Origin of the sequence: Veillonella magna, from assembly GCF_959600285.1 — a bacterium.
GTDB classification, from domain to species: domain Bacteria; phylum Bacillota; class Negativicutes; order Veillonellales; family Veillonellaceae; genus Veillonella_A; species Veillonella_A magna.
In genome coordinates, this window is sequence record NZ_CAUGKU010000008.1 from 1 (window position 1) to 57,671 (window position 57,671).

The 57,671-nt window shown below is 46.0% G+C and carries 52 protein-coding genes and 1 other RNA gene (1 of these 53 running past the window's edge); 11 read left to right on the forward strand and 42 right to left on the reverse strand.

What is annotated here, in order from left to right:
- Positions 1–37 precede the first annotated feature (37 nt).
- The 10 genes from Q5873_RS05630 to Q5873_RS05675 all read right to left on the reverse strand — a co-directional run bounded on the left by Q5873_RS05630 (position 38) and on the right by Q5873_RS05675 (position 11,467).
- Positions 38–235 (reverse strand): hypothetical protein, encoded by a 198-nt coding sequence (locus Q5873_RS05630; RefSeq protein ID WP_303059758.1) that lies wholly within the window; start codon positions 233–235, stop codon positions 38–40.
- Entirely contained in the window at positions 225–1,250 is a 1,026-nt protein-coding gene (gene trpD / locus Q5873_RS05635) for an anthranilate phosphoribosyltransferase (protein ID WP_303059760.1), read from the reverse strand. The genes Q5873_RS05630 and trpD overlap by 11 nt, the downstream gene beginning before the upstream one ends.
- An 87-nt stretch (positions 1,251–1,337) precedes the next feature.
- Positions 1,338–1,901: an anthranilate synthase component II gene (locus tag Q5873_RS05640; protein ID WP_303059761.1), complete on the reverse strand. Its 564-nt coding sequence runs from the start codon at positions 1,899–1,901 to the stop codon at positions 1,338–1,340.
- Complete coding sequence (locus Q5873_RS05645) at positions 1,898–3,481, reverse strand: anthranilate synthase component I family protein (RefSeq protein ID WP_303059762.1); 1,584 nt, start codon at positions 3,479–3,481, stop codon at positions 1,898–1,900. Before Q5873_RS05645 ends, Q5873_RS05640 begins: the two co-directional genes overlap by 4 nt.
- Before the next feature lie 603 nt (positions 3,482–4,084).
- Entirely contained in the window at positions 4,085–5,488 is a 1,404-nt protein-coding gene (locus tag Q5873_RS05650; RefSeq protein ID WP_302226736.1) for a sodium:solute symporter family protein, read from the reverse strand.
- A gap of 207 nt (positions 5,489–5,695) precedes the next feature.
- The gene (locus Q5873_RS05655; protein ID WP_156886160.1) at positions 5,696–6,103 is read right to left on the reverse strand and encodes a P-II family nitrogen regulator; all 408 of its coding nucleotides are present in this window, start codon (positions 6,101–6,103) and stop codon (positions 5,696–5,698) included.
- Positions 6,104–6,144: 41 nt separating this feature from the next.
- Positions 6,145–7,482 carry an ammonium transporter gene (locus Q5873_RS05660; protein WP_303059765.1) on the reverse strand — a complete coding sequence of 446 codons (1,338 nt, stop codon included), beginning with the start codon at positions 7,480–7,482 and terminating at the stop codon, positions 6,145–6,147.
- Positions 7,483–7,909: 427 nt separating this feature from the next.
- Complete coding sequence (locus Q5873_RS05665) at positions 7,910–8,788, reverse strand: CoB--CoM heterodisulfide reductase iron-sulfur subunit B family protein (protein ID WP_288301491.1); 879 nt, start codon at positions 8,786–8,788, stop codon at positions 7,910–7,912.
- Positions 8,788–9,744 carry a succinate dehydrogenase/fumarate reductase iron-sulfur subunit gene (locus tag Q5873_RS05670; protein WP_303059767.1) on the reverse strand — a complete coding sequence of 319 codons (957 nt, stop codon included), beginning with the start codon at positions 9,742–9,744 and terminating at the stop codon, positions 8,788–8,790. The genes Q5873_RS05665 and Q5873_RS05670 overlap by 1 nt, the downstream gene beginning before the upstream one ends.
- A gap of 1 nt (position 9,745) precedes the next feature.
- The gene (locus Q5873_RS05675; protein ID WP_288301487.1) at positions 9,746–11,467 is read right to left on the reverse strand and encodes an FAD-binding protein; all 1,722 of its coding nucleotides are present in this window, start codon (positions 11,465–11,467) and stop codon (positions 9,746–9,748) included.
- 559 nt (positions 11,468–12,026) lie between these two features.
- On the opposite strand from Q5873_RS05675, the gene Q5873_RS05680 reads away from it, so the two are divergent.
- On the forward strand, positions 12,027–12,701 hold the full coding sequence (locus Q5873_RS05680; RefSeq protein WP_028255073.1) for a response regulator transcription factor: 675 nt from the start codon (positions 12,027–12,029) through the stop codon (positions 12,699–12,701).
- Positions 12,679–14,121, forward strand: coding sequence for a HAMP domain-containing sensor histidine kinase (locus tag Q5873_RS05685; protein ID WP_051245736.1), 1,443 nt, complete (start codon positions 12,679–12,681; stop codon positions 14,119–14,121). The genes Q5873_RS05680 and Q5873_RS05685 overlap by 23 nt, the downstream gene beginning before the upstream one ends.
- A gap of 496 nt (positions 14,122–14,617) precedes the next feature.
- Here Q5873_RS05685 and Q5873_RS05690 read toward each other — a convergent pair whose 3' ends face one another.
- The 4 genes from Q5873_RS05690 to Q5873_RS05705 form a co-directional block, all read right to left on the reverse strand.
- The gene (locus Q5873_RS05690) at positions 14,618–16,108 is read right to left on the reverse strand and encodes an aldehyde dehydrogenase family protein (protein WP_288190088.1); all 1,491 of its coding nucleotides are present in this window, start codon (positions 16,106–16,108) and stop codon (positions 14,618–14,620) included.
- A gap of 276 nt (positions 16,109–16,384) precedes the next feature.
- Positions 16,385–17,611, reverse strand: coding sequence for an MFS transporter (locus tag Q5873_RS05695; RefSeq protein WP_303059772.1), 1,227 nt, complete (start codon positions 17,609–17,611; stop codon positions 16,385–16,387).
- Between the two features lie 232 nt (positions 17,612–17,843).
- On the reverse strand, positions 17,844–18,290 hold the full coding sequence (locus Q5873_RS05700) for a MarR family winged helix-turn-helix transcriptional regulator (RefSeq protein ID WP_303059774.1): 447 nt from the start codon (positions 18,288–18,290) through the stop codon (positions 17,844–17,846).
- Between the two features lie 141 nt (positions 18,291–18,431).
- On the reverse strand, positions 18,432–18,848 hold the full coding sequence (locus tag Q5873_RS05705) for an RrF2 family transcriptional regulator (protein WP_028255077.1): 417 nt from the start codon (positions 18,846–18,848) through the stop codon (positions 18,432–18,434).
- Positions 18,849–19,054: 206 nt separating this feature from the next.
- On the opposite strand from Q5873_RS05705, the gene Q5873_RS05710 reads away from it, so the two are divergent.
- Positions 19,055–20,422: an NCS2 family permease gene (locus Q5873_RS05710; protein WP_288301479.1), complete on the forward strand. Its 1,368-nt coding sequence runs from the start codon at positions 19,055–19,057 to the stop codon at positions 20,420–20,422.
- A 241-nt stretch (positions 20,423–20,663) separates the two neighbouring features.
- Here the strand turns inward: Q5873_RS05710 and Q5873_RS05715 are convergent, their stop codons facing one another.
- The 7 genes from Q5873_RS05715 to ffs all read right to left on the reverse strand — a co-directional run bounded on the left by Q5873_RS05715 (position 20,664) and on the right by ffs (position 27,959).
- Entirely contained in the window at positions 20,664–21,506 is an 843-nt protein-coding gene (locus tag Q5873_RS05715) for an RluA family pseudouridine synthase (protein ID WP_303059777.1), read from the reverse strand.
- Positions 21,507–21,519: 13 nt separating this feature from the next.
- The gene (locus tag Q5873_RS05720) at positions 21,520–24,105 is read right to left on the reverse strand and encodes a 3'-5' exonuclease (RefSeq protein ID WP_303059779.1); all 2,586 of its coding nucleotides are present in this window, start codon (positions 24,103–24,105) and stop codon (positions 21,520–21,522) included.
- Between the two features lie 9 nt (positions 24,106–24,114).
- Entirely contained in the window at positions 24,115–24,354 is a 240-nt protein-coding gene (locus Q5873_RS05725; protein WP_028255081.1) for a hypothetical protein, read from the reverse strand.
- Between the two features lie 10 nt (positions 24,355–24,364).
- Positions 24,365–24,955 carry a recombination mediator RecR gene (recR, locus tag Q5873_RS05730; RefSeq protein ID WP_028255082.1) on the reverse strand — a complete coding sequence of 197 codons (591 nt, stop codon included), beginning with the start codon at positions 24,953–24,955 and terminating at the stop codon, positions 24,365–24,367.
- 20 nt (positions 24,956–24,975) lie between these two features.
- Positions 24,976–25,299, reverse strand: coding sequence for a YbaB/EbfC family nucleoid-associated protein (locus tag Q5873_RS05735; RefSeq protein WP_028255083.1), 324 nt, complete (start codon positions 25,297–25,299; stop codon positions 24,976–24,978).
- Positions 25,299–27,767, reverse strand: a complete 2,469-nt coding sequence (gene dnaX, locus Q5873_RS05740; RefSeq protein ID WP_303059782.1) for a DNA polymerase III subunit gamma/tau — start codon at positions 27,765–27,767, stop codon at positions 25,299–25,301. The genes Q5873_RS05735 and dnaX overlap by 1 nt, the downstream gene beginning before the upstream one ends.
- Before the next feature lie 92 nt (positions 27,768–27,859).
- Positions 27,860–27,959: signal recognition particle sRNA small type (gene ffs / locus Q5873_RS09715), an RNA gene on the reverse strand.
- A 241-nt stretch (positions 27,960–28,200) separates the two neighbouring features.
- Here ffs and Q5873_RS05750 point away from each other — a divergent pair.
- The 3 genes from Q5873_RS05750 (at position 28,201) to Q5873_RS05760 (ending at position 32,534) form a co-directional block, all read left to right on the forward strand.
- Positions 28,201–28,977, forward strand: coding sequence for a tyrosine-type recombinase/integrase (locus tag Q5873_RS05750; RefSeq protein ID WP_303059784.1), 777 nt, complete (start codon positions 28,201–28,203; stop codon positions 28,975–28,977).
- Between the two features lie 475 nt (positions 28,978–29,452).
- A complete protein-coding gene (locus Q5873_RS05755) occupies positions 29,453–30,859 on the forward strand; it encodes an alanine/glycine:cation symporter family protein (protein ID WP_303059786.1) in 1,407 nt (468 codons plus the stop codon).
- Positions 30,860–31,115: 256 nt separating this feature from the next.
- On the forward strand, positions 31,116–32,534 hold the full coding sequence (locus Q5873_RS05760; protein ID WP_303059787.1) for an alanine/glycine:cation symporter family protein: 1,419 nt from the start codon (positions 31,116–31,118) through the stop codon (positions 32,532–32,534).
- 200 nt (positions 32,535–32,734) lie between these two features.
- On the opposite strand, the gene Q5873_RS05765 is transcribed toward Q5873_RS05760, so the two are convergent.
- Complete coding sequence (locus Q5873_RS05765; RefSeq protein WP_303059789.1) at positions 32,735–33,931, reverse strand: amidohydrolase; 1,197 nt, start codon at positions 33,929–33,931, stop codon at positions 32,735–32,737.
- Positions 33,932–34,263: 332 nt separating this feature from the next.
- Between Q5873_RS05765 and Q5873_RS05770 the strand changes: the two genes are divergently transcribed.
- On the forward strand, positions 34,264–35,070 hold the full coding sequence (locus Q5873_RS05770; RefSeq protein ID WP_288190547.1) for a basic amino acid ABC transporter substrate-binding protein: 807 nt from the start codon (positions 34,264–34,266) through the stop codon (positions 35,068–35,070).
- Positions 35,071–35,237: 167 nt separating this feature from the next.
- Complete coding sequence (locus Q5873_RS05775) at positions 35,238–36,017, forward strand: basic amino acid ABC transporter substrate-binding protein (protein WP_028255089.1); 780 nt, start codon at positions 35,238–35,240, stop codon at positions 36,015–36,017.
- A gap of 266 nt (positions 36,018–36,283) precedes the next feature.
- Here Q5873_RS05775 and Q5873_RS05780 read toward each other — a convergent pair whose 3' ends face one another.
- The 15 genes from Q5873_RS05780 to Q5873_RS05850 form a co-directional block, all read right to left on the reverse strand.
- Positions 36,284–36,679 (reverse strand): RidA family protein, encoded by a 396-nt coding sequence (locus Q5873_RS05780; RefSeq protein WP_303059791.1) that lies wholly within the window; start codon positions 36,677–36,679, stop codon positions 36,284–36,286.
- Positions 36,680–36,845: 166 nt separating this feature from the next.
- Complete coding sequence (locus Q5873_RS05785; RefSeq protein ID WP_303059878.1) at positions 36,846–37,328, reverse strand: DUF805 domain-containing protein; 483 nt, start codon at positions 37,326–37,328, stop codon at positions 36,846–36,848.
- Positions 37,329–37,346: 18 nt separating this feature from the next.
- On the reverse strand, positions 37,347–37,925 hold the full coding sequence (locus Q5873_RS05790) for a hypothetical protein (protein ID WP_303059793.1): 579 nt from the start codon (positions 37,923–37,925) through the stop codon (positions 37,347–37,349).
- A gap of 185 nt (positions 37,926–38,110) precedes the next feature.
- Entirely contained in the window at positions 38,111–38,497 is a 387-nt protein-coding gene (locus Q5873_RS05795) for an MAG6450 family protein (protein ID WP_303059795.1), read from the reverse strand.
- Entirely contained in the window at positions 38,490–38,933 is a 444-nt protein-coding gene (locus Q5873_RS05800) for a Panacea domain-containing protein (protein ID WP_288190598.1), read from the reverse strand. Before Q5873_RS05800 ends, Q5873_RS05795 begins: the two co-directional genes overlap by 8 nt.
- 175 nt (positions 38,934–39,108) lie before the next feature.
- Positions 39,109–40,293 carry a putative hydroxymethylpyrimidine transporter CytX gene (gene cytX / locus Q5873_RS05805; RefSeq protein ID WP_303059797.1) on the reverse strand — a complete coding sequence of 395 codons (1,185 nt, stop codon included), beginning with the start codon at positions 40,291–40,293 and terminating at the stop codon, positions 39,109–39,111.
- Positions 40,294–40,618: 325 nt separating this feature from the next.
- Entirely contained in the window at positions 40,619–41,515 is an 897-nt protein-coding gene (locus Q5873_RS05810; RefSeq protein ID WP_303059799.1) for a CobW family GTP-binding protein, read from the reverse strand.
- Between the two features lie 82 nt (positions 41,516–41,597).
- Positions 41,598–42,668: an NAD(P)-dependent alcohol dehydrogenase gene (locus Q5873_RS05815; RefSeq protein ID WP_275114263.1), complete on the reverse strand. Its 1,071-nt coding sequence runs from the start codon at positions 42,666–42,668 to the stop codon at positions 41,598–41,600.
- Positions 42,669–42,810: 142 nt separating this feature from the next.
- Positions 42,811–43,476: a uracil-DNA glycosylase gene (locus Q5873_RS05820; RefSeq protein WP_303059801.1), complete on the reverse strand. Its 666-nt coding sequence runs from the start codon at positions 43,474–43,476 to the stop codon at positions 42,811–42,813.
- A 235-nt stretch (positions 43,477–43,711) separates the two neighbouring features.
- The gene (gene alr, locus Q5873_RS05825) at positions 43,712–44,821 is read right to left on the reverse strand and encodes an alanine racemase (protein WP_303059802.1); all 1,110 of its coding nucleotides are present in this window, start codon (positions 44,819–44,821) and stop codon (positions 43,712–43,714) included.
- A gap of 303 nt (positions 44,822–45,124) precedes the next feature.
- Positions 45,125–45,832 carry a hypothetical protein gene (locus tag Q5873_RS05830; RefSeq protein ID WP_303059804.1) on the reverse strand — a complete coding sequence of 236 codons (708 nt, stop codon included), beginning with the start codon at positions 45,830–45,832 and terminating at the stop codon, positions 45,125–45,127.
- Positions 45,833–46,187: 355 nt separating this feature from the next.
- Complete coding sequence (locus tag Q5873_RS05835; RefSeq protein WP_303059806.1) at positions 46,188–47,228, reverse strand: 5-oxoprolinase subunit C family protein; 1,041 nt, start codon at positions 47,226–47,228, stop codon at positions 46,188–46,190.
- On the reverse strand, positions 47,215–48,000 hold the full coding sequence (gene pxpB / locus Q5873_RS05840; protein WP_303059807.1) for a 5-oxoprolinase subunit PxpB: 786 nt from the start codon (positions 47,998–48,000) through the stop codon (positions 47,215–47,217). The genes Q5873_RS05835 and pxpB overlap by 14 nt, the downstream gene beginning before the upstream one ends.
- A 17-nt stretch (positions 48,001–48,017) precedes the next feature.
- Complete coding sequence (locus Q5873_RS05845; protein WP_303059808.1) at positions 48,018–49,217, reverse strand: NRAMP family divalent metal transporter; 1,200 nt, start codon at positions 49,215–49,217, stop codon at positions 48,018–48,020.
- Positions 49,218–49,412: 195 nt separating this feature from the next.
- Positions 49,413–50,177, reverse strand: coding sequence for a LamB/YcsF family protein (locus Q5873_RS05850; RefSeq protein ID WP_028255104.1), 765 nt, complete (start codon positions 50,175–50,177; stop codon positions 49,413–49,415).
- A 286-nt stretch (positions 50,178–50,463) separates the two neighbouring features.
- On the opposite strand from Q5873_RS05850, the gene Q5873_RS05855 reads away from it, so the two are divergent.
- The 3 genes from Q5873_RS05855 (at position 50,464) to mobA (ending at position 53,497) form a co-directional block, all read left to right on the forward strand.
- A complete protein-coding gene (locus Q5873_RS05855) occupies positions 50,464–51,417 on the forward strand; it encodes a LysR family transcriptional regulator (RefSeq protein ID WP_288191097.1) in 954 nt (317 codons plus the stop codon).
- Positions 51,418–51,455: 38 nt separating this feature from the next.
- On the forward strand, positions 51,456–52,721 hold the full coding sequence (locus Q5873_RS05860) for an amidohydrolase family protein (RefSeq protein ID WP_303059811.1): 1,266 nt from the start codon (positions 51,456–51,458) through the stop codon (positions 52,719–52,721).
- Between the two features lie 125 nt (positions 52,722–52,846).
- Positions 52,847–53,497, forward strand: coding sequence for a molybdenum cofactor guanylyltransferase (gene mobA / locus Q5873_RS05865; RefSeq protein ID WP_028255107.1), 651 nt, complete (start codon positions 52,847–52,849; stop codon positions 53,495–53,497).
- Between the two features lie 582 nt (positions 53,498–54,079).
- Here mobA and msrA read toward each other — a convergent pair.
- The 5 genes from msrA to Q5873_RS05890 all read right to left on the reverse strand — a co-directional run.
- Positions 54,080–54,556 carry a peptide-methionine (S)-S-oxide reductase MsrA gene (gene msrA, locus Q5873_RS05870; RefSeq protein WP_276789993.1) on the reverse strand — a complete coding sequence of 159 codons (477 nt, stop codon included), beginning with the start codon at positions 54,554–54,556 and terminating at the stop codon, positions 54,080–54,082.
- 157 nt (positions 54,557–54,713) lie between these two features.
- Complete coding sequence (locus Q5873_RS05875; RefSeq protein WP_276789992.1) at positions 54,714–55,304, reverse strand: LemA family protein; 591 nt, start codon at positions 55,302–55,304, stop codon at positions 54,714–54,716.
- 84 nt (positions 55,305–55,388) lie between these two features.
- Positions 55,389–56,096, reverse strand: a complete 708-nt coding sequence (locus Q5873_RS05880; protein ID WP_303059815.1) for a hypothetical protein — start codon at positions 56,094–56,096, stop codon at positions 55,389–55,391.
- 137 nt (positions 56,097–56,233) lie between these two features.
- Positions 56,234–56,728: an ECF transporter S component gene (locus Q5873_RS05885; protein ID WP_288301432.1), complete on the reverse strand. Its 495-nt coding sequence runs from the start codon at positions 56,726–56,728 to the stop codon at positions 56,234–56,236.
- Between the two features lie 33 nt (positions 56,729–56,761).
- Positions 56,762–57,671, reverse strand: partial view of a M20 family metallopeptidase gene (locus tag Q5873_RS05890; RefSeq protein ID WP_303059817.1) — the 3' portion only. The gene runs 242 nt beyond the window's last position; 910 of the gene's 1,152 nt are visible here — the last part of the coding sequence; its start codon lies off the right edge, out of view — the gene reads right to left on this strand; the stop codon is at positions 56,762–56,764.

Below are 57,671 nucleotides of genomic sequence, written 5' to 3' on the forward strand. Positions count from 1 at the left end.
AAAAACAGTGGGCGAGGCAGAGGCTACTTACCCACAATCATGCCCGAAGCCTCATAAAATTCATACTGCCTTCCATCAATGCCCGTTCAAACGGAAAGGTAAAGGTACCGCCGGATGCTGTTCGTTCTTCTTCCGCCCGCACCAAGGCTGCCTGTCGTACTGCCTCGATAGGTTTTACCTTTTTTAATACCGCCACACGTTCTCTCGTTGCTGCTACAATCGTATCAAGAATCATACTGCGTCACCTCATTGGATAATTTGACAAACTGTTCCATACAACGCAAAGCTGCTCCACTGTCAATAAGTTCTGCCGCTCGCGCAATCCCGTCCGCTATGGTAAGCGACGGATCTGTCAAATGAAAGGCCATGCCCGCATTCAATAGTACCGCATTTCTTCGCGGACCTTGTTCGCCGCCGAGTACTGCTCTGGTAATTGCCGCATTCTCTTTGGCTTCGCCGCCGCGTAAATCACCATGGGCCGCATAAGTCATACCGTAATCAACCGGATCGAGCACATAACTTGTTACCGTTCCGTTATCGATTTCGCACACATAGGTTTTATCACATGCCGTAATTTCATCAAGGCCATCAAAGCCATGGACAACAGCACCGCGTTTAACACCTAGCTTAACCAGCACTTTCGCCAACGGCTCTACCAAGTCTTTATCATATACGCCCATGAGCTGAACGGTAGCACCGGCCGGATTGCTAAGAGGACCTAATACATTGAACACTGTGCGAATTCCTAACGCCTTACGTACCGGCGCTGCATATTTCATCGACTGATGATATACCGGTGCAAACATAAAGCACATTCCAGACTCGTTAAGAAGTTTGGCATTTTGCACTGCATTCAATTGCAGCTGTGCCCCTAGTGCTTCCAAACAATCGGCAGCTCCGCATTTACTGGATACACCGCGGTTACCATGCTTGGCTACTTTTACACCGCCGGCAGCAATAACAAATCCCGACGTGGTAGAAATATTAAACGTATTGGCACCGTCACCGCCGGTACCGACAATTTCGAACACATCTCCGTCATGCTGTACCGTCAGGCATGCATCGCGCATGGCTTGCGCAAACCCGCTGATTTCCTCAACCGTTTCTCCTTTTAAGCGAAGTGTAGCCAACAAGGCAGCAATCTGCGATTCGTTAGCTTCCCCCTTCATAATGCTCCCCATCGCGTTGCGCGCCAATTCGTATGTTAAATTCTCCCCGTTTATGATAGTATCTATTGCTTGCTGAATCATGGTTTTCACTCTCTTTCTAATTTTCTCTATGCTGTCCTCTTTTTCCTTTATATCTCTTATACCGATTCGCTATGGAGTCGGTCGTTGCTATGCTAAAAAATTGTTAAGCATTGTCATACCTTGCGGCGTCAAAATGGATTCCGGATGAAACTGTACGCCGTACACCGGATACGTTCGGTGCTCAACTGCCATAACAATACCATCCTCCGTACGAGCTGTAACCTTTAAATCGTCAGGCAGTGTACGGGGATCGATAACCAAGGAATGATATCGTGCCACCTCACATGTCTTGGGAATATTTTTAAACAAGCAGCTATCTACATCAACAGTTATCGTACTTGCCTTGCCGTGCATAATTTGCGGCGCATAGGTAACGGTAGCACCAAAGGCTTCACCGATGGCTTGATGTCCCAAGCAAATGCCCAAAATAGGAATCCGTCCTTTAAAGCGTTCTATGGTCTGTCCATAAATAACCGCTTCCGATGGTTTTCCCGGCCCCGGTGATAACACAATATGCGTTGGTGCCAAGGCTTCGATTTCATCGGGAGTAATTGCATCACTGCGCACCACTTTGATATCCGGATTAATACTGCCCAAGGCTTGGTACACATTGAAAGCAAAACTATCGTAATGATCAATTAACAGTATCATGCATCTTCACCGTCCTTTGTCATCGTTTTCGCAATTGTATGACTCATACCTTGGGCTGAATGGATTTCATTCTTATTTCCTAAGGTATCAGCAATGCGAATCGCTTCCATAACTGCCTTTGCTTTATTAATAGTCTCCTCGTATTCCATAGCCGGCATACTATCCGCCACAATACCCGCACCGGCTCGTACCGTAACGATACCGTCCATAAGAACAGCCATGCGAATACCGATACACATATCCATGTTACCGGTAACATCCAAGTATCCAATAGCCCCGCCATAAGCACCGCGCCGTGTACCTTCCATATCGGCTAGTAATTCAATAGCACGAACCTTGGGCGCACCCGATAAAGTGCCTGCCGGCAACATTGCTTCCAGTGCATCCAGCGCATCGCAATCATCACGCAAGTCACCTTCCACGGTAGAGCACACATGAATGACGTGGGAAAATTTTTCAATTCCCTTAAAGCGGGTTACTTCTACCGAGCCGAATCGACTCACCCGTCCTACATCGTTGCGACCAAGATCAACGAGCATCGTATGTTCCGCCAATTCCTTTTCATCCTTTAGTAATCCCGCCGCAATCCGTTCATCGTCTACTGCATTACGACCTCGCTTGCGCGTGCCTGCAATCGGATACGTAGTAACACGTCCGTCTTGCACCCGTACCAACGTTTCCGGAGACGCACCGGCAAGCTCTAAATTTTCGCCTCCCATGTAAAACATATACGGCGACGGATTTGTCGTTCGCAACACGCGGTATGTATTAAGCAAGCTACCTTCAAAGGGAGCGGACTGTGCATTGGATAACACAGCTTGGAAAATATCACCTTCCACTATGTGATGCTTCAACCGTTCCACGCCGGCCATGTAACCTTCCCGTGTAAACTCCGCCGTGAAATCACCTTGCAACTGACCGCCATCATCCAAATATTTACGTCGTCCCCCTACCGGAGCCGCTACCGGATGAATGTGATGTCCTTCTATTTGTTCGGCTAACGCAGCCAACTCAGCGCGAGCCACCTTATAGTTAACAGCCAAAGTATCCGTTGCCACCAATGCCACCAACACAATCTTCTGTCGATAGTGATCGAAGGCAATCACCTTATCAAAGAACATCAAGTCCACATCATACGCCGACGGACTGTCACCCTTGTCGTAATTGAAATGAATATGCGGCTCTACATAACCGATATACTCATAAGCTGCATAGCCAACAAAACCACCGATAAAGGGAGGTAGCCCTTGCAAACGCGGTGCCTTATATTGTGCTAACACGCGGCGTATAGCTTGCCTCGGTGTATCTGTAACCACCTGGCAGGTATCATCCGTTACCAATTCCACTGTTCCATTCTTGGCCCGAACTGTCAGCTGTGGCTTATAGCCTAGGAAAGAGTAGCGTCCCCAGTGTTCCTGTTGGTCCACACTTTCCAACAGAAACGCCGGTGTTCCCGCTTGCCGTAGCATTCGAAGTAACTCTATAGGGGTACATACATCGGCAAATAATTCAACGGTAATCGGCACTGCCTTATACGTATCGGCATAGGCTTTTACCGTTTCTAATGTTATCTCAGCCATCACTACTCTTCCTTTCCTGTACATATCGGGTAATTAACTCTCTTTTTTATCAATCAATTATATAAATAAAAAACCGCCCTCAGCAAAGCACAATCTGCTTTGCCAAGGACGGGTAAACTTACTATCGTTACAAAAGCCTTACGGCTCTTGTCATACAATCCGTATACTCGCGGTACCACCTTGATTGGATGTACATCCCTCTTTCGCAGGGTACTAACATACCCCTCATTGTTAACGCCAATGTCGCGTCGTTGAATACTCGGTCACTGCCATTACCGTTCGGTAATGTAACAATGCCTTTGACAACGCCCTCGGTGGTCCATTTAATAAGCTGCATTCTGTGAGATCTCAGCCATCCTCACTCTCTGTAAGCGCACTTCCTATTTTTATCTCCACCTCATAGGTTTGTGAGACATATATGTAATTTGTTCACACTTCGCGGATTGTTGTCCGCTTAAGTTGGTTATTATAGTACACGCATTTTGTCCGGTTGTCAATATACTATTTAAAATTTAACTGTAAATAATTAGAAAGAACCACAATAATGTATATAACTTCCTGTAATTATTTCCAATACACTTTATATACGATAGCCTTTTAATTCTATTCCGGAATTGCCGGCGGTGCCGGTTCTCTTCCCATCGCCTTTTCAATCCAGACGGTAACAACAAATACGATAACGCTAACTACCGATCCAAAAATGATGGACATAATGCCAAAAGGCTGACCGGCAATTTCCCAACCAAAGCCTGCCAAGGATCCCAGAACAATAGATGTAATACCGGCCCCCTTAGTCGCACCTTTCCAAGTAAGTCCCAAGAGGAAAGCTGCGAACGGTCCGGCCGAACGCATCGTAAAGGCAAATACTAAGAGAGGAATGATTGCCTTGCTGGCAAAGGAGATGCCGATAGCTACCAAGCCGAGGAAAAATACGCACCACCGACTGTATCGCGTCAACTGATCATCCGTAATATTCGGCACAAAATGACGTTCTAAAATATCTTTGGTAAACACCGTCGCTGCACCGAGTAAATCACCGGCACCGGATGACATCGTCGCCGAAGCCACCGCAGCCATAACAAGTCCGGCCATCACCGGCGGCATTAAATTCAGCGCTACCGTAGCTACGGCATTATTGGCTTCAATATTTGGGAATACCGCCAAAGCCACCAAACCCAATACAGCCGGAACAAAAGCAAAGAGAGCCATAACGATACCACAAATAATCGATCCCCATACAGCTGTTTTTTCATCCTTTGCTGCAAAGTAACGTTGCACCGATTCCTGCCCGGTAGAAAATGTCATAAAGTACATAATAATTAGACCAACAATTGTTTTCCAGCCTACTTTGGTAAAGCCCAATTGCTCCGGCGGTAACGCAGCTACCACGGCATGCCAGCCACCGGCTTCTTCCAATACAAAGGGCACAGCCAATGAAAAGCCACCTACCAATACAAAGAAATGGATGACATCTGTCAGTGTTACACTCCACATACCGCCGAACATCGTGTACAATACCAAGATTCCTCCGCATAGTAAAATAGATGCTTCCGTAGACATACCGGTCAGTACACTGATGATAGTAGCTGTCGCCGTAATTTGTACAGCCGCCAACGCAATAGTCGATACCATAGAGAGCACGGAGGTAATAAGATAACTGGACGTTCCGAATCGGCGACCAATAATTTCCGGTACCGTTGTTGCCATGGCCCTGCGCAATAAAGGTGCTACAAAGGAAACTAAAATAACCCCGATACCGGATGCTACCACATACCACCCTGCTGACAACCCCCATGAGCCGTAAGCCTTCGCCGCTACACCAACCGTACTGCCGCCACCGATTTCCGTAGCCGCCAATGTGCCTGCCGTCATCAACACACCAATACGTCGGCCGGCCAACAAATAGTCCGCGCTGTTTTTTACCCGAATATGGCTATATACGCCAACGGCCAGGTTGAGCACCAAATAGCCGATAACAATAACCCAGATAATTGTTAATGAATCCATACCCTACACTCCTTACAATTAATTAGAAAAATTAATTTAATAATTAGTACAAGGCCATCTTACCACAATCATAATTCAATAGCAATATAAATATCTGTTTTTAGCATATATACTAACTTTATAGAATATCATACGTATTAACCTGCAGAATACTTGTAAGAATCCCCGACAAATGCCGATATCATTTGCCGGGGATTTCTATTTTTACTATAAGTTATGTCCTGCTATACGTTGCTCGACCAATTCACGTTCCGACGGTCGATCCATAATGGCCGCTGCTCCTCGTTCACCTGTGCGGATGCGCACCGCATCGGCCACCTCGGTAACAAAAATTTTCCCATCACCGATTTGTCCCGTACGACAAGCACCGATTGCCGCATCAATAACATCATCTACTGCTACTTCGTAAACGATAATTTCAACCTTAATCTTAGGTAGCAAACTTACCTCTACCTGTTGACCTCGATATGTTTCTTTTAATCCCGTAGATAATCCACATCCATACACCTGTGATACGGTCATGCCTGTCACTCGTATAGCACGAAGCGCTTCCTTCAACGCTTCCAGTCGCTCCGGTCGCGTAATAATTTCCACTCGGTAAATGCCTGTACTCATGCTTCTATCCTCCATCATGACTTCCCTTCTCTCCATCACGGCTACTCTGTCATAGCCAATCGCTTGGCATCCTTAGCCGATGCCGTAGTATACTGCGGTGCATCAATCGGTTTTGAAAAACTAAGCGCGCCCAAGGAATCCATATACGCATACCCCCGTTCGCCATGTTCCAAAGCATCCATGCCCACAATCTGTTCGCCTTCATCGGCACGCACGCGCATGCATGCTTTCATAGCCAAGACAATAATTGCCGTAACCGCGATACCGTAAAGTGCGCAATATACAATACCTTCTACCTGAATCCATAGCTGCATGGGATTACCGAAGAACAACCCGTCTGCACCGGCTTCATTAACTGCCGTACTGGCAAATAGCCCTGTAGCAATAGCACCCCATAGGCCGCCTACACCGTGAATGCCGAAAGCATCCAGCGAGTCATCGTAGCCCAGCTTAGTTTTAATATGTGCCACACTGGTATAGCAAATGATGCCACCGATGAAGCCAATAGGCAATGCTGTCCATACCGGTACAAAACCGGCACCGGGCGTTATGGCAACCAAACCGGCAATAGCCCCGGAGGCTGCACCTAATGTAGTTGCCTTACCGGCCAACATACTTTCCGAAAGCATCCACCCGAGCATGCCCGTAGCCGCCGCTACCTGCGTAGTCACCATTGCATGCGCTGCCAACCCATTAGCAGCAAACGCACTGCCGCCATTAAAGCCAAACCAACCTAACCACAAGAAAGCCATACCGATTACTACCATGGGAATGTTATGAGGAATCATCGCCGTGCGTCCGTAACCGGCGCGCTTACCAATAAGCATGGCTGCTACTAAGCCGGAAATACCGGATAAAATATGAATAACCGTGCCGCCGGCAAAGTCGAGTACACCTTCATTGCGAAGCCAACCATCAACACCCCATACCCAATGAGCTACCGGATCATATACCAGCGTAGTCCACAAGGCAATAAAAATTAAAAAGGCACCGAATCGCATGCGTTCCACAAAAGCACCGGTAATAATGGCTGCCGTGATGATGGCGAACATCATCTGGAACAAGGCAAAGAGCATATGCGGAATTGTTGCCGAATACGCTTCTTCCGGCAGCATACCTACACCGGTAAACAGACTCCAATCAAAATTGCCGATGATATGATTTACATCAGGGCCAAAGGATAAACTATAACCAAATAATACCCACTGTACACTGATAATTCCAATTGCCGCCAAGCACTGCATAATCGTATTCAGTACATTTTTAGCTCGTACCATGCCGCCGTAAAATAACGCCAACGCCGGCGTCATAATCATTACAAACACCATTGATATCAGCATAAACGCCGTATCACCCGTATCGATTACCAATCGTTCCATATGCCTCTCTCCTTTGACAAACTATACCTACATCCGACAACAGAAAAAGCCCTCGTACGTCTACGAGGGCTCCATTGCCGATTACCAAGCTTGGTATATTTTATTTGATTGCATGATACCTTGTTTCAGACGAGGTGTCAATTATAAATCATCCTTAAATCCATGGCAATTATGCATATGGTTATTCTCAAAATACATATTGTCTAACACTACACCATCATATGCACATCATCACCTACGTTGTGACCCCATGCTATCTTTTCTAGTGTGCATCTTCACTTCTTTTCTACCAAATTATACGTTTATTCCTTCTCATCCTTACATGCAACAAAAAGCCCGTTAAGAGCTACCTGGGACTTCCTGCATTAACGTAGGATTCTTAGTAGCTCCCTAACGGGCTTTATATTATATATTTATGCGTATATATTTATGCACCGACGAAACGGTTTAAAGCGGCAGTACTGGTCATATGACGTTTGGTCATTCCCAATTCAGCCGGGCTGATGCCCAATGCCAAACCAATGAGCTGGCTCATGTGGATAATCGGCATATCTTTGTCGCTCGGTACATACTGTTTTGCTTCCTTCTGGAACATATCAAGCTGCATCTGGCACAACGGGCACGGCGTTACTACGCAATCAGCGCCTTCTTTGGCCGCGTCGGCATTGATGGAACCAGTCATGCGCATAACGGAATCATGCGCCGGATATACAGCGTGGAAACCACAGCAGTCAAGTTTACGAGAGAAGTCAATCGGAGTAGCCCCGATTGCTTTGATTACGTCAGCTAAGCTGGTCGGAATCTGGAAGTCTTCGAAACCAGTTTCTTCCTGCGGACGAAGCAGATGGCAACCATAGTATTCAGCTACGCGGAGACCGCTAAGCGGTTTCACTACTTTTGCCTTCAAGTTGTTCAAACCATAGTCACGAATCAACACCCATAAGAAATGCGTTACATCGCTGGTACCTTTATATTTTTTACCGGCTTGAGCCAAAATATTATTTACCCGTGCTTTTTGCACATCATCGCGATCCAATTCATTTTTAGCTTCGCGAAGCATAAGCGTACATGTGTTGCACACGGTCATCAAATCAAGCCCCTGTTCTTCAGCCAATGCAATATTGCGCGCATTGGTAGCCAACACTGCCAACGGATCGATATCCTGTACATGGGATGCACCACAGCAGGTCCAGCCATCGAGTTCTTCTATCTGAATACCCAATTTTTTAGCCACGGCTTTCGTAGCAACGTAGTCTTCTTTCGCTGCGCCTTCAAGAACGCAACCCGGGAAAAATGCGTATTTCATTATTTTTCTGCCTCCTCTGCTGCTTTAATAATGGTGCGCACGCCTTGGATACCGGTTACCGGTTTATGAGGCACAATCAATTCTAGCGGATTAATCTTACCATGAGCCCACAGACGCATAGCATAGAGACCCTGTTTTGCAGAATCTACAAGACCATCTGTTTTGAGACTCATCGTTACTTCGTTCAAGCGACCGGTCTTCATGAGGTCTTGCTTGAAGGCTACGGCATGGCGCGTACCCTTGTTGCTGAGGCCTGCGCGTGTAGCTACTGCACGAAGTTCGGAAATATCCTTAGCCGGTTTTAAGTGTTTCGGGCAACGGGAGATACAGTTCATGCAGTGAACGCATTTCCAGAGACCGTTTTCAAAAGCCGGATTAACATGTGCCATCGGAGCATCATCACGGGAATCTTTTACAAAACGGTTAGCTTTGGTATATACATACGGATCGAGGAAGTCTTCGCGACCGGCACTCAATTTATTACATTCGGATGCACAGCAACCGCAAAGAATACATTCAGTGTTAAGTACGAATTTTTTGAAATCGTCCGGAGTCTGACGAGTCGCTGTCGTCTTAGTGTATTCCGGTTTCATGAAAATCCACGGAGCTACCGTCTTAAGACGGTTAACCTTAGCTTCCCAATCTACTGCAAGGTCACGAATAACATCGAAGTTACCGATCGGTGCGATATCGAATTCATCGCTACCGAAACGTTCAGCCAATTCATCGATTTTACTTTCGCAGCCGAGCATAGCCTGACCGTTGATTTTAATGGAGCACGCACCGCAAACAGCACTACGGCAGGCAGCGATGAACGTCAAGCTCGGATCAATGGTGTCTTTAATTTTCTGCAGACCCCAAAGGATAGTACGGTCCGGTTCATAATCGAAGGTATAGGTCTGTACATAGGAGCGACCTTCGTTGTAGCGGTGGATATGATACGTAATCTGTCTCATCTTAGTACGTCCTTTCTTTTGGTTCGAAACGCGTAATTACAACATCGCTCTGGCCTACCTGGTATTCACCATCTTCACCGAGGCTGATGAGGGTATGGTTCAAGAAGTTAGCATCATCACGTTTCGTGAAGTCTTCACGCAAATGACTGCCGCGACTTTCCTTACGACGGAGAGCGCCGAGAACTACGGCTTTGGCTACCGTCAAGAGGCTGCCTACTTCTACATAGTTTACGAAGGCCATGTTAAACGTACGGTTAGAGTCACCTACGTAGCAAGTCTTGTATTCTTCAATCAATTTATTCAAGGTAGCAAGTGCTTCTTCCATCTTGGATGCTTCACGGAAGATGCCTACCTTATTCCACATAGCCAACGCCATTTCGTCACGGATTTCAGCAATCGGACGACCTTCGGTACGGCTTGTTACTTCCTTGAATTTTGCTTCCCAAGCGTTAGCTGCATCGTTCAACGCTTTTTCTGCATTTTTAGCGCTGTTGTTTTCTACATAAGCAATAGCACCTTCACCGGCTACTTTACCGAATACAACGGCATCAGCCAAGGAGTTACCACCCAAGCGGTTAGCACCATGGATAGATACACAGGAAGCTTCGCCGGCAGCGAAGAGACCCGGTACTACGGTAGCACAAGTTTTATAATCTTTTACATCGATACCGCCCATGGAGTAATGGCAAGTCGGACGAACCGGAATCGGCTGTACCAACGGATCCGCATGTTCGAAGGTAATTGCCAAGTCACGAATACCATGTAATTTTTCAAGAATCAATTCTCTCGGCAAATGACGAACGTCGGCTACAACGTATGCATCAAGACCGGTACCGCCAAAGCCACGACCTTCGGCGATTTCTGTTTCGATAGCTTTTGCTACCACGTCACGCGGAGCCAATTCCATTTTGCTCGGTGCGTATTTAGCCATGAAACGTTCACCTTTATTGTTCAAGAGGTAACCGCCTTCACCACGTACGGCTTCGGACATCAAGATACCGCTCTTACCAAGACCGGTCGGATGGAACTGTACCATTTCCGGGTCTTTCAAAGCACAACCGGCGCGGAAGCAAGCAGCCATGCCGTCACCTGTGGAAAGGTACGGATTGGACGTACGCGTCCAGAACATACGACCTGCACCACCGGTTGCAATAACTACAGCCGTAGCAGCGATTTTTTCTACGCGACCTTCCTTCATGTTCCAAGCAACTACACCGCCTACACTACCGTCATCGGCTTTAACGATGTCTAACATATACCAATCCTGAAGGAAGTGTACATTTTCCTTCAAGCACTGTTCATATAATGTATGCTCAATTACATGACCGGTTTTGTCGGCACTGTAGCAAGTACGCGGGTATGCCTGACCACCGAAGTTACGCTGAGCAATTTTGTTTTCATTTGTACGGGAGAACGGAGCACCGAAATAGTCTAATTCTTTGATGCATTCCGGGCAACGGCTGATAAAGAATTCGATAGCATCCTGGTCACCCAAGTAATCGCTACCTTTAACGGTATCGAAGATATGGTCCTCAATCGTATCTTCTTTGGCTACGTTATTCAACACACCGTTAATACCGCCCTGAGCCATTGCTGTAGCCGAACGGGTAGGATAAATTTTCGTAATAAGAGCTACGCGCAAACCTTCACGGGAAGCTGCTTCTAATGCTGCACGCTGACCTGCACCGCCGCTACCTACTACCAGAACATCAAACTGTTCCATAATGTACCTCCTCAACTGTACCTATTACCTATAGAGTAAGACGCGATAATCCCCTCCGGAATCTATCCGTCTCCATAGCTTACTGCTTAATTATAATGATTTTTTGATATTTTTGTCCAAAATCAAATACGCATAATTAAAATCATGCCCTTTAGCTGATAATTTATATCATTTATTAAAATACCTGATATTTTATAGGGATTTACAAAAAGAACGTACCTATCCAACAGCAAACTAACAGCATTATACCTACTTTTTCAGCCTATTTATCACTGCCTCTCAACTTGAAAAACAAACTATATTCATAACTTTCTATAAAGAAATTGAAAATAATTTTCACAGATTTTTTCGCACTATGCACTCTTCCGTCAAAAAAACGTCCAATGTATGCAAAAAACACAATCATATAACCTTTTTTGCATTTGACGTCATACTACTTCATAGTTTTCTCATACCGACTCTTTATACTGTATCAAAGAATACTATATAATAGAAAAAAGAAGATGGTCTACATTTTATTGGCCATCGCTTAGATTGCTCTATGCTAAGGGGGATTGCAATGAAAATACTTGTTGTAGAAGATGAAGAGATGCTAAATAATATTATTGCTAAACGTTTACGCGTGGAAAGTATGACCGTCGATTGCTGCTTTAACGGCGAAGAAGCACTGGACTATTTAAGTACATCCGGCTACGACGTAGTCATCATGGATATTATGATGCCAAAGATGGATGGTCTCAGTGTCTTGAAACACATGCGTGAAGAAGGCAACAAAACACCGGTACTCTTTTTGACGGCTAAGGATTCTCTGCAGGATAAGGTAGACGGACTTAACTTAGGCGGCGACGATTACTTAGTAAAGCCTTTCGAATTCGAAGAACTTATTGCTCGCGTCTATGCCTTGGCACGCCGTAGCAATAACCAAGCGCACGACGATCTCGTAGCCGGTCCGCTGACCATTAATAGTCGCAGCCGTTCTGTTGTATTGAACGGAGAACCCATTATTCTTACTGCTAAGGAATTTGATTTATTGTACTATTTGGCAAGCAACCAAAACATTGTGCTATCCCGGCAACAAATCTTAGATCATGTCTGGGAATATGATTACGAAAGCTATTCCAATTTGATTGATGTATACATTAAGGATGTACGTAAGAAAATTGATACCGGTGATGGCACCAAGCTAATCCATACGGTACGAGGAGTCGGTTATGTTTTCAAAGTGGAGAAGTGATTCCGCCGGCGATGGCTTTAGCTTTCGCCGTCTGTGTACCCACCTAAAAACAATATCCCGGCAAAGCATCGGTTACAATCTGCGCCGCCTGCCTTTGACTATTAAAATCACCGGTTGGTATTCCATCTTCTTGTTGCTCATGCTCCTGTTGCTTTCCACCTTTATCATGCAGTTCACCAATCTGTGGGAAGATTCGGAGCTGCGCGGTGAGCTTCAGGCTACCGTCATCAACGTAGCCGATAATCCCAAACGTTTCCATCCGTATCACGACGGCATCTTCATGGTCATGTACACCGATAACGGCATTGCCGTAAAAGGTGCCATTCCCGATGGATTCCCTAGTGGTATCATCTTGTCACCTCATCGCATTACAGAGCTAACCACCAAAGAATCTACCTACTACTATTATGACTCACCCAGTCATAGCGGTGAATTTCACGGTTGGGTACGCGGCATTTTACCGGTAACAACCATCAACCGTCGTACCAATATTATGCTCATGGCTCTCATGTTTGGCGGCCTTGCTTTTCTTGTTATCGGTACCTGTGGCGGTTATTGGTTAATTAAGCGCGGCCTGAAACCGATTCGTATGATTACCCAAACGGCAGCGGAAATCGGTCGCAACCGTGACTTGTCCCAACGTATTGAACAGACCGTCAACAGTCATGACGAGATTGCTACCTTATCGGATACATTTAACGGCATGCTGACGAACCTGGAAGAATCATCGATGCGCGAAAAGCAGTTTAGCTCCGATGTATCCCATGAATTGCGTACACCGATTGCCGTTATTCAGGCCGAAAGCGATTACGGTCGTACCTACATTACATCCGTGGAAGAAGCGAAGGAAAGCTTTGAGCACATCTTTAAACAAAGTCGTTTTATGACGTCGATGGTAACTCAACTTCTCGACGTGGCTCGTCTTGACACGATGCGCGATATCGAAATGCGCCCCTTCAATCTTTCACAATTTTTAGAAGACATCAGCCAAGGCTATTCCCGCTTATGTGCCGATAAGAATCTTACCTTCGATACCCAAATCGCACAGCACTTACAAATCGTAGGAAATCCAACATTCTTAAAACGTGCTATCGGTAATCTTCTGGACAATGCTATGAAGTTTACCACGGACAAAGTTGGTATCAGTGCAAAAAATCATGATGGAACAGTACGCATCATTGTAAGCGACAATGGTATCGGCATTCAAGAAAGTGATTTGACCAAAATTTGGGATCGCTTATATCAAGTGGAAACATCACGTACCAAATCCAATAATCAGGGATTGGGACTGGGTTTATACTTTGTACAAAATGTAATTAAACTACACGGTGCTAAGGCCTACGCACGCAGTACACCTAACGTTAAAACAGAATTCATTTTAGAATTTGATGAATTCATAGAATCAACTAACGACAAATAAATTTAAAATCTTTCATAAATTTCATTTTCTTTTCATTTTTCCTTTGTATACTCTAACCATCAAGTGAGAGGTAATGACGATACCCCATCGGCATTACATTACCATTAGTTGCAGGGAACGGTATTGGTTTGAATCCTCCCTGTTCATCCAATGCTGGCGGCTAAAGGCTTTCATTTGATTAACACTAACACTCCCCTTACATGAAAAGCAGGAATTCTCCCCGAATTCCTGCTTTTCAATTGCCTGCATTCATTTCTTTTTTGTCGTATGAACGTAAGAGTGTTGTGTATAGTGATAGTGTCTTGTCTATAACCCGATCGTCGTGGACTGACACGCACCCTAATATGCCGACAGGCCCCCGGCTCTACACTACCGTAGAGCCGGGGGCCTGTTGCTTTATATATTCTGTTTATCTGTAAAGCTATGTGGTTATGTTTAGGTTATGTAGTGAAAACTCAGTGAATCAAAGTTACTTATGAAGAATGATGGTTTTTAATTATTTATCGCTTACATCATAGAAGCCACTCGGATTTTCCGCCAAGTTGATAAGAATATTTTTCTTCTGGCTGTAATGTTCGAGCATCATCTTATGCGTTTCACGACCGATACCGGATTGCTTGTAACCACCGAACGGAGCCCCTGCCGGGATTGCATTATAGGTATTTACCCACATACGACCGGTTTCGATAGCACGTGCTACACGGATAGCACGGTTGATATCGCGGGTCCATACACCACCGCCAAGACCGTAAATGCTATCGTTAGCCATCTTAATTACATCGGCTTCGTCGTGGAATTTAATAACAACGGCAACCGGCCCAAAGATTTCTTCCTGGGCTACACGCATATCATTGGTTACATCGACGATCAACGTTGGACGTACGAAGCAACCGTTACCGAGCTCGCCATCAGTAATGCGTTCACCGCCGGCCAAAACGCGAGCGCCTTCGTTCTTGGCAATATCAACATATTCAAGAATCTTCTTAACCTGGCCTTCGTAAATCTGTGCACCCATCTGCGTATCTTCGTTCCACGGCAAGCCAACCTTTACTTTTTCAAAATGTTTTGCCAATTCCGTTACGAATTTATCGTAAATGGTATCTTGTACGAAGATACGGGAACCGGCGCAGCATACCTGGCCCTGGTTGAAGAGGATACCCAACATAGCACCATCCATAGCCATGTCCCATTTAGCATCTTCGAAGAAAATGTTAGCGGATTTACCACCCAATTCGAGAGTTGCCGGAATCAAACGAGACGATGCAGCCTGGTATACGCTGAGACCAACTTCGGTAGAACCGGTGAAGGCCAATTTGCTGAAGCCCGGATGATCCAAGATATACTGACCGGATTTAGAACCTTTACCGGTAATAATATTTACAACACCGGCCGGTAAAATGTCAGCCAACAAAGAACCGAATTCAAGAAGGCTCAAGGAGGTATGGCTGGACGGTTTAATAACTACCGTACAACCGGCGGCCAATGCCGGTGCCAATTTCCAAGCAGCCATGAGGAACGGGAAGTTCCACGGAATAACCTGACCGACTACACCGATTGGTTCGTTCAAAATCAAGGACAATGTATTGTTATCGAGCATAGTAGCGGAACCTTCTTCGGCGCGAATAACACCGGCGAAGTAACGGAAGTGATCGATAGCGAACGGAACATCAACGTTCATTGTTTCGCGAATCGGTTTACCGTTGTCATAGGTTTCTACCATAGCAAAATGTTCTTTTTTAGCTTCCAATGCATCAGCGATTTTCAAAAGATAATCGGCACGTTCAATCGGTGTCGTTTTTTTCCAAGTTTCAAAAGCAACCGTTGCTGCATCTACGGCAGCGTCTACATCTTCCTTCGTAGCTTCTGCACAGTGAGCAAGCAATTCACCGGTGGCCGGGCTGTATGCTGCATACGTAGCACCGTCGGATGCCGGACGCCATTCGTTATTAATCAACAAGCCATAGGTTTCTTTCAATGTTACGCTCATAGGTATAGCCTCCTTTGTAAAAGCCGGGTATTCGTATTGAATACCACCAGGGACGACATAGCGTCGCCGTCATATATCCAATCAAAGTTAACTGTACATCTCATCTAACATCTTCGATGTACTTTTATTATATCACTCAATCGATATTTTTCAATTTAATTTTATTGTCCCGCGTAACAAAAATAGGAGCCTTCTCGTCGAGAAAGCTCCTATTCTGTACTTAATCTTGTATACAAAAAGCCTAGCTATTATCACTATCTTAAAGGATTCTATATATTATATTTCCCCGGGACGGTTTCTGACCCCAACTACCCATACACGGTATACCCGAATGCCTACTACAGCAAGTAATACACCGGTAATGAGAAATACATATTGGATGCCGATAACCGTAGTAACAATACTGGCAAACAACGGACCTACCATACAGCCAAACTGCTGAGCTGTCGTCGACATGCCGAAGACACGGCCGCGTACACCCGGCTCCGTATTCACCGTAACTGCCGCACTCAAGGAAGGGTTTACACCAACGATAAAGCAGCCTACCAATACCTGAAGCGCACCGAACCACCAAATGCCGAAAGGCAAACTTTGCAATAACAGTACGATGCCCGTACCTGTCAAGGCAAAGGAAATCGCTTTAAAATATCCCTTTCGCTGTCCAAAGGACGCCCATAAATTCGTCGTTACCACACCGGCCATACCGCCGATACTTAAAATCATACCGGACAACATGGCGGCTCCTTCCATAGTGCCTTGCATGCGTCCTACATATAATGCCAAGATCGGTTGCAACATCAAAATAGCCCCTTGCATAATGAAGAAGAGCCACAATAATTCCGTCAGCACTTTCTTGCTGCGCACGATACGCCAATCATCACGAAGCGATGTTTTCTTCGCCTGCTGTCGTTCCTCTTCACTCATCGCTACATGCGGTTCCTTGACAAAGAAATACACCACCGCCGCCGCAACGAAAAGAACAATCCCGGCTACGTAAAATACCGGTCGCATACCGATGACCGATTCTACCATCCCACCTAACGACGGGCCGATAACATTCCCGACGATCAAGCCTGTCTGAAAAATTCCCAAGGCCGTCCCCGCTTTTTCTTGGGGTACACTAAGCGATACCATCGTCATAGCCGCCGGCATAAAGCCATTGGCAAATCCCATCAAGGCGCGCGTCAAGAACAGCTGCCATTGGTCGGTAACCATTCCTGTCAAAATATAGGTAATGCCGATCAACACAGCGGCACGAATAGCCATAATCTTTTTCCCATGTGTATCCGCCATTCGTCCCCAAATAGGAGCCATAATACCGGCCACTAAAAAGGTCACCGAAAATACGACACCGGACCACATGGCAACACTGCCTTCACTGACGCCCAGCTCTAACAAATACACCGGCAAAAACGGAACCAGCATTGTATAGCAAATAGATAATGCCGCCATACAGACGGATAAAATCCATACATTTCGCATACCTCCGGTTGTATGATCCATAGAATCCCTTCCTTCTTCTGCTTTATAACCTTATATATACTAATATATTTATATTACTATATATCCAACATCATAATAACTGTATATCCATAACACTATGATAACGAAATATTTCTGTCACCATAACACTCTATGCAACACAGAAAACTCCTTGAAGCCATACTTCAAGGAGTTCCTACACATACTTCATAGTACATACCGTACCTACACATACCAATTACCGTACATACAACTACACTTTTTGTTCTCGTTTCGTTAATTGAGCCAACATTTTATAAAGTAAACGGTACATCGTTTCAAATTCTTCTTCCGTCAAATGTACTCGCTTTGCCATTTCCCGTGGCACCGATAACGCCTTTTCATGAAGCGCTTCGCCTTCTTCGGTAATAGTAATAATCACCGTACGTTCATCGGCCTTTGACCGTTCCCGCGTCAGAAAGCCTTTCGCTTCCATCTTACGCAACAGCGGCGTCAATGTGCCGGAATCAAGATATAAATACTGTCCCAAGCACTTTACATTCATCTGTTTATGCTCCCACAGCACCATCATAACAATGTACTGCGTATACGTTAAATTCAGCGGATCCAGTAACGGCTGGTAAGCGCGAACTATTTCCTTTGCACAGGCGTACAAGGGAAAGCATAACTGATTTTTTAATGCTAATAAATCGTCATTCATCAGTTTGTTATCTCCTTATACAAAATAATTTATCACAATATAATTCTATACAACTCCCCATAAGATGTCAAGAAAGCAGCGCCTCATAGATAGGTGGAAACGAATAAATGCGCAACCGACACTCGGCGCGCATTCATATCGCTACATATCAAATTTCTTGTCCAATACATCCTGTAACGTAACACCGCTCATATACTCGCGGAACTGCGTTTGCATATGCTCCCATAACGGCAATGTCATACATGTCTTACTGCGAGGGCATTGATTTTCTTCCGTTTCAAGGCAAGCGACCAATGCAATCGAGTCTTCTGCTACGCGGAGAATATCATACACGGTGTAGTCCTTCGGTTCCTTCGTCAACCGGTACCCACCGTACTTACCGCGCACGCTCTTTACGTACCCTGCTGCACTGAGTCTGGCGACGATGCCCTCCAAATATTTATCGGAAATATCCTGACGCTCCGCAATTTCGCGAATCGATACGTTTTTATTTTGGCTATGCTCTGCCAAATCGACAAGTACACGTAATGCATAGCGACCTTTCGTAGAAATCTTCATACTTAATACCCCTTTCAGAGTAGGAATTGATACACACATTATAGCATACCTCATATGCAAAATGAAGAGTCTCCAAGGTATATATTTAGCTATCAGTACGGATAACAACTTTATTGGCTCTCCCCAGAAACGGATGTCCATGGTACAATAAACTTGAAATCAATTTATCAACGATTTCAGAGGTATATTTTTACGGAGGTGTAAAAATGTTAGAAAAACTGTTTGCTCTCCAAGAGAGAAACACCACCGTTAAGACGGAAATCATCGCCGGCTTAACGACCTTTATTACCATGGCCTACATTCTCTTCCTGGCACCTAACATCTTAGGTATTGCCGGCATGGATAAGGATGCGGTACTCATCGCCACTGCCTTGGGCGGCGGTCTTGTAACCATTGCCATGGGCCTTTTTGTTAACTACCCGATTTGCCTGGCACCGGGCGTAGGCCTGCTCGCCTTTTACGCATTCACCGTCGTACTCGGCATGGGTATTCCTTGGCAAACGGCATTAGGTGCTGTCTTCATTTCCGGTATCGTCTTTCTCGTACTGACCTTAACCACCGTGCGCCAAATGATTGTTGAAGGGATTCCGGCTTCAATGAAAATTGCCATTACCGTCGGTATCGGTCTCTTCATTACTATTATAGGTTTAAAATTATCCGGCTTAATGACCATTACCCTTTCGCTGTTACCGGATACGGTGGCACAGGTAGCGGCTACCAAGGGGCATCTAACACCAAGCTCTACGGAAACCTTACTCACCATGGGTAATCTAGCCGATCCGCAAGTACTGCTCGCTCTCTTCGGTTTGTTCTTTACCGCCATTCTCATGGCCCGCCGCGTACAAGGGGCTCTTCTCATCGGTGTTATTGCTACCACTTTGTTGGCCTATATCACCGGTAACGCACAGCTGCCGCAGAACTTCAGTATTATTTCCGTTCCGGATTTTAGTAAAGCTGCGTTCTTCCAGCTGGATATTCCCGGCGCCTTTCATATGGGACTTGTGACGATTATCTTTTCGTTCACCTTTGTAGAATTGTTCGACTCCATGGGTACTTTGATTGGTACCGCTACCAAAGCGGGAATTGCAAAACCGAAGGAAGGTAAATTCCCCGGACTCGGCAAAGCAATGACTGTTGATGCCGTCGGCGTAAGCTTTGGTTCCTTACTCGGTACCAGTACCATTACCGCTTTCGTAGAAAGTGCATCCGGTGTCGGCGCCGGCGGACGTACGGGCTTAACCGCCGTTACCTGCGGTATTATGTTCCTGTTATGTCTTTTCTTCGCACCGATCATCACCTTAGTACCTAACTGCGCTACCTCCCCGGTATTGATTTTGGTAGGTGCCTTGATGATGGAAGCCATTAAAGATATCGATTTCAGCGACTGGACCGAAGGGTTCCCGGCCTTCCTCGTTATTGCATTAATGCCGTTTACTTACAGCATTGCCAACGGTGTGGCTGCCGGTCTTATCGTATATCCGTTGATGAAAATCGTAGCCGGTCGTACAAGCGAAGTAAAATGGATTATGTATCCCCTCGCTCTTATCGTACTCATCCGTTACATTTGGTACTAATTTCCTAGTATACGCATACCTCTGAATCTAAAAAACTCTTACCTACGGGACGCCATCACAAATTGATGGTCACCCAAGGTAAGAGTTTTTTCTTTGCTTAGCTTTCTTTGCCTGGCTTTCTTTATTTAGTTTTCTTTGCCTGGCTGTCTTTATTTAGCTTTCTTCGCTTAGCTTTCTTTATTCATGACCCACAAAGCTATACATTTTCTACTTCATCATATTTGTGGCCTTATACTTATACTTATACTTCTACTACCACGCGCTGACCGGTTCTTAAAGATGTAAAGCACACCTTCGATGCACGCAGAGAAAATGTCTTACCTTCCACCGCCGTTCCGTATAAACCATCGTATCGCAAGGGATGACCGATATGCGCCATGGCTACACGAATTTGATGCGTCTTGCCCGTATAAAGGCGAATGCACACCGTCGATACATCATCGCCGGCAGTGATCACCGTATACGCCGTCTTAGTTAGCTTGCCTTCTTCATGCACTTCGTAATGAATTCCATCCTTGCTGCGCCGCATGGGAAGCTCAATTACGCCGTCACCTTCCAAACGACCTACCACTTCGGCGGTATACCATTTTTCCAGACTATTCTCTTCCAACTGCTGTTGGTACAAGCTCTGGGCCAAGCCGCTTTTTGCCACAATTAAAAGACCGGATGTATCGCGATCCAAACGATTTAGAAAGCGCACCTTGCGCCATTCTTTCTGCGCTTTGAAATACGCCGCAATCCGATTGGCCATGGATTCCTGTCCGGCAGAATTTACCGTCAATCCCACCGGCTTATCGACCATCAACAAATCCTCATCTTCATAGGCAATGGTTAACGGTCCTTCCATCGGTTCGTGATCGATAGTTTCCTTCGGCATCTGCAAACGCAATTCGTCACCGCTCGTTACAATTGTTTTCGGATTCGCCTTTCTGTCATTGACGAGAACTAGCTTTTCTTGAAACAGCGTCTTCATCGCTGACCGCGGATAGCCTTCCGTATCAAGCCACGCTCCCAATGTCATGTTGGTAGCCTCATCGGTAATCAGTCGCACCCAATCATCGGGCCGTTTTGTTTTTCGTGCCATACCTGTGCTCCTTTCACTTACGCTCCACCAGTTCCTTCGGCAAATACGCCAGGAACGGGCTTTCACTCCACGGTGCCCCGCGGTGATTCGTCGTAATATAACTAATGGTCAACTGCTTCTTCGCCCGCGTCAAAGCTACATAAAACAAACGCTTCTCTTCCTCTTCCTTGCCCTCTCGTATGGCCAACATTCCCGGGAAGACACCGACATTCATATTCGCCAAAAACACATAATCAAACTCGCTGCCCTTTGCTTGATGCACCGTGATAATCGGAATACGCGTTTCGTTTTTAATACGCTGATCCGGTTCACCGGCAGTAAGCGCCGCCTGCTGCAATATACGGCGCAGACAATCGGGACCGCTTAGCTCACTTTCTTCTTGCTCCAGCTGTTCCATCATGCGATACAAATCTCGAATATACTCCACTCGTTGTTCCTCACGGGCTTGCTTATAATATTGCAGCACGCCCATGTCATTCATGATGTATGCCAGTAGCTGCGTCGGTCGTTCGCTTTTACTCTTGCGCCGCAATGTAGCCATTTGAGAGGCAATCGTAGCAAAGGCATTTTTGTACGAACCGATTAATGCACGCCGACGATCCGCGGTAGGCTCAATATTCTCCTTCACCGCATACAATAAAAGCAGCGCCGTCGCCCGAATATCATCCAAAGCATTATGCGTCGGCTTGTGATCGATGGGAAAATATTCACTCAAAAATCCCAGCTTATGATTTAACAAATTCGGATAAAACCGGCGATAAATATCGAGCGTATCGTACACCGCACTAAATCTCGGTTGCGGCAAATGATGACGGTGTAACTCACTGCCGAGAATGCTGATATCATAGCCTACGTTATGACCGACGATAACCGCATCCTTGGCAAACTCCACGAAATCGGCTAGCACCGCTTCTGCCGGTTCACCGTGTTCCTTCAACCATTCATCACTAAAGCCATGTACGGCCTGTGAGTCCCCAACGGATTTTGTAGGGCAAATAAATCGCTCGAAGCATTCCGCCTCACTGCCGTCTGCGCCCAACCGAATGGCCGCTATCTGAATAATTTCATCCGTCGTCGTATCCGTTCCCGTGCTTTCCACATCGAAAACAACTACCTTGCCAGCGCTAAGACCTTCCAACAGACGCTGATACGGTTCCCCTTCAAAGATGGCCATGTCGAAGAAATCCGTCAACGTCAATCCGGCCTGGCGCGTGTCCGCACTTTCAATCGCCTGAATACGCGCTTCGCCTATCCCCTTGACATACCGCTTGCTGATACGCTTGGCACTGACGCTGTCATGCGAGTTAAGAAGTAATTTAAAATACGCCATAATGTCCTTAATCTCTTGGCGACGGAAAAATTTAAACTCATCAATGATCATAAACTCCCGTTGTTCTTCCGGCGGCAGATGCACATTTAAATTGGCAAACAACCGACTCAAATATTGAGCTCGCTTATTGTTGCGTACCAAGATACCTACATTGCTGTCCTTCGGCAAGCTGCGTATGGCATCGAAAATATACGCCCCTTCCTTCCATTCCGTCGGTGCGCCATGAATCGTAATAGGCGTTCCCGCATCACCGGTCACGGCGTACGGCGTTTCCTCATAGAAATCATCAATAATATCCGGGAACATCGCCTGCAGCACGGCCAGCGATGCTTTGAACAAGGTTTGGTTCGCCCGGTAATTTTCATAAAAGACCACCGTCATCGGCGAAAACTCATCGCGATAGGCTTTCAGCAAGGCCAACGGATCCGAACCGCGCCACTCGTAAATCGTTTGGAAATAATCACCGCATAGCAGCACATGATTGCCCTGCCACAACACTTTCATCACTTCGCACTCCAGCGCACTGGTATCCTGCATTTCATCAATGGCAATATACTTGTACCGCCGCTGCCAACGATGACGCACCTCTTCATTTTGAAACAGGCGATGCACGCGAGTAATCAAATCCGTAAAATCCACACCGTGTACCTGCTGCAACGCTTCCTCATAAGCTACCATGATTCTGTATCCGTCATACTCAAAACGACGCTGCACATCACCCATGATAAAACTATCTGCACCGCCTAACAAGCGAAGCATAGTTTGTTTTTCTTCCGCATAGGCCCGGCGAATGGTGTGCTTATAATCCTCGGTAGAGCTGTCCGAATAGAAACCGTACCGCGAACGGGCTTCCTTCACCCAAGCCACCAAATTTTGGAACTCTATGTCCTTCATGCCTGCCGGCTTTAACGGTGCCAACAGCTCCTTGCAATCTTCCTCGTCATAAATGGTAATATCCGTAAACAGATCATCCTGTCTCTTGCTTTCCTCTGCAAGCAGGGCATAACAAAAGCTGTGAAAGGTACTTACTTCCACAGCCTTCGCCTTAGGACCTACCTTGCCGGCGATGCGTTCCTTCATTTCACGACATGCCTTATTGGTAAAAGTCATGCATAAAATTTCTTCACCGGCGGCGCGGCCGCTTTCAATAATATGCGCCACGCGATAGGCCAATGTATTTGTTTTTCCTGTGCCTGCCGAGGCCAACAAGAGAATGTTGCGATCCAGCTCATTTACAATTCGCTGTTGAGCTGCATTCAATCGTACCATTCTCTACTCCTACGCACCAAAATAATCCCATAATCCTACGGCTACAATCGGCAGCGGTCCGAACAATGCCATAAGCGCCCACATCATAATTCCCAAATCGATGGGAATACCGAAGTACGCCGTGGCAATATAATACGCCGCATACCCGGTAATCACGTGAATGATTACCTTCTTCACCGTATAAAACGCTAATTTAAAAAGTACAATGACCGCAATAACGCCCAAAATACCTTGCATTGTAATATCCATCAAAAACGCCTCACATCTCTTGACGATTGGTTACCGCCCCGCCTAAGGTGACCTCATCGGCGTATTCAATATCGCCGCCGACCGGTACACCGCGGGCAATGCGGGTGACCTTAATCCCGCTGGGTTGTAAAAGACGGGCAATGTACAGCGCCGTCGCTTCCCCTTCCACATCGGGATCCGTCGCCAAAATTACTTCGTTTACCACACCGTCCCGAAGCCGAGCAATCAATTCTTTAATGCGAATATCGCCGGCACCGATGCCTTCCATCGGCGACAAAGCTCCTTCCAATACATGATATAAACCCTTGTAGTCGCCGCTGCGTTCGATAGCCATCACGTCGCGCGATGTTTCCACCACGCAAATCGTCGTGTGGTCACGGTTTTCGTTAGCACAGAATTCACAAGGATCCTGCGCCGATAAATTAAAGCAAATCGAACAATGCTTGGTAGCTTCCTTCGCCGCCGTAATCGTCGCCACCAATCGATCCACCTCTTCCGGTGGCAACTCCACCAGATGATACGCCAACCGACGAGCCGACTTCGCACCGATGCCGGGCAAACGACGCAGCTCCTCTACCAAACGTTCCAATGCGTTCGTCATGTTACTGCCTACCTTAGTTCTTAGAACATACCCGGCAATTTCAAACCGCCCGTTACTTTGCTCATTTCCTGAGACAACATGTCATCCACTTTTTTGGACGCTTCGTTAACAGCCGCCAAAATCAAATCTTCTAACATTTCCACATCTTCCGGATCTACCGTAGCCGGATCGATTTTAATGGACTGTACCAATTTTTCACCGTTCATCACAACGGATACAACACCGCCGCCAACGGATGCATCTACGGTACGCGTCTTTAACTCTTCCTGCATCTTTGCCATTTCAGCCTGCATTTTCTGTACTTTTTTCATCATGCCCTGCATGTTACCCATATTACCGAACATTATTTGTCCTCCTGATCATCATCTATTACTTCTACATATATATCATTACCGTCCGCCGCCGCTTGTGCGAGGGCCCCGAGTAATACCGGATTGGCCAGCTCCTCTTCACGACAATGGTTAGGATCCCATTTGGGGAGCTTCGTTATATCCACTGTTGCTTCATCGGATGGCTTTGTCACAATCATGCCGCTGCCGAAATCATCCACATCGGCCGGTAACCCATCAACGCGTTCCCGCATTGCATGGGGCGTATCACCGGATGCCTTTGCTTCATCGCCACCGGTTTTCGCCTGGTCAGTTGCGGTTTGACCGACTACCTTACGCGCACCGACCGAAGCGGTATCCGTCGGCGCAGTATGCGGCACCGTACCCCTAACCGTAGTATGCGCCGGCGCATCGTTAGCCGTAGCACGCTCTACTCTATCATTGGCACCGGTATCTGCCGATGCCGTAACAGCTGCCGTAGATTCCTTCGTCGGTACTGCCGGATGTTCCTTAGATGCTGCGCCGTGTCCGCCACCGCCTCGTGCCGCTGCACGATAGGACTTATCCTCCGGCGTATTGCTGCCAACGGCCAGCACCGTCACCGCATGACCCATCACCGCAGAAAACGCCTGCGTGGCTTCCTTCACTACCTTATCGGTAGTAGCCATTTTCACATTGAAATCCGTATTAAAGGCAATCACCGCTTTGGTGTTATCTACATAAATGAGTTGCCCCATCCGATAAAAGCCGGCACTCATAAGCATTTTTTTGCCCTGCATCCATTGTAACACACGGCCCTGAATTCCTCTATACTCACCGGGCGGTAAAATTCCTTCGCCAATCTCTGCAGCCACACCGCTGCTGGTAGTCCCTAAGGTACTGAACGTCGGTGCCGTTCCTGCTGACGTATGCGTCTCTGTTTCTCTTTGTGATTGTGGTGGCACAGCTCCTATACCGTTTGACACAGGCGAAGCACTTGCCTTCGACGGAGGCGGTACCTGACCTACCCTGTGCGTCGGCTGCTGCGGCGATTGTTGTGGTATCTGTCCCCGCGGCGGAATCGTACCCGGTTTTCCCGGCGGCACCGTACCCGGTTTTCTCGGTGGTACTATGCCCGGTATCCCCAGCGGTACGCTTCCCGGTTGACTCGGCATTGTCACGTTCTGCGTTGCCATTTGTGGCTGTGCCATACGCATAGCCCCGGTCGTGTTCGATTCGGTCGCAGTAACAGCGGACGTATCTATTGACGGTCCTTGCCCACTACCGGCAGGACTAATCGCTACACCGCACTCTACCGAATGTTCCAGCTGTGACAACCGCGTTTTCAAACCATCATCGTCCGCATCCAACCTAAATTCTATTGCAGCCAAGCGATCTTCCAATTCACTGTCGCTGACACGCGCTCGTGCCGCCAACGCCAGCAAACCTACCTCGATAACCGTGCGCGGATTATCTACGCGCTTCGCATCATTTTGAATTGACTGCAAGGCTCGCACATAGCTGTCAATCTGACCGGCCGAGATGGCCTGTACCTGTGCCTCGAAATCGTCCTTGAAGGAATCGTAAATTTGTAGCTCCTCCGCCTCAGGCATAACCTTTGCCACCAACAACGCTCGTAAATGTTCGGTCAAGGCCGACACCATTTGCTTCGTATCGCGTCCTTCCGAAAGTGCCGATTGAATAGCCAAGAGCATAGCCGCCCCGTCACCGTGCATGATATGCGACACCATGTCGATAACCCATTTCTTACTGACAAGCCCGATCATGGATTCTACATGGGCAATGGTGATCACATCATCCGTCATGCCCGAACACTGGTCGAGAATACTCAGTGCATCGCGAAGTCCTCCGTCCGCATGCACCGCGATAAGCCGTGCCGCTTTGGGATCAAGCTGTATGCCACTACCTTCGGCTACATGTAACAAATGCTCCGTAATATCCTGCGCCGTAATGCGACGGAAGGTATAGCGTTGACACCTGGACAAAATCGTAACCGGAATCTTCTCCGGTTCCGTCGTCGCAAAAATAAACATAATATGTGCCGGTGGCTCTTCGATTGTCTTAAGTAAAGCATTCCACGCTTCGTTTGTCAGCATGTGCGCTTCGTCGATAATAAAAATTTTCTTGCGCCCCTCTACGGGCATAAACTTTGCACTTTCACGGAGCGCTCGCACTTCATCAATACCTCGATTTGATGCGGCATCAATTTCAAGCACATCCATAGAACGACCTTCGAGAATTTGTTTACACGAAGTACATTCGTTACACGGATGATCCGTCGGTCCCTTTTCACAATTAATGGCGCGAGCAAAAATTTTTGCAATGCTCGTCTTACCCGTACCGCGCGGTCCGGAGAACAAATACGCATGCGCTACCTTGTCCTCGCGGATAGCCCGCATCAACGTTTCGCTCACTTGCTTTTGTCCGACTACATCCGTAAAATCCTTCGGCCGCCACCGCCGATACAATGCCATATAGCTCATGACGATTCTCTCCTTTCCCGTTAAATTTTATCCGTATATGAAAAAAAGCAGCGCTATCGCTGCTTTACTACTCATAGCACTCGATTATGACAGTTCCACAGGTACCCTCGTGGCACAAAGAGGTTACCGCTTAGTGCTGCTATCTCTCGATCCTGACACGGTTCACAGGCCTCCCTTGCACGAGCCCCGCAGAACTGCCATAATCCAATGCTATGGATGATTAGCTATATTATTATATAACGAATCATTAACTGTGACAAGGGGAAAGAAATCGAAGACGATATGAAGCTCGACGAAGAGCGTATTCTCCATGCTCGTGCTCTTTCAAAAAAAGAAAAAATATATGATCATAACGAAGTGTGGAAAGAGGTCAATCTATGAAATAATACAAATAGATTACTTTGTACAGCACCGACCGCAAGGAGGATTCTCTATGCTGGAACAAATCACAGGCAACGAATTATTTCATAACTACTACAAACGTTGGATACAAGTATATAAGGAAGGTGCCATCCGTCCCGTGACCATGGCAAAATATACCATGACACATGCTTGGCTAACACGGCTCATTCCTCACTTAGCGATTAAGGATATGAACCGCATTACCTATCAACAGCTCCTTAATGATTACGCCGCCGAACATGAACGACAGACCACCTTGGACTTTCATCATCAGCTGAAAGCGGCGATCCTCGATGCCGTTGATGAAGGACTCATCAGTCGCGATCCTACCCGCAAAGCTATTATCAAAGGTAAATCGCCGCGCACTAAAAAGCCAAAGTACCTAAACCAATTTGAGCTACACACACTACTCGCCAACCTTCCCCTATCATCGTCCATTAGTTGGGAATGGTTTATCCTACTCATTGCCAAAACAGGAATGCGCTTTTCCGAAGCCTTGGCATTAACACCAAAAGACTTTGACTTCTCGCATCAATTGCTGACTGTCAACAAAACATGGGACTACAAGGGCAACGGTGGATTCTTACCTACCAAAAACAAATCATCCGTCCGTAAAATTCCCTTAGACTGGCAAACCATCATCCAGTTTTCTCAGCTATTAAAGGATAAAGATGAGACGCTTCCCATCTTCGTTTCACCGAACGAAAAAATTTATAATTCTACCATCAACCATAAACTGGAACGCTATTGCCGACGCGCTCGCATTCCCATCATCTTCTTTTTTATTTTTTCTTTTCCCACCCCATAAAAAATAGCTAGCGCAAGCTAGCCAATAATCTGGTCTTGTGTAGTGTTTGTCTTGTTATAGTTGTAGTCTGGTCTTAGTTTAGTCTGGTCTTGGTCTAGTCTAGGTATGTGACCACATTGTGTATCATGCACTGTATCATCCCCTGTGTCATACTCTATGTCATACAGTGTATCACGTAGTGTGTCATGCGCTGTATCACGACGTGTGTCATAGGGTGTGTCATATGCTGTGTCACGTAGTGTGTCATAGGGTGTGTCATGTGCTGTGTCACCATCTGTATCATCTCTTTTTAACGGAACGACCTGGGTACATATTGTACGAAACATTGTACCCTAACCCGTTCCGTTACTTCTTTACTATGCAACATCGTTCCTTGGTTACGATAGACTCTGCATAGCAAAAATCTATTCATAACATATACTCCTATAGTATAATGATTTCTATATGTATTTTTGTTTGCGAAGGGAGAGTAATAATGGACGCGCTACTTAATCAAGCAGTCACAACAATTAACGGATTTCTTTGGGACTATATCATCATTGCTTTATTAATCGGAGCAGGCTTTTGGTTTACCTGCACCACGAAGTTTACACAGATCACGCAAATCCCCGAAATGATTCGCCTTCTGAAAGCAGGCGTTGGCAAGAAAACAACGGGCAACGAAATTTCTTCGTTTCAAGCCTTTTGTATCAGCGTTGCTTCTCATGTAGGGGTAGGTAACATTGCCGGTATTGCCATTGCCGTTGTACTCGGCGGACCGGGTGCTGTCTTTTGGATGTGGTTCATCGCTGTTCTCGGCGCAGCAACGTCGTTTGTAGAATGTACGCTGGCGCAGATTTACAAGGAGCCCTTACCCGGTGGCGGTTTTCACGGCGGTCCTGCCTACTACATTCGTCACGGTCTTAAAAGTCCGGCACTCGCCGTAGGCTTTGCCATACTCATCAGCGTAACCTACGGACTCATCTATAATTCCGTACAAGCCAACACGATTGCTGCGTCCCTGTCTACCTTCGGTGTGTCTCCGGAAGTATCCGGCCTCGGCGTTGCACTCTTAACAGCCATTGCCGTCTTCGGCGGCAGCGCGCGCATTGCCAAGTTTACGGAATGGTTGGTGCCGATTATGGCAGGCTTGTATATTTTGACAGCTCTCTTCGTTGTACTCATGAACATCACCGCATTGCCTCATGTGTTGGCAACGGTAGTAAGCTCTGCATTTTCCTATGATGCAGCCGGCGGCGGTCTCATGGGTGCGGCTCTTATGAATGGTATTAAGCGCGGCCTCTTCTCGAACGAAGCCGGCGAAGGTTCCGTACCGAACGCAGCCGCTACAGCCGATGTCACTCATCCGGCGCGGCAAGGATTGGTGCAAGCCTTCGGCGTTTTCGTAGACACGTTTTTCATTTGTACCTCATCGGCGTTCATCGTGCTCATGTCCGGCAACTATACCAACGGTCTTACCGGCATTGCCCTCATTCAGCACGACCTGGGTATGCAGCTCGGTTCGTGGGCACCCGGCGTGTTAGCGCTTTTCGTATTCATGTTTGCCTTCAGCTCCGTCATCGGCAACTATGTGTACGGTGAAATCAACACGCTTCATCTGTTCAAGAAGCGTATCTATCTTCACGTGTTCCGCATCATGGTTATTACCATGGTGTACTTCGGCTCCACCGCTTCCCTCAGCTTGGTTTGGAACTTAGCCGATCTATTCATGGCTTTCATGGTTCTCACCAATGTCACCTCCATCTTGGCGTTGGGCAAACAAGCCTTACTGGCGCTCAAAGATTATAAAGAGCAACGAGCACGCGGCGTAGCCGATCCTACTTTTAATCGCGCCATCTTGCCGAAGCAGGACGGCATCGTATGGTGGGACGGAACGAAGTAATCTATACTTTTATCTCATAGGCACGCTATTTATAAACCTAAAGAATCAAATAGAGTCACAAGAAAGGACACGCATAGTGCGTGTCCTTTTTGTATTTACAAGTATCTTCCATTCCTCACATATATCTATATCTAAAATGTATCGTCACAACGTTCTTTTGTATGTACGATTTTCCACAGTCTATAGTATAATGAATTGAATTTATAATTCCTATATATTATTATTTATAGTTTTAAAAGAGAGGGGAGTTTGTGTTATGGATGCATTAAACAATCTTGTCAACACAATTAACGGCTTCCTATGGGATTACATCATCATCGTACTTCTCATCGGTGCCGGCTTCTGGTTTACCTTGATCACAAAATTTGTGCAGCTGCGTCGGCTGCGGGAAATGGTGCGCCTGTTAGGTGAAGGCATCGGTGTAAAAACCGCAGGCAATACGATTTCTTCGTTCCAAGCCTTTTGCGTAAGTACTGCCTCCCGCGTTGGTGTGGGCAACATCGCCGGTATCGCCATCGCTGTTGTACTCGGCGGACCGGGTGCTATTTTCTGGATGTGGTTCATCGCTTTCATCGGGGCGGCCACCGGTTTTATCGAAAGCACCTTGGCGCAGATTTACAAAGAGCCTACTAAGGGTGGCGGCTTTCACGGCGGTCCTGCCTACTATATTCGCTATGGTCTCAAGAGCCCTGCCTTGGCATTTCTCTTTGCCGTACTCATCAGTGTTACCTATGGTTTGATTTATAATTCTGTACAGGCTAATACCATTTCCGCATCGCTGAAAACATTTAATGTAGATCCTATGCTGTGCGGCATCGTAGTTGCCGTCTTAACAGCCATTTCCATTTTCGGCGGTGTAGCGCGCATTGCCAAAATAACGGAATGGATCGTGCCGATTATGGCCGGTATTTATATTTTAACGGCACTGTACATCGTGCTCATGAACATCGGCGAATTGCCTGCTGTATTTGCAGCCATTTTCACAAAAGCGTTTACCTTTGACGCTGCCAGCGGCGGTTTCTTCGGTGCCGCCCTTATGAACGGCATCAAGCGCGGCCTCTTCTCGAACGAAGCCGGTGAAGGTTCCGTACCGAACGCAGCCGCTACGGCGGATGTATCCCACCCGGCAAAGCAAGGTCTGATTCAAAGCTTCGGTGTATTCGTAGATACCTTCCTCATTTGTACCGCATCGGCATTCATCGTAATGGTATCCGGCAACTATGAAACATCCGGACTCACCGGTATTGCCCTCGTGCAGCATGACCTAGGCTTACAGCTTGGCTCTTGGGCACCGGGCGTAATGGTTATCTTCATCTTCATGTTTGCCTTCAGCTCCATCATCGGCAACTACTATTACGGCGAAATCAATATCTTACATTTATCTAAGAACCGCGTGTACCTCAACATCTTCCGCGTATTCGTGGTAGCCATGGTGTACTTCGGTTCCACTGCTTCCTTAAATCTTGTATGGAACTTGGCGGACCTTTTCATGGCCTTCTTGGTATTGACTAATATCTTATCTATTCTCGTACTCGGTCGCTTGGCCATCATCGCCCTCAACGATTACTTCCGTCAAAAGGAAGTGGGCATCGAAGAACCTGTTTTCGATCGCTCCATCTTACCGAATCTGGAAGGTGTCGTATGGTGGCATAAGGATGCCAAACATCCGGAATAAACTAGCGAACCCACTTGCTTGGACACACTGAAATACAAACGAAACGACTAGCAACATACTGACTAAACGGCTAGCGACATACTGACTAAACGGCTAGTAACATGCTAATGAAAAGACCCCTCGGCGAATTGCCGAGGGGTCTTGCTGTATCATTTAGCGTCTGCCGATACGTATCCTTTTTATTTTTGCTGCTATCCTTTTTATTTTTGCTGCGCCATAAATTCTTTTTTAATGGCCGCCAGTTCTTCCGGATGTTGTGCCAAGCGAAGCATGGTATGAATGATCATGTCAGACGCTTCGTTAATGGTCGTTTCGATGGTAGGTTCTTCCATGGCTGCGGCAAATTCTTTGGTGTGACACACTTTATCGTCACCTTTGAGTCGCAGCTCCGGATGAAAGGCAGGACACACATAGCTGACGTTCCCGATATCGGAGCTGCCGATTTCCGTCGGATGACCGGTAACATAAGGAATGGAAAGACTGTCAATAACTTCTTCGATAATGGCCGTCCCCGTTTCGTTCCACCGCATATTATCGTATTTCTGTCCAAACTGCGTTACCGTGTGCGTAGTCCCTGTTGCCAGTGCTGCCCCTTCCAAGCATTTCATAACACGGGCCACCACCGTATCGAGATACGCCCGTTCCGTATGGCGCACGCATACTTCGATTTCTGCGTAATCGGGAATAATATTGGAAGCACTGCCGCCTTTTACAATGTAATAGCCGATACGCGTTTCCGGTCGCACCTGCTGACGGAGCATATCCAATGCTTGTAAAGCTAACTGCGCCCCGTTCAATGCATTAATACCGTTCCACGGTTCGCCTGCGGCATGCGCCGGCTTACCATGAAAGGCCACCCGGTAATCATCTAAGGCCAAGAAATCCGCATTGGCTCTTGTTTCCACACCGGCCATATGCACCATCATAGCAAAGTCATAGCCATCAAAGACACCGGCCTTTACCAAATCCACCTTACCGCCGGCAGCTTCTTCATCCGGTGTGCCGATGATGTCTACATCGACGCCGAGGTCGTTGCCGTTCTCTGCCAACTGCGCAGCCAAGGCGTGTAATGTCAACGCCGCCAACACACTGGAGGATCCGCTGGCACAATGACCGCACGCATGACCAATCTCCGGCAATGCATCGTATTCACATAAAATAGCCAGGCGTCCTTGCGGTTGACTGCTGCGCACCACCACTGCTTTAAAAGCCGTAGGCAAACCGGCCAATTCTCTCGTCACCGTCATGCCATGTGTTTCCAACACATCACAAATCAGCGCGGCCGATTTAAATTCTTGCGATGAAATTTCCGGGTTCTTAGCCAATGTATAGTTAATCGTATAGGCTTCCTTCGCCAGTTCTTGGCGCAAGGATGTAGCCTGTGCTTCTAATGTCATAGTGAGTCATCCTTTCTTCGTTCAATCATATAAAACTATTTACATACTCTGCGCAATCATAAGTGATTTTATTTTACACCGTTTATGCATAGACTTCAACTCACACCCTACGATTCTCATCGGTAAAACAATTTTCTTTCCATCGGTTATTCTGTGTTGTATTCAGTGTTTTACTATATATATCGCCATTGTATTTACAGCCTACAGCAAATTCGTATATCAAATTTTTATACATAAAACCATTGATATTTATACACCCAAGCAGTATAATGAGGGCAGTTAGTAATTCACCCCTACGTAAGGGGACGCATCACACAAAGGGGGACATCATCATGTCATCATTTTTCTCTTCATTAACAAAGAAATCAGCAACTAAAAAATTATTGTGTCTTGCCGGTGCCGCTATGCTCACCGTTGGCTTGTTAGGCGGTTGCGGCTCCGATACTTCTTCCGGGGAGCCGCAAAAGGTACTCCGTGTCGGTTCGGAAACAACCTTCCCTCCTTTCGAATTTACGGAAGGCGATACATACGTAGGCTTCGATATTGACCTCGCCGATGCCTTAGCTAAAAAGATGGGATACAAAATGGAGTTCAAGAGCATGGGCTTCGATGCGTTGATTCCGGCACTACAAAGCAATGACATCGACATGATCGCCGCCGGCATCAATGCCACACCGGAACGCGCCAAGGCTGTTATTTTCAGTGAACCGTACTTTAAAGAAGGCGGCTTCATCGTTGTTACCAGAAAGGACAACACTACCATTAACGGTATGAAGGACCTGGAAGGCAAACGCATCGTAACGCAGATTGGTACCATCCCTACAGATATGGCGAAGAAAATTCCTAACACCACCGTTAAGGAAGTAGACAGCAACTCCCAGATTTTCAACGAACTGAATGCCGGCACCGCCGATGCAACTATCCTCGACAACGCCGTTGCTATGTACTATCTCAAACAAGGGGCTGACAAAGAATTGCGCTTAGCCGGTACACCTACCGATCCTGAAGGTACGGTATGGGCTTTCAGAAAGAGCGATACCGAATTGCGCGACAAAGCTAACAAAGCCTTGGAAGAGCTTAAAAAAGACGGCACCTACCAGAAGATTTACGAAAAATGGTTCGGTGCGCAGAAAAAATAATAAAGCAACACAATCTATGTACTCCGCCTTCCTCCGGGTTGGCGGAGTATTTTTATGATGTATCACGCTACGTTCACAACTGCCCATGTATTTCATATATACCCCTTATGAAAAACGTAGTATAATGAAAACGATATAGTGTATCTGTTAGTAGTTAGGAGGATGTTATGTTTACGTACAAGAATTTCTCTAAAAAACTGGCTTTAACATTAACAGCCGGTTTGCTCGCCATCGGCTTACTCGCCGGTTGTGGCAGCAGCGGTGATCAGGCAAAGGAAAAGGTATTGCGCGTCGGTGCCGAAACTACCTTCCCGCCGTTTGAATTTACGGAAGGCGACAAATATGTAGGCTTCGATATTGATCTCGCCGATGCCGTAGCCAAGAAGATGGGTTATAAAATGGAATTCAAGAGCATGGGCTTTGACGCGTTGATTCCGGCACTGAAATCCGGTGACATCGACATGATCGCATCCGGTATTAACCCCACACCGGAACGTGCGAAAGCTATTTTGTTCAGTGATCCGTATTTCGATCGCGGCGGCTTTGTTACCATCGTTCGCAAAGATACTACCGGTGTTAACGGCATGAATGACTTGGCCGGTAAAAAAATCGGTGCTCAGATTGGCACCGTATCTGCTGAGCTCGCTCACAAGGTTCCAAACGCAACTGTAAAAGAAACCGACTCCAACTCGCAGCTCTTCACTGAATTGCAAGCCGGTACTATCGATGCCGCTATCCAGGATAACCCGGTTGCCTTGTACTACATGAAGCAAGGTGCCGACAAGGATCTCAAGATTGTTGGCTCGCCGGTAAATCCGGAACCGCTCGTATTCGGCTTCCGCATGGATGACAAAGAATTACAGGGCAAAGTTAACCAGGCGTTAGCTGAACTCAAAAAAGACGGCACCTATGAAAAAATTTACAATAAGTGGTTCGGAAATAAATAACTAAAAAGAAAGTCCCCATCTCGCCAGTCAGGTCTTGCGAATGACATGTCTCCGATGGGGACTTTCTTTTTTATTTATCAACGGAGGAGTAAGCAAGCATTTCTCATGTCGATAGGATATTTTTTTATTCATTTCGAGTAGGAGGAAGAGTGATGTCTGCAGCGTGGACTTTCTTTTTCTCCTCCCTCCTCAACAAAATGAGAGGCTCCTATATTGCAAGTGCGTCATTCGTAAGACCTGACCACTGAAATATAGGAGCCTCTCGTTTATTCCATAGCCAACTTAGCAAATACTTCTATTTCCACTAACAAATCCTTATCAATGAGCGAAGCCACTTCTACCATCGTTGCTGCCGGTTTAATGTCTTTAAAGAATTCGCCGTGCGCACGACCAATAGCTTCCCATTGACTGATGTCCGTAACAAACATGCGTGTGCGATAGATGTTTTCAAAAGGTAAGCCTTCCCGCGCAAACAATTCTTTAATCGTTTGTAAAATGTAACGAGTCTGCTCATACGCATCGCCCAACGCATAAGGCTTCCCATCCTTCACCGCCGTTGTGCCGGCTACCTCAACTTGATCGCCGATGATTACAATACGCGAGTATCCTACGATATCCTCCCATGGGGATACGCCGGCAATATTTGTTCTGAATTTCTTCATAGCTTGCACTTCCTTTCCTATAAACTATACGCACTATATAAAATAGGCCCGCCACAATTACTCACTCATACACAATAAACACATTACAATGCATACATTGAAATTCACAAGTAACTGCAGCAGGCCTTCGGTATATCTATCGGCTCATCTATTAACGACGATAGCATTAATATCGATAGCGATGTTCTTTTGTCATTTCATCATAGGTCGGCACCGGACCGTATGTATTATCATAAGGCTTCGTCGGCAACACGGTGAAAATAAGGAGTACAATGTTTGCCAACGGTATTAACCCCAAGAGTGCCCACCAACCGGAGCGATCCGTATCATGAAGGCGTCGTACCAGCACACCGATGCTGGGTAGCAAGATGGCCAGTCCAATAATAAGGCGCACCGTTTCGCCCATCATCTCGCCGCCCATCATTTCGCCTACAAAGGAAACAGCCCACATAATAATAAAATACATAAGCTGGAACAGCCAATATTCTTTGCGACTGGCCCGTCCTTTAAATTCCGTATACCGTTTTAACACGCCTACAAAGTTATCCCAGAACGGCGGTGCACTTCGCCAATCCGACGGCAACATCCGAGGACCTTGCGGAGCAACCCGTTCCTTATCTTCTTCATTAGGTGGCATGTTATATTCCATCACTATCCATCTCCTTACTTAATAATCCCAACCGGCCATGTGGAAGAGCGTATCCTTTAATTGTTCTTCCGGGCTGTCAGGGATATATCGCGCCCAATGAACATAATCCTGGAGCCGTCCCTCATAAATCAAATTACCATGCACATCATAATAATGTGGAGCATTCCAAGCTTCATAATATGAGTCTACAAAATACTGCCCCTCCGTTATTGAATAAGTAATCACATCCGGCTTTACACGACCATCACTGTTATTTCCCAACACCTGCGAGCCAACCGGTGTGTATACCCGCTTAAAATAGGCTCTAACATATCTATTCTGTGCCGTACCTCTCGCTTCAAATGATCTACGATCTACATACGTCGTATAGTACTGATTCTTCTGTACTTCAATCCAGCGATTGGATTTCGCATCGTTTGCCGTCGGTTCCGCTACAACGCCGCCGGATGACGATGAGCTACTGGACGATGAACTTTGCGATGCCCATTTGTCCAACTTCTTCATAGTCTTGCTCCACCAGCTGGCATCAACGTCCGCCGTTCCCAAGGTGGTCATCATAAATACAGGAATTAATGCAGCTGCCCATTTTTTGTTCATATAGAATCCCTCCCGAAACTATAACTACTAAATGTTGGTTTTATTGTACCATAACCACCGCATCACGCCTAGAGAGTCAATTTCTTAATCACTCTTTTCTTAAAATGGTAACACGGATGCAATCAATCATTCCCTTATAAAAACATAAAGCCATAAGCATTTCCTAAACTTATGGCTTTATGTTTTTATACTTTATGTTTTTTATGCTTAGCGTCAATTTGATAAATCACAAAATATCCATCTTCGTTATAATATCCGTGAATTCTAAATGGTTTATTGCCTTTACCATAATGAATTATATCTCTGCTGATCCCATTAATACATTCTCGCTCTTTTACCGGACCTTTTCTTCGTAAAAAAAGAGTATCCACTTCTGTAATTGAAAGTCTTTTATTAATGGTATCTTTAATAAAGCGGTGAAACTCTTTTAACTCGGACTCCTTCAACTGCGAAAAATCATATTCTGCATGCAAATCGCTGGAAATCACCATTTCAAATAATCGTTTTTTATTATCGAGCCTAGATCCTGATGATTCCGGGTTCCGTACTTTTGTAAGGGGTTTTCTAATCACCGCTATATATACTCCTATAATACTCTTTCATATCTAATCTATTAATTGGTCTCTCACCGTGTTCTCCATCCTTTAATCCCCGTCGTGCTTTTCGCCATGGCTCTTCCATATGGGTCAAAGCTTCCAATTCATTCGCCGACTTATCCCCATATGTTAACCATACAGATTCTAGCAAATCTTCCGTTTTATTATCTACCTTCGGTTTACTCTCCATCGGTATCGGATTCCATCCATAATCATGATATCTCGTATATAGTTCTTTTGAAACCGGACCATGTGCCCATGCCTCAAACTGCGAATCGCTTATAAGAGGATGATCATAGAGAGCATTATTCCACGACTCTGCATAATACACTAATTTCTGTAACTTTTTTGGGGTAATATCATCCGCTTTAGATAAAAACCATTGCGCAATAGTCATAATCGAGTATTCCATATACATCACCATCCTTTATCACTGTCTCGGCCTTTATTTAATTATATGACATGTATTCGTACCGCACAATGTTTATGAGACACTACTGGTACTCATATTATGACTTTTGCACACAAGAATGATTATTATAAAAGTAAATTAGTATTTTTTCTTTTCATCATTTTCTCTTTTACCGTCACGCTTGTACGGTGCGACCGGCACGCAGCTTTCCTACAATTACGGTCAGTACCATAGTAAGGCCCATAGCCCACAGCGTCGGTCCCCAAGGCATATCCATGGTAAGTAATTCGCGATACGCCGCGAAACCGATAAGCCATACGATAACATTGCCCCAATCCCACGCACCGGTAACATCACGTCGTTTAAGAAAGAAATAATTTGCCAAGAGCACGGAGATCATCGGACCGAATACGGATCCGATAAAGAAAAGGAAATCCATAATATTATCCATCGGATACAGCATAGCCGCTATGGTCCCCACGATAGTAACAACCACTGCGGCACCGCGTCCTTTAATGTGCGACGAAAGAGATTCCGACGACACGCCTGCCGAACAGGCATCCATAAAGGTAGTCGTTACCGTAGAGAACACCACAACAAACAAGCCTACTACGCCGAGTCCCGCGCCGGTCATGAGAAGCGCAATGTTAGTTTCCCCTGTATACATCGCCGCACTCATACCGATGACGTACATGAACATACTAATCACGCAATAAGTAATCGCACTGGCTGCCGTAGCCGCCACCGGCTTTTTAGCTCGTCTGGTGTAATCACTGATGAGTGGCAACCAAGATAAAGGCATAGCAATGGACAATTCAATGGCACTGCTAAAGCTCAAGCTGTCATCGATGGGCACTAACGATTCACCGCTGCCGCTCCAAATAAGATGGCCCAGTACCAAGCACATAATGAAAAGAGCGGCCATGACAACGGTATTTATTTTAGTAAAGCCGTCCAAGCCGATATACAGCCAACCTAAAATCAATACGCCGATGACAGCAGCCCACAGCTCCGGTGACGTGCCAAACGCAGCGGCTGCGGAAATCGATCCGTCATAAATCATGATGGCCGTCCAACCTACCAGTTGTACTATATTAAGAATAATAAAGAGCATCGCCCCATAGCCGCCGAAACAACTCTTTACCGTTTCCATAGCGCTTTTACGTTCCTTCGCTCCGATAAGACCTGCACCGAATAATAAAATACCGCCGATGATATGCCCGATTACAATGGCTTCCAAGCCACGCATCATTCCCAAGGTGGCATAATAGGTGCCCGTCATAATTTCTGCAATGGAAATCGCCGCGCCAAACCAAATTAACATATTCCTAAAGACCGATGTTCCTGATGATGTACTCATACGTACCTCCTCTTTACTGCTACTCAATGATTTACCAATCATCTACAACTATGTCACACACGCTCCATCGAAGCGCTTTATAGAAAACGGGTCTACAAAAAAAGCACGGTCCCTGATGGAACCGTGCCCGTTACTCGCTTGCTGCTACCGACAAAACTTTTTGACTTCGTCGGCGTAGTCTGTATGTCCCTACGTTGGCATTATCCAAATCAGGTTATGGGTTAAAGCGAAACCTACCGCTTACTCTCAGCCCATCATTATGAGCACCCCGTTGTTCTATTATTCTGTAGTTCATTATAGCAAACACCCATAGGCTTGCCAATAGTCATTGTCTGAAAAGTAGTGCGATGGCATCCTTATCTAACCGTCGTCCGATGATGACCGCTTTTTCATCGGCTTTTGTTTCCACTGCTGTTAAATCACAGGTGGTCCCTACAATATCGAAGCGTCCCCAAATGCTGCCGATACGAGCCGTGCCTTTCACGCGATACACATCTCCGAACCTGCCTTCCGTCAGTGCCCGCATCGCACTGTGAAAGGCAGCAATATCACCGAAGGAAGCGAAGGACACGGCCATGGTTTCCAGTGTCGGTGCCTCAACCTCAGCAACGCTACCGTCAGCCGTGTACGGTGTGGTAAGAATGGATTGCCATATGTCCTCTGTCCACAACGTATATGTATCGGGCAATAGTTTTTCCTGCAACCCCCGCTGTGCCAATGCTGCTTTCACTTCGGCGGTTGCCTGCTCATGACCGGCTGTCTTGCTGATGACCAAATGACCGGCATGATGTATTTGATCCTCTGCAATGGCGCCGTATTCGTTACAAGCAGTAGTAAAGTTGAGCGCATCCACAATCGTTACCGGTGCCAAGAGGCGAATCCGTTCATAGGCTAAGGTACTAAGATTGTCCATTACCGAGCTCAACAAACCTACACCGGTCGGTTCGATAATGAGCAACTCCGGATCAACGGCGTTGGCAATGGTTAGCACGGATTGACGAAAGTCGCCTTTTAAAGAGCAACAAATACAGCCTTCCGTCAACTCCCAAATATTAGGCTTTTCCCTCATCGTCATATCTTCTTCCATCCGCGCTTTATCTACGCCTACATCGCCCAATTCATTTTCAAAAACGGCTACGGTTCCCTTCGCATGGCGTACCAATTCCGTAATAAAGGTGGTTTTACCGGCTCCCAAAAATCCGGAAATAACTACTATATCCATATCTACCTCGCAATGCTAATAAAAAGGGACGACCCACAGTCACCTGACGGTGGGTCGCCCTACAAATATGTCCGGTGCTGCTTTATTTAATGATAACTACCGGTTTAATTAAATCTGCCGGTTTATCCTTCATAAGCATCAACGCATCTTCTACATGTTCAAAGCCTTCAAAGGTATGAGTAATCAACTTGGATACATCAAGTCGTCCGTTGAGTACAAGACTGGACAGTTTTTCCATACGCAAGCGACCACCAGGCATCAAGCCGCCAACAATGTTTTTATGTCCCATACCAACGCCCCATTCAACACGAGGAATATTGATGTACTCACCGCTGCCTAAATAGTTAACGTTACCGATACGGCCACCCGGTTTCAAAGCTTTCACTGCTTCTTGGAACGTATCTACCGTACCACCGGCGATAATAACTTTATCCACGCCTTTGCCGCCTGTCATTTCCAATACCTGTTCGTCAATAGGCCCGTTCTTATAGGATACAAAGTCGGTTGCTCCGTAGAACGAAGCCGCTTCTTTACATACTGGACGCGTACCTACGGCAATCAAGCGACCGGCACCGCGCAGGGCTGCCCCGGCTACGCTCATGAGACCTACCGGCCCGATGCCGATAACAAGAACGCTGTCACCATACTGGACATCGGCCAATTCCGCACCGTGGAAACCGGTCGGTACCATGTCGGACAACATAGCCCCTTCCATCGGCGAAATGCCTTCCGGCAACAATGCCAAGTTACCGTCTGCGTCATTTACATGGAAGTATTCACCAAACACGCCGTCTTTAAAATTAGAGAATTTCCAACCGGAGTTCATTCCTGTGGAGTGCATGGAAAAGCCGGCCTGTGCTTCCAAGGAATTCCAATCCGGAGTAATCGCCGGTACCAATACTTTATCGCCCGGCTTAAAATCTTTAACGAGAGCACCTACTTCAACAATTTCCCCTACGCCTTCATGGCCTAAAATCATGTCATGTCGATTGCCCAACGCACCTTCCCATACAGTATGTACGTCCGATGTACACGGTGCCAAGGCCAACGGTCGACAGATGGCATCCAACGGGCCGCATGTGGGATAGTCTTTTTCTATCCACCCCGTCTTACCGATTTCCAGCATTGCGAAGCCCTTCATTTTCTTTGCCATAGTGCACCTCCTGGTTACCTGTCACTTCATTGTGACCTCCCAAAGATATAAATCATCTTGTATCTTAATGGTATCCTGTATTCACGGGGATGTCAAACTAAAAATCATAGCAAATATAATTTTTAATCATCATTGAGTGTTATTACCATTTTATATTTCGTGCTTGTCGATTAGATTCATACATTGCCAATAAAGCCGTCGGTTCTTCACTCTTAAAGACATACGTTGGATCCATAGACTGTGCTTTTTCCACGGCTGCTTTCAAATCGTAATATACCTGCCACTTAGATTCTACTAAGTCTTTGCCGGTACGACGCAGCAAAAAGGCGGGATGATAGGTCGGCATGACCGGGATGCCTTCATAGGTTAACCAGTGTCCGCGCGATCGCATGATACTCCCCGGTCCTCCATTGAAAAATTGGAAGGCTACCTTTCCCAAGGCAACGATCACCTTAGGACGAACCAAACGAATTTCTTCTGCTAAGTGAAGCTCTGCACAAAAGCGTCCTTCCTCCGGCGTCGGCGTACGGTTTCCCTTCGGTCGACACTTTACAATATTCGTTACGTATACGCGATCGCGAGTGATGCCTACACTCCACAATGCTTTATCCAATAATTGTCCCGACGGACCTACGAGAGGTACGCCGTATTCATCTTCCACACCGCCGGGCCCCTCGCCGACAATCATAAGCGGCGATGCTGCCGTTCCCGTATACGCCGTCGGTCCTTTGTTTTGTTCCTTGCGAATAGGACAGGATTGACATGTCTGCAATCGTTCCCACCATTCCGTTAGTATGTCTTCAATCATAATATCTCCTTAATGCTACGCATGGTATCTCCTTAACTCTACGCATAGTGGCTTCTTAACTCTACGCGCTTCTGGCTATCATTTATGTTTCTGTTATATAACTACTTACATACTGTTATACAACTCTTTATCTACCGGTATGCAACTACTTACATTCTATTGTGCAACCGCTTACATATACAAAAAGCTGCGACCACAGTCATCCATGGTCGCAGTGTACAGGCTCATTGCCTGCTTAAATATAAATACGCGGTACCCGTTCCGAAAAGCCTGTAAAAATTTCGTACGGAATGGTTCCCGTCAGCGTAGCCAATTCCAAAACGGTAATACTTTCCTGCCCCTGCGTGCCGATGAGAACAACTTCATCACCGGGTGCCACGCCTACGCCGTCAGGCATAGCTACCATAAGTTGATCCATGCAAACGCGCCCGACGATGGGACAACGCTTGCCGTGAATAAGAACAGAGCCTCGGTTAGACAGACTCCGCGGGAATCCGTCCGCATAACCTACGGGGATGGTCGCTATCGTCATGGGGCGATCCGTCGTATAGGTTCCGCCGTAACCGATTTTTTCGCCGGCCCCCAAGTGCTGCACATGCACGACCTTGCTGTAAAAGCTGAGTGCCGGTTTAAGTCCCAAACGGTTCGGTACATCCAGCGACGGCATAATACCGTACTGGATAATTCCCGGGCGGGCATCCGTAAAAAGACTATCCTTAACCGCCAGTAAGCCGGCACTGTTTGCCAAGGAAAATCTAAACGGATCGCTGCGATGCTTGCGGATAGTCGTAACCATGTCGCGGAATGCCGCCGTTTGTACATGTGCTTCAGTTTTATCGGCTGCATCGGCCGATGCCATGTGCGAGAAGAAACCGTCTACCCGTAAATGCGGATAGCTTTCTACCTTTTCAATAAATTCCATTGCATCTTGCGGACGAATCCCAATGCGATGCATCCCCGTATCAACCGCAATGGCGCATTCCACGATAACATCGTGACGAACCGCACAGGCTTCCAATGCCTCCAAGTCAGTGGATTCACAAATAGCCGGTCTAGAATTTCCTTCGATAACAAGGTCAAAGGATTGCGGCAAGGTAATGCCCAGCAAATAAATCGGCACTGTAATGCCGGCTGCCCTAAGGGGCAATGCTTCTTCCGGAAATGCTACTGCCAAGGATTCATACCCTTCTTCTACGGCAATGCGTCCTACCATGACGCTGCCATGACCGTAGCCGTTGGCCTTGATGACTGCCGTACTGGTACTCCACTCGGGCAAACTATCTTTTATACGACGTAAATTTTCACGAATAATCGCCGTATCAATTTCTAAATGTGTAGGTCTCATATTTCAAAACTCCCGCGAAACCGCTGTATAACCGCTGACCTAACTCTTTGATGTAAGAGCATTGCCAACAGCTGTCAGTTTTCTTTTTTATTCCGTAGTAAAGTATACCGCTGCACTATCCCCTACGGCAAGTATTATTTGCTTCTCTTTATTAAAAAACTATATATGCCTAATCATGGCGGCAATACACTCACCGGCAACAAAACGGCATACAACAAAAAAGGGTACGATGCATGCACCGTACCACTTCATATTGATATGTTGTTCACCGTTAGTCATCAAGGCATCCGCCTTGCAAAGCCGCTACTTCCCGGTAAGTAAGTCGCTATCCTCTACGGGCTGCTGTTCCCAAGATTCCTTCGGCACTGCAGCATAGCGTGCACTATCTTTGGTAGGTGCTGCTTCTACGCCTTGAATCGCTGCCCACAAATCAATCGGCGTATCTATTGTAGAAGGTAACTCTTGTTGCGTAGGATTATCATCCTTCATGCTTTCCCTCATAGCAAAGAGTACCATTTCATTCATATAGGTGCGGAGTTCATTATCATATACTGTAGACTCTGCCTGTACTAATGGTTCTAATAACATAGCACCTTCAAGCTTTCCTCCTATCGGCACATTAGCCAATAACGACGCATACTCTTCATACAAATGTTTCAGCGTAATATATCCATAGCTGTCCTTTTTCCAATTATGCGACTCATTATAGAAGTGTAGGCGCACCCGCATATAATATAAGAAGCGTTCATCATTCACCTGTTTACCTTCTTGCACATGACCATTTACATTATAAAAATGCACGACCCTGTCACCATACCAAGCTGCATAGGTATCCGACATACGTGCTACCTCTCGACTAGGCATCACCACTGTTGTCGGTTCTTGTATCGCCGTGATTGCAATTGGTTCCTGCGTCGTAGGCTCCATCAACACATCCTGTGCCGCCTCCGCTACCTGATTACATCCCAACATACCAACAATACCGAGAGCTACCATCCATTCTTTTTTCATCATCCAACTCCTATCTACTATTTTCACAAGTATATACTACTATTCATTTTACTATAGATTAATAGAATTACCAACTGTCCATAAAAAATAGCCGGTTGTGGATTTCTCTCATCCATAACCGACTATGTTTATCTATATCATTGACTACGCTAAAAATTCATCGCTGCCGAACGCACACAATACCCGGCTACTCCGGTCTGTCGCGGTATATCTGACAATCATCTATCGTCAATCCTTCCGGCACATATACCAAGCAAATTTACCACACAGAAAATAGCGGCCAATGCGCAAACAACGATTGGTAATCACTATACATGGCAACATACTCTTACAAGCTTCGTTCTTCCTAAGCGACCTAAACATAACTATCATTCCTGATGGAGAGTCTTTTCTCAGTCTCTCCCCATGGAAGAACGGATGAATACAATAAAGAAACCGCTTTTTCTTCAGTCTGCACCCACGAGGCTTCTCTTTCTTTATATTCGCGGTATAACGCTTGTGCTTCTCCCACAGTAACCTCGGTAAAACGAATCGTCATCTCCACCGGCATCTGAGCCAATCGCGGTAAATCCGGTGTAATGACCGTACCGATTTTAGTATAGCCACCGGTTGTTTGCCGATCGGCCATCAAGATAATCGGTTGTCCGTCAGACGGTACTTGAATGGAGCCGAACACAGCACCATCGGAAATGATATCTGCCCCATCCGTATGTGTTAATGCCTGTCCGGCCAAGCGATAGCCCATGCGATCCGAAGTAGGTGTAATGAGATACGGTGAAGTAAAAAATGTGTGTCGCGCTTCTTTTGTAAAGCGTTCATGTTGCGGTCCCAATACTACACGAATCGGTGTTGTTCCATTAAACGGACCCTCATAATCGGGATCCACGTGAAGCTGTGGTACTTCAACAGTGCGCGCCACGGTAAGTACATCATCCTTTTGTAACTTGCGTCCTTTAAAACCACCGATACCGGATTTTCCGTGAGTAGCTACGCTGCCGTTTACTGGTGTCACCCGTACTCCGCCGCGCACCGCAATATACATGCGCACCCCATAGCTGGCAAAACCGGTAGTCACTTCATCACCGGGTTCTACTGCCAACGGTGTATTCATAGGAACCGGCGTACCGTTAACAGCCGGAGACATATCTGCACCGGTAAAGGCAATGACAGCCGGACCTTCACTGATAAAGCTAGGTCCCATAACCGTGCACTCCAGTGCTCCTATATCTGTATCATTGCCTACCAACCGCTGACCCAAGCGATAGCTTTCGCCGTCCATCGCCCCCGCAACGGGCATGCCATATTGTTGATAGCCGATGCGTCCCGCATCTTGTACGGTAGTGAGCATTCCCGGCATAGTAATGCGCCATGCTGTTGTTTCTTTACCGATTGCCATTAAGCTCACGCTCCTTTACTTCATGCACCGTTACCGTATAGCCACTGCCCAAGGCAGCAATCCGTTGATATTCCTCCTCCGTAATCGGCACATACCGCACATAGTCGCCGGCACTGAGCAACATCGGCTGCTCCTTGCTACCGTCATAGAGCGTTAACGGTGTACGGCCGATAATCTGCCAACCGCCGGGAGATTCGGACGGATAAATTCCCGTCTGCGCACCGGCAATACCGACGGATCCCGCCGGTATCAAGGTACGTGGTGTCGATAGCCGCGGTGTGGCCAGAGCTTGATTCATGCCTCCTAAATAGGTAAAACCGGGGATAAAACCCAGCATGTATACCAAATAATCGGTGCCGCTGTGCATAGCCACAACTTCACTTTCACTGAGACCCGTATGATTACATACGTTTTCAATGTCCATACCATACTCACCGCCATAGACGGTAGGGATTTCTACAACGCGCACCGTGTCCGATGTTTCACTACTCTTCGCATCAGCAGCAATACATCGAATATGATTGCACAGCTCTTCATACGCTACAATCAGCGGATCGTATACCACCAACAGCGAAGCATAGGTCGGCACCATTTCTACAATACCCGACGCCGTCTCTTCACTTAGTGCTGTTACCACATGGCGAATACGTTTATTAATATCCGGAGAAATTGTATCACCAAACACGGCGGATAGCGCACAATCCCCTACAGGGGCAAAGGTTAATGCCGTCGTCATATCCGATGTGCCTCCGGATGAAGCTTGTATACCCATAGACGATCTCCTTTAATCTAACCTAATAATTTAGAAATTCCCTGCAAGGAAGTGAATCCGATATATGCGGAGATAACTACTACGGCCCAGCCGGCCCAGAACAAGAAATTCGAGTGCTTGTAATCGCCGACAATTTCTTTTTTCTTTGCTGCCAAAAGTATTACTGCCAAGGTTACCGGCAAAATCAAACCGTTCAAGGAGCCTGCTACGATGAGCAGCATAGCCGGTTTGCCCATGAAGAGAAGAATCAATGTGGAAATAATTATGAAACCGATAATCCACAAATTTTCACGAGCTGCCACAGGTTTAAAGAGTGTTTTCAAAAACGATACAGACGTGTAAGCCGCTCCTAATACCGAGGTAATGGCGGCACAGAAGAATACGATACCAAAGATTTTATACCCTACCTGACCGGCCGGTTTGAGGAAGGCATCTGCTGCCGGGTTCGATGCATCGAGAAGCGCCCCTTGCGATACAACGCCAAGCACTGCCAGGAAGAATAAAATACGAACCAAGGTAGCTACCCCCATACCGAGTGTAGCCGACTTACGCACCTGTCCCAGATTTTCTTCACCTACGATACCCGCATCAATTAAACGATGGCCACCGGAAAATGTAATGTAACCGCCAACTGTACCGCCTAATAAAGTAATGGTTGCTAACCACTGGTATTCCGTAGGCATAACCGTATGTGCTACCGCTGTACCTACCGGCGGCGTCGATACAATCATTACATACCCGATAAGCAAAATCATGAGAATACCCAAATACTTTGTTAATTGGTCCATCGCCTGCGCTGCCCGATAAGACATAAAAATTCCTACACCGATAACAGCGGAAATGATAGCGCCTACTTCTGTACTGGTACCGAACATAACGTTCATCCCCAAAGCGGCACCGCCGATATTACCGATGTTAAACGCCAAACCACCTAAAGCTACCAAAAAGGCTACGAAATAGCCCAGCCCCGGCAATACCTTATTGGCAATATCCTGACCGCGCATCTTAGACACGGCAATAATAGACCATACATTAATCTGTGCGATATACGCTAAAATAACCGACGCTACAATAACGAAGGCAAAATCGGCTTCGTACTTCGCCGTAAAGGCTGCCGTTTGCGTCATAAATCCAGGCCCGATAGCCGACGTAGCCATCAGGAAGGCCGCACCGATAAGCACGGACCAGCTTTTCTTCTGATTCGGATCTTTGCTCATAATAAATCCCCCAAACTATCTTTCCATACTACAAAACAAATTTTGTTACACTCTCATGTAAACGAATTATCTTTACGCGCTCAAATCAATTACCTTTGCACGCGATTTATAGAAACTATCGTTCCATACTACTCATATGATGTTAAACACATATACTACTAATCACGTCATCACTGCTATCAGTACTGCTTGTACTCAATCACGACCAATGAAATGGCAAACCTCAATACCTGCCTTCTCCAATCCCTCTCTAATCGTAGCCGTAAAGGCCAACGCCGACGGGTTATCTCCATGTACACATACGGAATCGGCAACAATTTCAATTTCCTTACCGGTGTTGGTAACTACCGTGCCCTTTTGAATCATTTGCAAAATACGTTCCAACGCTTCTTGCGGATCTTTAATAAAGGCCCCCTCTTGATTACGTGGTACCAGCGTTCCCTGCTCTGTATAACCTCGATCGGCAAATACTTCTTGAATGACTTTGAGACCACGCTGTTTAGCTTTGGTAGCAATGTAGCTGCCGCTTAATGCCATGATATACACACCGGGATTCATCGCTTCAATGCCATCCAATACGGCATCGGCCAATCTTGGTTCCACACAAGCCGTGTTATAGAAGGCACCGTGAAGCTTTATATGCTGCAACGGTACATCGGCCGCCGCACAAAACGCACTGAGTGCGCCCACCTGATATTGCATATACGTTCGCGCTTCATCCGGTGTTACATCAAGCTTGCGACGACCAAAGCCCATCAAATCCGGATAACCGGGATGTGCCCCTACGGCTACGCCTCGTTCTTTACAAAGTCGCACCGTCTTTTCCATAATCAACGGATCCCCTGCATGCCAACCGCAAGCCACGTTAGCACTGGTTACCTGCTTTAACACTTCGCTATCCATACCTAAGGTATAGTTACCAAAGCTTTCACCTAAATCACTGTTTAAATCGATTCGCATGTGCCGCGCCTCCCATCGTATATAACCAATACTATGTATCCTGGTTATTTCTCTCTCTTGAATATTATATGTACAAATAAAATATTCTATAGAACTTTTACAAGATAAATTATAATCGCAATTATCGGTTAGTGCGAACAAACTTTACAAGCCACGCCCACAAGTTTAATCTTGTATGCACTGACAGAACATGTTACACTTGGTATAGACAAGTGTATTATAAAACATAAAAATCATACGCAATGTCACACCATCGACCGTTATAACAAAGAGAGAGGTTTTACCTATGACAAATAGCGAGAAATGCTTTATTATCACGGCTCATACCTTACACATGGGTAAGGCTGCCGAAATTTTATTTACATCCCAACAGGCGGTAAGCGACAATATTCGTCGTCTGGAGAAAGAACACGGTGTTACGCTTTTCTTTCGCAAGCCTCAGCTTGCCTTAACACCGGAAGGACGAATTCTTTTAAAAGCATTGGAACGTATTCAAATTATCGAAAACAATATGAAAAACGATTTACAGCTTCTTCATACGGCCAGTCAAGGAACATTGCGCTTCGGCATGGGGTCCTATCGCGTACATGACTCGGTCGTAGAAATGTTGACCGACTTTCGTCAATTATATCCGGATATTCGTGTAGACGTTATGTATGAAGATACTCGGCGCTTGGAGGAGCTACTGCTACGCGGTCAATTGGATGTAATCATCGGATTCAACATCATCAATCATGAAGATTTTGATAAGCGTTCACTCGTTCATGAGCAACCCGGTGTTATGGGTACCGACTCTTTGCTGCAACGCTATTTTTTGCCCGATGAATTAGATCGCTTTTCCCGTGAAGGCATTTCTATTAAGGAGTTTGAAACATTACCGCTTATCGCTAATTATCCGATTGGCAGCTTGTGGCTTAATTACAAACAAACCTTTGATAAGATGGACATTCATCCCCACATCATTGCGTCCAGTAATGATTTTTCAAAAATTCTACGCCTCTGCGCTGCCGACTATGGCGTCGCCTTATGCCCGCTGTTTTTATCACAAATTATTAAGAAGGTTAATTCGTCTACCAATCGCTTCAATCCGATTCACATCTTTCCGTTTCCCGCATTGGGCTGGGTAAACTCTATTGATCTTGCCACGCATAAAATGGCCAGTCACAGCAATTACTTAGAGGACTTTATTCAAATTATTACCACTCATATTGCTTCTCCGCGCGATAACTTTACACTGTAGCTATCTTCGCAGAAGCACATTCCCCAAAGGAGTTCGCCATGAATTCATATCTTTTATTAGGCACCATACTTTCACCGGACACACCCTCTCACCTATCTACCTATAAGGCAATGCTTATCCGTGACGGTCACATTGCAGATGTGTTTAGCACGATCCCCTCTACCGACATCGTGTCTTCCGATATACCTCGTATTGATACCGGCACTGCCCTCATCATTCCCGGATTTTCGGATATTCATCTGCATGCTCCGCAATTCGCCAATCTTGGTCTCGGCCTTGACGAAGAACTGTTGCCTTGGCTGGAAACCTATACATTTCCGGAAGAAAGTAAATATAAAGACATCTCTTATGCCACCACCATGTACACAGCCTTCACCAAGGCTCTATTAACCAACGGCATTACCTCCTCGGTTATCTTTGCCTCCATTCACACGCCGGCTACACTTCAGCTTATGACACTATTGGAGCGCGCAGGACTACGCGCCTTCGTCGGCAAAGTAAATATGGATCGTAACTCACCCGATTACTATCAAGAAACTACCGAAGAAAGTATCGCTGCTACCACCGACTGGCTCACGGCGGCACGTCAATTCAAGCAGGTTCGACCTATACTTACTCCTCGCTTCGTTCCTTCCTGTACTCCTAAATTGATGCAAGCTCTTGCACGCTTAGCCGATGCTTACCAAGTACCGGTGCAATCCCATCTTTCCGAAAATCGCGATGAGATTGCTTGGGTACGGGACCTTCATCCGGAATGCCATAATTATTTAGATGTATATCGCCACTATGGATTACTGCGGGGTCCCCGCCAAACTATCATGGCCCATTGCGTGTGGTGTACGGAGGAAGAAAAGCAAATGCTTGCAGACTACGAAGTCATTGTAGCCCATGCGCCGTTCTCCAATGCAGACCTAGCCTCCGGGATTGCGCCCGTTGCCGACTTACAACAACGCGGTATACCTATCGGTCTCTGCTCGGATATTTCCGGTGGTCATGAACTTTTTATGCCGCGCACAATCGCTATGGCAGCCATGATGGCCAAAGAGCGCGCTACTTTATGCGGCGGCCACACACTTACTACCATGGAGCTTTTCTATATGGCTACGCACGGCGGCGGAATCTTTCCACAGATTGGTCATTTTGCCCCGGACTACGCAGCGGACTTTCTGATTATCGACGATAGCGATCTTTGCTTACCGAATCATTCGTATACACCGTTCCAACGTTTACAGCGTTTCCTGTATAACGGCGAACCCCGCCAAATTACTGATGTTTACGTGGCCGGTAAGCGCTGCCAACGATAGTTTGATATTATCTATGCAAAATTCATATAGATATTCTCATTTATTTCATGATTTTATATTCTATTACGTATGCACCTGTGATATAATTAACCTAAAGATACAATCTTAAGAAGGGGGAATCTACTATGTATGAATCACTAGCAAGATTACAACCGGTTATCTTGGCCGGCAGCAACAGCTCGCGCATGGGCTACAACAAAGTATTTGCCAAATTTGGAGGTGACACCTTAATCGAAACCATCTATACGATGCTTCGGTTCTCCTTTGAACGAGAACCGATTGTTGTCACTGACAATGCGCAGCTCTTAAAGAATTTTGAACCATTGAAAGATGCTACCATAGTAGAAGATAAATATCCCGGACATAATACACTCGGTGCGGTGGCTACTGCTATGGAAAGCTCCGATGCGGAAAACTTTTTTGTTATCGGCGTAGATATGCCGTTCCTTTCCCTTGTAGTATTGGAACGTATGGTAGCTGCTCAAGGTATCGCCAGTGTAGTAGTACCGATGTTGAACGGTGAAGACATTTGCTTACACGCTATTTATAATCGCTCCCTGTTACCGATTATGAAAGAAAAAATTGCGAACGGCGAAAAATTATTGCATTCGTTCTACAAAGAAGTATCCTTGTTACAAATTCCGTTACAGCCGGATTCTTTCGAAGCCGATATCTTCATTGATATTAACACACCGGAAGACCTTGCTTATGCACAGGAACATTTCAAGGAAGTTCACGAAAAAGATACAGAAAAAATATTGATTCACAAACAGTAATCAATCATGTGGTTATGAGCAGGTACGCTGTAGCGTACCTTGTATCGTACCTCTCTCACAAAAAGGGAGCTGTAACGAGATTAAGTTTTTTAACTTACATTTCAGTTACAGCTCCCTTTGCTATGCGTCCAATATACGCCTGCACCATCCCCAATGTTGACGGAACAAACGGTGCCTCTTCGTCATCTGCACTAGATCGATGCAGACTTTGATGTAGACTTCGCTATAAGCTTCGATGTAGGCTTTGATTTAGATTTGGATATTGATTGCAACATGTCCTCTTCTACATTTTCAAATGTATTTTCTTGGGGTTGTTCAAGGATAGCTTCGCTACCTTTCTTTGTACTTTCTTTAGAGATGTTTAGTTTAGTTTCGTTTAGTTTAAGTATAGGTACAAAAGTTTCGTAACTTTTTACCCTAACCTTTGCCGGTAGTATTGCCGGTACCATTGCAGATTATACGTTCACACAAGCCTGCACTTAACAGCGATGCATGGATTTATCGAGGATTTAAATCTCCCTATCATCTGTAGTGCAGTCACATTCCCACCTTCTGCATCAGCATATATTTTATTGCTATCACTTAATCTAAACGAATATGGCAATATCCGCCGGGATTCTTTTTTAAATATTTTTGATGATACTCTTCAGCAGCATAAAAGTTATGTAATGGCAATACCTCCGTAACAATCGGAGCTGACCAAGCATGTTGCAAACGACTAAGAAACTCTTCACAAATAGCTTTATCTTTTTCATCTACATAATAAATACCCGATCGATATTGCGTTCCTATATCCGGTCCTTGCTTATTCAATGTAGTCGGATCAATCGCATCAAACAGAACTTGTAACAATGATACTAACGTTATCTTTTCATCATCATAGGTAACAAAAACAGTTTCTGCCGCACCCGTTGCACCGGTACACACTTCTTCGTACGAAGGATTTACTACTGTTCCGTTTGCATAGCCTACCTCTGTGGCAACGACACCGGGAACTCTATCCAATAATGCTTGTACGCCCCAAAAACAACCACCTGCCAAATATATTGTTTTATTCATAATTATCTCTCCTCATACTAATAATTTTCTCGAAAACTATGTTTTGTTCCAATTGTAACCGATAGCTTTTACAAAATCAAATAAGCTGTCAGAGCAGATAACCTTTTATCACAATCTCTGACAGCTTATATATTCCATAAATTTGCTACGATACTACTTACTTGTTTTCACTTTTTTGTGTAAACTTTTCCTTAATTTGTTCGGTACCTTTAAGTGCCAACTCTTTTATTGCTTCCGTATTAGCACCACTAAAAGAATCAATTGCACTTTCATTTTCCGTGTCAAAATAAGGTGCTTCCTTAAAACCTAATACAGATGCTACAAATACCATTGGTATTTTAGCAATTTCACTGTTGTAATGATTAACAACCGAGTTATATCGTTCTCTACGCTCCGCCAACTGAACTTCATTCTTACTAATATTATCCAAGAAAATAGCATACTGCCTATCCGCTTTCAGTTCTGGATACATATTCGCTAATGCATGAATAGAGTTAACAGCCTGTGCTGTTTCTCTAGCCATATCTGTATAATTTTCTGATGCAGTCAAATGTGTAACCTTTTCATAATCGCTATATTGGTTTACCACCTCTGAAAACTTATTGACAATTGCCACTTTTTGCTTAAACACTACATATATATTAGACCGAGCTTCTTTAATTTTCTGACTCAATACCTGTAAATAGTTATATTTCTTCACAAAAAAGAATCCTAAGCCAATAATAACTACAAATAAAAGAAATTCCATCTATATTCCCCCTATCAAAACACTACTCAACTATCAAACCTCTTGCCTATTGATTATATCATAAAATAGTAACGCATAAAATAATTACATATCTACGCTTCCCAACTTTCTCACCATAGGATAGATGGATTGCATCTCTGCTTTAAATGTATCATCTTGCCCTTGGTGAACAACAACCAAAACAGATGTAGCCGGTCCACCGCTTTGCGTAAGCATAGCACTATGTTCCCACTCCGGCAGATAATGGCATCGAAGTGATGCCCCCATCAACAAGGTGTCCATCTCGCCACTAATTCCCCGTGATCCTACCGGCAACACATCACGTACGCAAGAACTGTGTACCATAGCACTCACCGCTTCATATGGAACTATGTCCCTCGGCCGCTCTATAACAGCCCGGCCCACCAAAGGAGAGCCTACTACATACAAACTGTCACCTTTTTCTACTGCTTGGCATCGTACTTTGAAAGAATCTTTTCTTATACTGCCCAATAGCGTTACACCAATGGCCGTCATTGAGGTGTCCATATTTTCCTCGGAGCTACCGTTAATTTCGATATGATTATAGCCAGCACGACTAAGTTCCTCTCGTATGCCTTCCAAAGAAAGCTTGCCGGTAGGATTAAATTCGTTTCCCACCGTATGAATTAAGGCTTGCGGCTTTGCGCCCAATGCCAATAATTCCATTAAAGCTACTCGTGCACAATAAGCGCCGGTCATCTTTGTCGATACGCATAACACATCGTCCGGCTTTTCGCCAATGGAGGCTGCCACATCACAACTGATAGCCATATATAGCTCTGCCGTTATCGGTACTAGGGTTATATCTCTGAATTTCACTGTCGCATAGTCCCTTCATTATATTCATCAGCCATCTTCTTACTTCTCTTATTTCTCTTATTTCTCTTACTTCTCTTACTTCTCTTATTTCACTTGCTCCCCATTTTATAATCGGAAGGCAATGCCTCATATACCAAGGCTGCAAGAAGTAAATTTGCTATATTGGCTAACGTAAGCGGCCAAAAGATAATAAAAACAAATCCTTTCAGCCAAGGATACAATATAACTAATGCAACTATGTTAATCATCACATAGGCCAATACAGACCCCAGCACATATGCCAACCAGCGACGACTTCCCCTATGACATACGTAGGCAATAGTCTTACTGTATATCCACACGCTGATTCCCATCATAACCGCTGTTATACCATGAACAGCACCGGATAAAGGAAATCCCACTATAGCCGCTGACAGAATATGCCCAAAAATACCTAAAGCCGCGCCTATATTGGGGCCCAACAACAATCCGCCTAAAAAAGCCGGAAAGGAATCAAAGGCGATTGACCCGAGCACCTTAATCTGCGCCCCTACCACACATAAACTCATCAATACGCCGGCCATCACTAATCTACGCACTACCATTTGCTAACACGATCCTCTCACCACTTCTACTTTTTATATCTTTAACACTGTGGCAGCTACCAATTTAGCACGACTAAACAATGTATCCACCACGGCAAATTCATCGACACTGTGATTTTTACCGCCTGCTACACCAACGGCACACACCGTAGGAACCCCCATTTTTACTTCATAAGCCGAGTCGGCACCACCGCCCACATATTTCTGATAAATAGGTCCAAAGCCGATTTCATTGGCTGTTTCTTCCAGCTTGCGGAACAACGCAACTACACCGTCCGTTGTTTCCATAGAGCTCATAATCACATCGAACTTCATTTCCGTCATTGTACCTTCCACATATGTAGTAGCCGCAACGGCTTCCAGTTCTCGGCGTGCTCTCTCCACTTGATCCAATCGCTTGAAGCGAACATCCACCACCAGCTTAGCCTCTTCCGGTACCGCATTAGGAACAGTTCCGCCTTGAACTACGCCGCAATTATAAGTGAGGCCCGCTTCAAAATCATTATTTGCCTGAATGGCAATAATTTTATGAGCCATTTCCAAAATAGCACTTCGTCCTTTCTCCGGCTCGTTACCGGCATGTGCACCGACACCCTTTACGGTAAAATACGCACGGCCGCCACCTTTACGCCCCGTAACAAAGCCATCATCCATATACCCGGTTTCAAAGTTAAATGCCGCACATGCCCCTTTAACAGCTTCCGAAAAATCTCTTTCTGCCGTTGACGATTGATGACCTGTTTCTTCATCGCCGGCCAGTACAACCCGAATCGGGTGAGCACGATAGTCGATCGCCTGTAAGGCACGAACAATAAAGTACAGCATAGTAATGCCCGCCTTCATGTCCAATACCCCCGGCCCATACGCACGTCCATCGTCTTTAATAACAAACGGTCGTTCCTCTATTGTGCCGTGACGAAATACCGTATCGTAATGACCACTG

What these genes read in the sequence shown, in the direction of transcription:
- Q5873_RS05630 (WP_303059758.1), bottom strand. Translation starts at nt 235, where the DNA reads ATGATTCTTGATACGATTGTAGCAGCAACGAGAGAACGTGTGGCGGTA.
- trpD (WP_303059760.1), bottom strand. Translation starts at nt 1,250, where the DNA reads ATGATTCAGCAAGCAATAGATACTATCATAAACGGGGAGAATTTAACA.
- Q5873_RS05640 (WP_303059761.1), bottom strand. Translation starts at nt 1,901, where the DNA reads ATGATACTGTTAATTGATCATTACGATAGTTTTGCTTTCAATGTGTAC.
- Q5873_RS05645 (WP_303059762.1), bottom strand. Translation starts at nt 3,481, where the DNA reads ATGGCTGAGATAACATTAGAAACGGTAAAAGCCTATGCCGATACGTAT.
- Q5873_RS05650 (WP_302226736.1), bottom strand. Translation starts at nt 5,488, where the DNA reads ATGGATTCATTAACAATTATCTGGGTTATTGTTATCGGCTATTTGGTG.
- Q5873_RS05655 (WP_156886160.1), bottom strand. Translation starts at nt 6,103, where the DNA reads ATGAGTACAGGCATTTACCGAGTGGAAATTATTACGCGACCGGAGCGA.
- Q5873_RS05660 (WP_303059765.1), bottom strand. Translation starts at nt 7,482, where the DNA reads ATGGAACGATTGGTAATCGATACGGGTGATACGGCGTTTATGCTGATA.
- Q5873_RS05665 (WP_288301491.1), bottom strand. Translation starts at nt 8,788, where the DNA reads ATGAAATACGCATTTTTCCCGGGTTGCGTTCTTGAAGGCGCAGCGAAA.
- Q5873_RS05670 (WP_303059767.1), bottom strand. Translation starts at nt 9,744, where the DNA reads ATGAGACAGATTACGTATCATATCCACCGCTACAACGAAGGTCGCTCC.
- Q5873_RS05675 (WP_288301487.1), bottom strand. Translation starts at nt 11,467, where the DNA reads ATGGAACAGTTTGATGTTCTGGTAGTAGGTAGCGGCGGTGCAGGTCAG.
- Q5873_RS05680 (WP_028255073.1), top strand. Translation starts at nt 12,027, where the DNA reads ATGAAAATACTTGTTGTAGAAGATGAAGAGATGCTAAATAATATTATT.
- Q5873_RS05685 (WP_051245736.1), top strand. Translation starts at nt 12,679, where the DNA reads ATGTTTTCAAAGTGGAGAAGTGATTCCGCCGGCGATGGCTTTAGCTTT.
- Q5873_RS05690 (WP_288190088.1), bottom strand. Translation starts at nt 16,108, where the DNA reads ATGAGCGTAACATTGAAAGAAACCTATGGCTTGTTGATTAATAACGAA.
- Q5873_RS05695 (WP_303059772.1), bottom strand. Translation starts at nt 17,611, where the DNA reads ATGGATCATACAACCGGAGGTATGCGAAATGTATGGATTTTATCCGTC.
- Q5873_RS05700 (WP_303059774.1), bottom strand. Translation starts at nt 18,290, where the DNA reads ATGAATGACGATTTATTAGCATTAAAAAATCAGTTATGCTTTCCCTTG.
- Q5873_RS05705 (WP_028255077.1), bottom strand. Translation starts at nt 18,848, where the DNA reads ATGAAGATTTCTACGAAAGGTCGCTATGCATTACGTGTACTTGTCGAT.
- Q5873_RS05710 (WP_288301479.1), top strand. Translation starts at nt 19,055, where the DNA reads ATGTTAGAAAAACTGTTTGCTCTCCAAGAGAGAAACACCACCGTTAAG.
- Q5873_RS05715 (WP_303059777.1), bottom strand. Translation starts at nt 21,506, where the DNA reads ATGGCACGAAAAACAAAACGGCCCGATGATTGGGTGCGACTGATTACC.
- Q5873_RS05720 (WP_303059779.1), bottom strand. Translation starts at nt 24,105, where the DNA reads ATGGTACGATTGAATGCAGCTCAACAGCGAATTGTAAATGAGCTGGAT.
- Q5873_RS05725 (WP_028255081.1), bottom strand. Translation starts at nt 24,354, where the DNA reads ATGGATATTACAATGCAAGGTATTTTGGGCGTTATTGCGGTCATTGTA.
- recR (WP_028255082.1), bottom strand. Translation starts at nt 24,955, where the DNA reads ATGACGAACGCATTGGAACGTTTGGTAGAGGAGCTGCGTCGTTTGCCC.
- Q5873_RS05735 (WP_028255083.1), bottom strand. Translation starts at nt 25,299, where the DNA reads ATGTTCGGTAATATGGGTAACATGCAGGGCATGATGAAAAAAGTACAG.
- dnaX (WP_303059782.1), bottom strand. Translation starts at nt 27,767, where the DNA reads ATGAGCTATATGGCATTGTATCGGCGGTGGCGGCCGAAGGATTTTACG.
- Q5873_RS05750 (WP_303059784.1), top strand. Translation starts at nt 28,201, where the DNA reads ATGCTGGAACAAATCACAGGCAACGAATTATTTCATAACTACTACAAA.
- Q5873_RS05755 (WP_303059786.1), top strand. Translation starts at nt 29,453, where the DNA reads ATGGACGCGCTACTTAATCAAGCAGTCACAACAATTAACGGATTTCTT.
- Q5873_RS05760 (WP_303059787.1), top strand. Translation starts at nt 31,116, where the DNA reads ATGGATGCATTAAACAATCTTGTCAACACAATTAACGGCTTCCTATGG.
- Q5873_RS05765 (WP_303059789.1), bottom strand. Translation starts at nt 33,931, where the DNA reads ATGACATTAGAAGCACAGGCTACATCCTTGCGCCAAGAACTGGCGAAG.
- Q5873_RS05770 (WP_288190547.1), top strand. Translation starts at nt 34,264, where the DNA reads ATGTCATCATTTTTCTCTTCATTAACAAAGAAATCAGCAACTAAAAAA.
- Q5873_RS05775 (WP_028255089.1), top strand. Translation starts at nt 35,238, where the DNA reads ATGTTTACGTACAAGAATTTCTCTAAAAAACTGGCTTTAACATTAACA.
- Q5873_RS05780 (WP_303059791.1), bottom strand. Translation starts at nt 36,679, where the DNA reads ATGAAGAAATTCAGAACAAATATTGCCGGCGTATCCCCATGGGAGGAT.
- Q5873_RS05785 (WP_303059878.1), bottom strand. Translation starts at nt 37,328, where the DNA reads ATGGAATATAACATGCCACCTAATGAAGAAGATAAGGAACGGGTTGCT.
- Q5873_RS05790 (WP_303059793.1), bottom strand. Translation starts at nt 37,925, where the DNA reads ATGAACAAAAAATGGGCAGCTGCATTAATTCCTGTATTTATGATGACC.
- Q5873_RS05800 (WP_288190598.1), bottom strand. Translation starts at nt 38,933, where the DNA reads ATGGAATACTCGATTATGACTATTGCGCAATGGTTTTTATCTAAAGCG.
- cytX (WP_303059797.1), bottom strand. Translation starts at nt 40,293, where the DNA reads ATGAGTACATCATCAGGAACATCGGTCTTTAGGAATATGTTAATTTGG.
- Q5873_RS05810 (WP_303059799.1), bottom strand. Translation starts at nt 41,515, where the DNA reads ATGGATATAGTAGTTATTTCCGGATTTTTGGGAGCCGGTAAAACCACC.
- Q5873_RS05815 (WP_275114263.1), bottom strand. Translation starts at nt 42,668, where the DNA reads ATGGCAAAGAAAATGAAGGGCTTCGCAATGCTGGAAATCGGTAAGACG.
- Q5873_RS05820 (WP_303059801.1), bottom strand. Translation starts at nt 43,476, where the DNA reads ATGATTGAAGACATACTAACGGAATGGTGGGAACGATTGCAGACATGT.
- alr (WP_303059802.1), bottom strand. Translation starts at nt 44,821, where the DNA reads ATGAGACCTACACATTTAGAAATTGATACGGCGATTATTCGTGAAAAT.
- Q5873_RS05830 (WP_303059804.1), bottom strand. Translation starts at nt 45,832, where the DNA reads ATGAAAAAAGAATGGATGGTAGCTCTCGGTATTGTTGGTATGTTGGGA.
- Q5873_RS05835 (WP_303059806.1), bottom strand. Translation starts at nt 47,228, where the DNA reads ATGGCAATCGGTAAAGAAACAACAGCATGGCGCATTACTATGCCGGGA.
- pxpB (WP_303059807.1), bottom strand. Translation starts at nt 48,000, where the DNA reads ATGGGTATACAAGCTTCATCCGGAGGCACATCGGATATGACGACGGCA.
- Q5873_RS05845 (WP_303059808.1), bottom strand. Translation starts at nt 49,217, where the DNA reads ATGAGCAAAGATCCGAATCAGAAGAAAAGCTGGTCCGTGCTTATCGGT.
- Q5873_RS05850 (WP_028255104.1), bottom strand. Translation starts at nt 50,177, where the DNA reads ATGCGAATCGATTTAAACAGTGATTTAGGTGAAAGCTTTGGTAACTAT.
- Q5873_RS05855 (WP_288191097.1), top strand. Translation starts at nt 50,464, where the DNA reads ATGACAAATAGCGAGAAATGCTTTATTATCACGGCTCATACCTTACAC.
- Q5873_RS05860 (WP_303059811.1), top strand. Translation starts at nt 51,456, where the DNA reads ATGAATTCATATCTTTTATTAGGCACCATACTTTCACCGGACACACCC.
- mobA (WP_028255107.1), top strand. Translation starts at nt 52,847, where the DNA reads ATGTATGAATCACTAGCAAGATTACAACCGGTTATCTTGGCCGGCAGC.
- msrA (WP_276789993.1), bottom strand. Translation starts at nt 54,556, where the DNA reads ATGAATAAAACAATATATTTGGCAGGTGGTTGTTTTTGGGGCGTACAA.
- Q5873_RS05875 (WP_276789992.1), bottom strand. Translation starts at nt 55,304, where the DNA reads ATGGAATTTCTTTTATTTGTAGTTATTATTGGCTTAGGATTCTTTTTT.
- Q5873_RS05880 (WP_303059815.1), bottom strand. Translation starts at nt 56,096, where the DNA reads ATGGCTATCAGTTGTGATGTGGCAGCCTCCATTGGCGAAAAGCCGGAC.
- Q5873_RS05885 (WP_288301432.1), bottom strand. Translation starts at nt 56,728, where the DNA reads ATGGTAGTGCGTAGATTAGTGATGGCCGGCGTATTGATGAGTTTATGT.